At 64.4% G+C, this 56,593-nt stretch carries 59 protein-coding genes and 1 other RNA gene (2 of these 60 cut by a window edge); 29 read left to right on the forward strand and 31 right to left on the reverse strand.

Translation table 11 applies throughout. From position 1 onward, the window contains the following. Positions 1-65, forward strand: partial view of a cobalamin biosynthesis protein gene (locus tag CH275_RS14685; protein ID WP_094679049.1) — the final stretch only. 904 nt of this gene lie to the left of the window's left edge; only the last 65 of its 969 coding nucleotides appear in the window; its start codon lies beyond the left edge, outside the window; the stop codon is at positions 63-65. On the opposite strand, the gene CH275_RS14690 is transcribed toward CH275_RS14685, so the two are convergent. From CH275_RS14690 to CH275_RS14700, 3 genes are read right to left on the reverse strand one after another with little or no spacing between them, the layout of a single operon-like run. After that, entirely contained in the window at positions 6-944 is a 939-nt protein-coding gene (locus CH275_RS14690; RefSeq protein ID WP_094679050.1) for an SURF1 family cytochrome oxidase biogenesis protein, read from the reverse strand. The genes CH275_RS14685 and CH275_RS14690 overlap by 60 nt on opposite strands. Positions 945-962: 18 nt before the next feature. Continuing rightward, entirely contained in the window at positions 963-1,436 is a 474-nt protein-coding gene (locus tag CH275_RS14695; RefSeq protein ID WP_179276152.1) for a low molecular weight protein-tyrosine-phosphatase, read from the reverse strand. Next, positions 1,433-2,125: an HAD-IA family hydrolase gene (locus CH275_RS14700; protein WP_094679051.1), complete on the reverse strand. Its 693-nt coding sequence runs from the start codon at positions 2,123-2,125 to the stop codon at positions 1,433-1,435. The genes CH275_RS14695 and CH275_RS14700 overlap by 4 nt, the downstream gene beginning before the upstream one ends. 56 nt (positions 2,126-2,181) lie before the next feature. On the opposite strand from CH275_RS14700, the gene cobC reads away from it, so the two are divergent. The 4 genes from cobC (at position 2,182) to CH275_RS14720 (ending at position 6,333) form a co-directional block, all read left to right on the forward strand. Continuing rightward, positions 2,182-3,219, forward strand: coding sequence for an Rv2231c family pyridoxal phosphate-dependent protein CobC (gene cobC / locus CH275_RS14705; protein ID WP_094679052.1), 1,038 nt, complete (start codon positions 2,182-2,184; stop codon positions 3,217-3,219). 14 nt (positions 3,220-3,233) lie between these two features. Next, positions 3,234-4,355, forward strand: a complete 1,122-nt coding sequence (locus CH275_RS14710; protein ID WP_094679053.1) for a Nif3-like dinuclear metal center hexameric protein — start codon at positions 3,234-3,236, stop codon at positions 4,353-4,355. Positions 4,356-4,480: 125 nt separating this feature from the next. Then, positions 4,481-5,218: a zinc ribbon domain-containing protein gene (locus CH275_RS14715; protein ID WP_057476052.1), complete on the forward strand. Its 738-nt coding sequence runs from the start codon at positions 4,481-4,483 to the stop codon at positions 5,216-5,218. A gap of 5 nt (positions 5,219-5,223) precedes the next feature. Then, complete coding sequence (locus tag CH275_RS14720) at positions 5,224-6,333, forward strand: bifunctional RNase H/acid phosphatase (protein ID WP_094679054.1); 1,110 nt, start codon at positions 5,224-5,226, stop codon at positions 6,331-6,333. 165 nt (positions 6,334-6,498) lie between these two features. On the opposite strand, the gene CH275_RS30395 is transcribed toward CH275_RS14720, so the two are convergent. After that, positions 6,499-6,810, reverse strand: coding sequence for a DUF4839 domain-containing protein (locus tag CH275_RS30395; protein WP_143546782.1), 312 nt, complete (start codon positions 6,808-6,810; stop codon positions 6,499-6,501). A gap of 461 nt (positions 6,811-7,271) precedes the next feature. Here CH275_RS30395 and CH275_RS29490 point away from each other — a divergent pair, with 461 nt between their 5' ends. The 3 genes from CH275_RS29490 (at position 7,272) to CH275_RS14725 (ending at position 8,497) form a co-directional block, all read left to right on the forward strand. Further along, on the forward strand, positions 7,272-7,415 hold the full coding sequence (locus tag CH275_RS29490; RefSeq protein ID WP_179276139.1) for a hypothetical protein: 144 nt from the start codon (positions 7,272-7,274) through the stop codon (positions 7,413-7,415). A gap of 101 nt (positions 7,416-7,516) precedes the next feature. Then, positions 7,517-7,642, forward strand: a complete 126-nt coding sequence (locus CH275_RS30010) for a hypothetical protein (RefSeq protein ID WP_256991030.1) — start codon at positions 7,517-7,519, stop codon at positions 7,640-7,642. Between the two features lie 153 nt (positions 7,643-7,795). Continuing rightward, positions 7,796-8,497: a hypothetical protein gene (locus CH275_RS14725; protein ID WP_143546778.1), complete on the forward strand. Its 702-nt coding sequence runs from the start codon at positions 7,796-7,798 to the stop codon at positions 8,495-8,497. A 65-nt stretch (positions 8,498-8,562) separates the two neighbouring features. On the opposite strand, the gene CH275_RS14730 is transcribed toward CH275_RS14725, so the two are convergent. After that, on the reverse strand, positions 8,563-9,105 hold the full coding sequence (locus CH275_RS14730) for a hypothetical protein (RefSeq protein WP_094679056.1): 543 nt from the start codon (positions 9,103-9,105) through the stop codon (positions 8,563-8,565). A 48-nt stretch (positions 9,106-9,153) separates the two neighbouring features. Here CH275_RS14730 and CH275_RS14735 point away from each other — a divergent pair, with 48 nt between their 5' ends. Beyond that, complete coding sequence (locus CH275_RS14735; protein ID WP_094679057.1) at positions 9,154-9,360, forward strand: sigma-70 family RNA polymerase sigma factor; 207 nt, start codon at positions 9,154-9,156, stop codon at positions 9,358-9,360. A 78-nt stretch (positions 9,361-9,438) separates the two neighbouring features. Here CH275_RS14735 and CH275_RS14740 read toward each other — a convergent pair whose 3' ends face one another. Then, positions 9,439-9,864 (reverse strand): hypothetical protein, encoded by a 426-nt coding sequence (locus CH275_RS14740; protein ID WP_094679058.1) that lies wholly within the window; start codon positions 9,862-9,864, stop codon positions 9,439-9,441. 63 nt (positions 9,865-9,927) lie between these two features. On the opposite strand from CH275_RS14740, the gene CH275_RS14745 reads away from it, so the two are divergent. After that, complete coding sequence (locus tag CH275_RS14745; protein WP_094679059.1) at positions 9,928-10,623, forward strand: hypothetical protein; 696 nt, start codon at positions 9,928-9,930, stop codon at positions 10,621-10,623. Between the two features lie 131 nt (positions 10,624-10,754). Here the strand turns inward: CH275_RS14745 and CH275_RS14750 are convergent, their stop codons facing one another. After that, entirely contained in the window at positions 10,755-11,405 is a 651-nt protein-coding gene (locus tag CH275_RS14750) for a TetR/AcrR family transcriptional regulator (RefSeq protein WP_094679060.1), read from the reverse strand. A gap of 106 nt (positions 11,406-11,511) precedes the next feature. On the opposite strand from CH275_RS14750, the gene CH275_RS14755 reads away from it, so the two are divergent. The 3 genes from CH275_RS14755 to CH275_RS14765 all read left to right on the forward strand — a co-directional run bounded on the left by CH275_RS14755 (position 11,512) and on the right by CH275_RS14765 (position 13,119). After that, positions 11,512-12,024 (forward strand): SRPBCC family protein, encoded by a 513-nt coding sequence (locus tag CH275_RS14755; protein WP_094679286.1) that lies wholly within the window; start codon positions 11,512-11,514, stop codon positions 12,022-12,024. A 125-nt stretch (positions 12,025-12,149) separates the two neighbouring features. Further along, positions 12,150-12,515: a MarR family transcriptional regulator gene (locus CH275_RS14760; protein ID WP_094679061.1), complete on the forward strand. Its 366-nt coding sequence runs from the start codon at positions 12,150-12,152 to the stop codon at positions 12,513-12,515. Positions 12,516-12,591: 76 nt separating this feature from the next. After that, positions 12,592-13,119, forward strand: a complete 528-nt coding sequence (locus CH275_RS14765) for a DinB family protein (protein ID WP_094679062.1) — start codon at positions 12,592-12,594, stop codon at positions 13,117-13,119. A 468-nt stretch (positions 13,120-13,587) separates the two neighbouring features. On the opposite strand, the gene CH275_RS14770 is transcribed toward CH275_RS14765, so the two are convergent. The 3 genes from CH275_RS14770 to CH275_RS14780 all read right to left on the reverse strand — a co-directional run bounded on the left by CH275_RS14770 (position 13,588) and on the right by CH275_RS14780 (position 16,271). Next, positions 13,588-14,082, reverse strand: coding sequence for a DinB family protein (locus CH275_RS14770; RefSeq protein WP_256991031.1), 495 nt, complete (start codon positions 14,080-14,082; stop codon positions 13,588-13,590). Between the two features lie 417 nt (positions 14,083-14,499). After that, on the reverse strand, positions 14,500-15,750 hold the full coding sequence (locus CH275_RS14775; RefSeq protein ID WP_094679064.1) for an SLC13 family permease: 1,251 nt from the start codon (positions 15,748-15,750) through the stop codon (positions 14,500-14,502). Next, positions 15,747-16,271, reverse strand: coding sequence for a DUF1697 domain-containing protein (locus CH275_RS14780; RefSeq protein WP_094679065.1), 525 nt, complete (start codon positions 16,269-16,271; stop codon positions 15,747-15,749). The genes CH275_RS14775 and CH275_RS14780 overlap by 4 nt, the downstream gene beginning before the upstream one ends. Before the next feature lie 71 nt (positions 16,272-16,342). On the opposite strand from CH275_RS14780, the gene CH275_RS14785 reads away from it, so the two are divergent. The 5 genes from CH275_RS14785 (at position 16,343) to CH275_RS14805 (ending at position 20,461) form a co-directional block, all read left to right on the forward strand. Next, on the forward strand, positions 16,343-16,921 hold the full coding sequence (locus tag CH275_RS14785; protein ID WP_256991032.1) for a TetR/AcrR family transcriptional regulator: 579 nt from the start codon (positions 16,343-16,345) through the stop codon (positions 16,919-16,921). Then, positions 16,918-18,327, forward strand: a complete 1,410-nt coding sequence (locus CH275_RS14790; RefSeq protein ID WP_094679067.1) for an MFS transporter — start codon at positions 16,918-16,920, stop codon at positions 18,325-18,327. Before CH275_RS14785 ends, CH275_RS14790 begins: the two co-directional genes overlap by 4 nt. A gap of 16 nt (positions 18,328-18,343) precedes the next feature. Further along, an RNA gene (gene rnpB / locus CH275_RS14795) (RNase P RNA component class A) lies at positions 18,344-18,785 on the forward strand. Between the two features lie 60 nt (positions 18,786-18,845). After that, positions 18,846-19,028, forward strand: coding sequence for a hypothetical protein (locus CH275_RS14800; protein ID WP_045194843.1), 183 nt, complete (start codon positions 18,846-18,848; stop codon positions 19,026-19,028). A 2-nt stretch (positions 19,029-19,030) separates the two neighbouring features. Further along, on the forward strand, positions 19,031-20,461 hold the full coding sequence (locus tag CH275_RS14805) for an RNB domain-containing ribonuclease (protein WP_094679068.1): 1,431 nt from the start codon (positions 19,031-19,033) through the stop codon (positions 20,459-20,461). Here the strand turns inward: CH275_RS14805 and pip are convergent. From pip to CH275_RS14825, 4 genes are all read right to left on the reverse strand, one after another. Continuing rightward, positions 20,451-21,407, reverse strand: coding sequence for a prolyl aminopeptidase (gene pip / locus CH275_RS14810; protein WP_094679069.1), 957 nt, complete (start codon positions 21,405-21,407; stop codon positions 20,451-20,453). The genes CH275_RS14805 and pip overlap by 11 nt on opposite strands. A gap of 1 nt (position 21,408) precedes the next feature. Then, positions 21,409-21,858 carry a hypothetical protein gene (locus tag CH275_RS14815; protein WP_094679070.1) on the reverse strand — a complete coding sequence of 150 codons (450 nt, stop codon included), beginning with the start codon at positions 21,856-21,858 and terminating at the stop codon, positions 21,409-21,411. A 41-nt stretch (positions 21,859-21,899) separates the two neighbouring features. Next, positions 21,900-22,751, reverse strand: a complete 852-nt coding sequence (gene panB / locus CH275_RS14820; protein ID WP_094679071.1) for a 3-methyl-2-oxobutanoate hydroxymethyltransferase — start codon at positions 22,749-22,751, stop codon at positions 21,900-21,902. Positions 22,752-22,869: 118 nt separating this feature from the next. Then, complete coding sequence (locus tag CH275_RS14825; protein ID WP_218828790.1) at positions 22,870-24,609, reverse strand: NAD+ synthase; 1,740 nt, start codon at positions 24,607-24,609, stop codon at positions 22,870-22,872. Between the two features lie 75 nt (positions 24,610-24,684). Here CH275_RS14825 and CH275_RS14830 point away from each other — a divergent pair, with 75 nt between their 5' ends. From CH275_RS14830 to CH275_RS14840, 3 genes are all read left to right on the forward strand, one after another. Then, positions 24,685-26,253: an alpha/beta hydrolase gene (locus CH275_RS14830; protein WP_094679072.1), complete on the forward strand. Its 1,569-nt coding sequence runs from the start codon at positions 24,685-24,687 to the stop codon at positions 26,251-26,253. 102 nt (positions 26,254-26,355) lie between these two features. Continuing rightward, positions 26,356-27,696 carry a type I glutamate--ammonia ligase gene (gene glnA / locus CH275_RS14835; protein ID WP_094679073.1) on the forward strand — a complete coding sequence of 447 codons (1,341 nt, stop codon included), beginning with the start codon at positions 26,356-26,358 and terminating at the stop codon, positions 27,694-27,696. A gap of 128 nt (positions 27,697-27,824) precedes the next feature. Next, positions 27,825-30,872 carry a bifunctional [glutamine synthetase] adenylyltransferase/[glutamine synthetase]-adenylyl-L-tyrosine phosphorylase gene (locus CH275_RS14840; RefSeq protein WP_094679074.1) on the forward strand — a complete coding sequence of 1,016 codons (3,048 nt, stop codon included), beginning with the start codon at positions 27,825-27,827 and terminating at the stop codon, positions 30,870-30,872. 12 nt (positions 30,873-30,884) lie between these two features. On the opposite strand, the gene CH275_RS14845 is transcribed toward CH275_RS14840, so the two are convergent. The 6 genes from CH275_RS14845 to glnA (CH275_RS14870) all read right to left on the reverse strand — a co-directional run bounded on the left by CH275_RS14845 (position 30,885) and on the right by glnA (CH275_RS14870) (position 37,160). Next, the gene (locus CH275_RS14845) at positions 30,885-31,868 is read right to left on the reverse strand and encodes a glycine betaine ABC transporter substrate-binding protein (protein WP_094679075.1); all 984 of its coding nucleotides are present in this window, start codon (positions 31,866-31,868) and stop codon (positions 30,885-30,887) included. A gap of 35 nt (positions 31,869-31,903) precedes the next feature. After that, on the reverse strand, positions 31,904-32,887 hold the full coding sequence (locus CH275_RS14850; protein ID WP_094679076.1) for a glycine betaine ABC transporter substrate-binding protein: 984 nt from the start codon (positions 32,885-32,887) through the stop codon (positions 31,904-31,906). Next, on the reverse strand, positions 32,887-33,642 hold the full coding sequence (locus CH275_RS14855; RefSeq protein ID WP_094679288.1) for an ABC transporter permease: 756 nt from the start codon (positions 33,640-33,642) through the stop codon (positions 32,887-32,889). The genes CH275_RS14850 and CH275_RS14855 overlap by 1 nt, the downstream gene beginning before the upstream one ends. A gap of 50 nt (positions 33,643-33,692) precedes the next feature. Further along, positions 33,693-34,892 (reverse strand): ABC transporter ATP-binding protein, encoded by a 1,200-nt coding sequence (locus CH275_RS14860; protein WP_094679077.1) that lies wholly within the window; start codon positions 34,890-34,892, stop codon positions 33,693-33,695. Next, positions 34,885-35,535: an ABC transporter permease gene (locus CH275_RS14865; RefSeq protein ID WP_094679078.1), complete on the reverse strand. Its 651-nt coding sequence runs from the start codon at positions 35,533-35,535 to the stop codon at positions 34,885-34,887. The genes CH275_RS14860 and CH275_RS14865 overlap by 8 nt, the downstream gene beginning before the upstream one ends. 188 nt (positions 35,536-35,723) lie before the next feature. Then, complete coding sequence (glnA, locus tag CH275_RS14870) at positions 35,724-37,160, reverse strand: type I glutamate--ammonia ligase (RefSeq protein ID WP_032368128.1); 1,437 nt, start codon at positions 37,158-37,160, stop codon at positions 35,724-35,726. Between the two features lie 167 nt (positions 37,161-37,327). Here glnA (CH275_RS14870) and CH275_RS14875 point away from each other — a divergent pair, with 167 nt between their 5' ends. Next, positions 37,328-37,792 carry an RDD family protein gene (locus CH275_RS14875; protein ID WP_094679079.1) on the forward strand — a complete coding sequence of 155 codons (465 nt, stop codon included), beginning with the start codon at positions 37,328-37,330 and terminating at the stop codon, positions 37,790-37,792. A 38-nt stretch (positions 37,793-37,830) separates the two neighbouring features. On the opposite strand, the gene CH275_RS14880 is transcribed toward CH275_RS14875, so the two are convergent. From CH275_RS14880 to sucB, 5 genes are all read right to left on the reverse strand, one after another. Then, positions 37,831-38,586 carry a DUF4191 domain-containing protein gene (locus CH275_RS14880; protein ID WP_094679080.1) on the reverse strand — a complete coding sequence of 252 codons (756 nt, stop codon included), beginning with the start codon at positions 38,584-38,586 and terminating at the stop codon, positions 37,831-37,833. 61 nt (positions 38,587-38,647) lie between these two features. Further along, positions 38,648-39,661 carry a lipoyl synthase gene (gene lipA, locus CH275_RS14885; RefSeq protein ID WP_179276153.1) on the reverse strand — a complete coding sequence of 338 codons (1,014 nt, stop codon included), beginning with the start codon at positions 39,659-39,661 and terminating at the stop codon, positions 38,648-38,650. A 10-nt stretch (positions 39,662-39,671) separates the two neighbouring features. Then, positions 39,672-40,451, reverse strand: a complete 780-nt coding sequence (gene lipB, locus CH275_RS14890) for a lipoyl(octanoyl) transferase LipB (protein WP_094679082.1) — start codon at positions 40,449-40,451, stop codon at positions 39,672-39,674. Between the two features lie 21 nt (positions 40,452-40,472). Next, the gene (locus CH275_RS14895; protein ID WP_094679083.1) at positions 40,473-41,363 is read right to left on the reverse strand and encodes a TIGR01777 family oxidoreductase; all 891 of its coding nucleotides are present in this window, start codon (positions 41,361-41,363) and stop codon (positions 40,473-40,475) included. 149 nt (positions 41,364-41,512) lie between these two features. Beyond that, entirely contained in the window at positions 41,513-43,288 is a 1,776-nt protein-coding gene (gene sucB / locus CH275_RS14900) for a 2-oxoglutarate dehydrogenase, E2 component, dihydrolipoamide succinyltransferase (protein ID WP_094679084.1), read from the reverse strand. 379 nt (positions 43,289-43,667) lie between these two features. Here sucB and CH275_RS14905 point away from each other — a divergent pair, with 379 nt between their 5' ends. Then, positions 43,668-44,009, forward strand: a complete 342-nt coding sequence (locus CH275_RS14905; protein WP_094679085.1) for an oxidoreductase — start codon at positions 43,668-43,670, stop codon at positions 44,007-44,009. Between the two features lie 43 nt (positions 44,010-44,052). On the opposite strand, the gene CH275_RS14910 is transcribed toward CH275_RS14905, so the two are convergent. After that, complete coding sequence (locus CH275_RS14910; protein ID WP_094679086.1) at positions 44,053-45,576, reverse strand: leucyl aminopeptidase; 1,524 nt, start codon at positions 45,574-45,576, stop codon at positions 44,053-44,055. Positions 45,577-45,705: 129 nt separating this feature from the next. Here CH275_RS14910 and gcvT point away from each other — a divergent pair, with 129 nt between their 5' ends. Together gcvT and CH275_RS14920 are read left to right on the forward strand one after the other, a co-directional pair. Continuing rightward, positions 45,706-46,806, forward strand: a complete 1,101-nt coding sequence (gene gcvT / locus CH275_RS14915) for a glycine cleavage system aminomethyltransferase GcvT (RefSeq protein ID WP_094679289.1) — start codon at positions 45,706-45,708, stop codon at positions 46,804-46,806. Between the two features lie 40 nt (positions 46,807-46,846). Next, positions 46,847-47,950: a branched-chain amino acid aminotransferase gene (locus CH275_RS14920; protein ID WP_094679087.1), complete on the forward strand. Its 1,104-nt coding sequence runs from the start codon at positions 46,847-46,849 to the stop codon at positions 47,948-47,950. Here CH275_RS14920 and CH275_RS14925 read toward each other — a convergent pair. Genes CH275_RS14925 through CH275_RS14940 form a run of 4 tightly spaced genes read right to left on the reverse strand, consistent with a single transcriptional unit; the run spans position 47,947 to position 51,060 of the window. After that, on the reverse strand, positions 47,947-48,708 hold the full coding sequence (locus CH275_RS14925; RefSeq protein WP_094679088.1) for an adenosylcobinamide-GDP ribazoletransferase: 762 nt from the start codon (positions 48,706-48,708) through the stop codon (positions 47,947-47,949). The two genes, CH275_RS14920 and CH275_RS14925, sit on opposite strands and share 4 nt — an antisense overlap. A gap of 2 nt (positions 48,709-48,710) precedes the next feature. After that, positions 48,711-49,820 (reverse strand): nicotinate-nucleotide--dimethylbenzimidazole phosphoribosyltransferase, encoded by a 1,110-nt coding sequence (gene cobT, locus CH275_RS14930; RefSeq protein WP_373453715.1) that lies wholly within the window; start codon positions 49,818-49,820, stop codon positions 48,711-48,713. Positions 49,821-49,825: 5 nt separating this feature from the next. Next, entirely contained in the window at positions 49,826-50,404 is a 579-nt protein-coding gene (cobU, locus tag CH275_RS14935) for a bifunctional adenosylcobinamide kinase/adenosylcobinamide-phosphate guanylyltransferase (protein ID WP_373453716.1), read from the reverse strand. Continuing rightward, positions 50,401-51,060, reverse strand: a complete 660-nt coding sequence (locus CH275_RS14940) for a DUF3043 domain-containing protein (protein WP_094679091.1) — start codon at positions 51,058-51,060, stop codon at positions 50,401-50,403. The genes cobU and CH275_RS14940 overlap by 4 nt, the downstream gene beginning before the upstream one ends. Before the next feature lie 100 nt (positions 51,061-51,160). Here CH275_RS14940 and CH275_RS14945 point away from each other — a divergent pair, with 100 nt between their 5' ends. The 3 genes from CH275_RS14945 (at position 51,161) to CH275_RS14955 (ending at position 53,744) form a co-directional block, all read left to right on the forward strand. Further along, complete coding sequence (locus CH275_RS14945; RefSeq protein ID WP_094679092.1) at positions 51,161-52,228, forward strand: glycerate kinase family protein; 1,068 nt, start codon at positions 51,161-51,163, stop codon at positions 52,226-52,228. Between the two features lie 72 nt (positions 52,229-52,300). Beyond that, positions 52,301-52,666, forward strand: coding sequence for a HesB/IscA family protein (locus CH275_RS14950; RefSeq protein ID WP_094679093.1), 366 nt, complete (start codon positions 52,301-52,303; stop codon positions 52,664-52,666). Positions 52,667-52,769: 103 nt separating this feature from the next. Then, entirely contained in the window at positions 52,770-53,744 is a 975-nt protein-coding gene (locus CH275_RS14955; protein WP_094679094.1) for a carbohydrate kinase family protein, read from the forward strand. A gap of 93 nt (positions 53,745-53,837) precedes the next feature. On the opposite strand, the gene asnB is transcribed toward CH275_RS14955, so the two are convergent. Continuing rightward, complete coding sequence (gene asnB / locus CH275_RS14960) at positions 53,838-55,766, reverse strand: asparagine synthase (glutamine-hydrolyzing) (RefSeq protein WP_094679095.1); 1,929 nt, start codon at positions 55,764-55,766, stop codon at positions 53,838-53,840. A 224-nt stretch (positions 55,767-55,990) separates the two neighbouring features. Between asnB and ctaC the strand changes: the two genes are divergently transcribed. Next, positions 55,991-56,593 carry the 5' portion of an aa3-type cytochrome oxidase subunit II gene (gene ctaC / locus CH275_RS14965; RefSeq protein WP_179276165.1) on the forward strand. It continues 477 nt past the right edge of the window, so only the first 603 of its 1,080 coding nucleotides appear in the window; it begins with the start codon at positions 55,991-55,993; its stop codon lies off the right edge, out of view.

Here is a 56,593-nt window from a genome sequence, read left to right on the forward strand (position 1 = left end):
TCGCGTCAGCGATTCTTGCCGTAGCGATCGGCCAGGCGAGGGTCCGACGGCACCGTCGGGCGTGACGCAGCCCGCGCTCTGGCCCGCTTCTCGCGTCGCGTGGGAAGAGTGAACTCCTCCTCTTCCTGCTCGGAACCGGGTTGGACGTTCGGGAGGGACTGATCGTCGGGCATCGGTTCCGGCTCGCCGGACATGGCGTCGGCGAGTTCGGTGCGAGATGCGCGTCGTTCCCTGATCTCGGCGCGAACGAAGTACGCCAGACCCAGCGGTGCCATGATCCCGAACGCCAGCCACTGCAGGCCGTAGGAGAGGTACGGCCCTGCATCGGTCTGGGGCAATTCGATCAGGCCCAGTCCGCCCGGCTGATCGTCGTCGAGCTGCAGGTACCCGTCGATCGCATCGACGCCGACCGCCGCGCCGATCTGTTCCGGGTTGATGTTGTAGACCTGCAGATGTCCGTCTTCCTCGATCGGCTCCCGTGAGGTGCCCTCGGCCTGGCGCACCCGTGCGTTGAGCGTGACCTGGCCGGTGGGTGCCGGCGCGAACTCGGGTGGTCTGGTGCCCTCCACAGGCAGTACGTACCCACGATTGACCAGCACGGTGGGCCCGTCGTCGATCACGAACGGGGTGATGACCTCGTACGCGGGCTGCTCACGGATGCTCCGCAGCCGCACCAGGGCCTCGGAATCGGCGAGATAGGACCCGGTGGCGATGACTCGTCGCCATTCGTCGTCGGCCGGAAAGCCATTGGCGGTGAGGATGTCCGAGATCGGCACCGGATCTGCGTCGACCGACCGGGTGATCAGGTCGTTGCGTGCAGAGGTCGACGTGTTCTTACCCAGCTGCCACGGAGCGAGCACGCTGAAGCACAGAAATGCGAAGGCCAGCGCGACGGCAGCCAGCACCAACCACTTCGGACGCAGCAAGAACCCTAACTTCTCCACCCCACCACGGTAGCCGGATCAGCCGGGAAGCCGGGACCGTGCCCAGTCCAACAGTCCGGGGACGGCACTTTCGATCTGCTCGCGCACCTCGGTGAACGCGGAATCGGACGAATAGTACGGATCGGCAACCGACGAATCGTCGGCATCGGGATCGAACGACCGCAATAGTGCTACCCGCTCGGCCGGCGCACCGAGCTGCAGCAGCGCCTTCGCATGACCGGAGTCGAGCGCGACGATCAGATCGGCCGCCAGGTGATCAGGTCCCACCTGCGCTGCCTCGTGCTCACCGTCGTAACCGTGGGCAACGAGCTCGGCGACGGTGCGGGGATCGGCACCGTCGCCCACATGCCAGCCGCCGGTTCCAGCACTCGACACCCGCACGGCATCGGCGAGACCGGCATCGCGCAGATGCGCCGCGAAGACCTTCTCGGCCATCGGCGATCGGCAGATGTTTCCGGTGCAGACGAACGTCACGTGCAGTGGCTCGCTCACTTCGCTGCCGCCGTGTTCTGTTCGAGCACCGCAGCCAACTCGTCCATGCTGGACGCCGTGAACGCGGCGTCGTCGCTCTCGCCGTCGATGCCGTACCCCCATTCGACGTAGACGGTCGGAATGCCGAATCGACCGGCACCGTGGACGTCATGATCTCGATCACCGATCATGATCACTCCTGCAGTGCCGCCGTCCGCGGATTCGACCGGCTCGATGCCGAGGTTGGTCAGCGAATGCGCGATGACATCGGACTTCGCCCGGCGGGTGCCGTCGTTGCTCGCACCTCCGATGAACTCGAAGTACCGAGACAGACCGAAGTGGTCGAGAATCCGAACGGCGAAGCGCTCCGACTTGGATGTCGCCACACCGAGGCGAATTCCGCGATCCTGCAATCGCGTCAACACCGACTCGATGCCGTCGAACGCGGTGTTCTCGGCCCAGCCCCGCTCGTCGTAGCGCTGGAAGTACGCCGCCAGTGCTCGCTGCGCTGCATCCTCGTCCAGGCCGAGCCCGCGCAACGTGTCGATCAGCGGTGGTCCGACGACCAGCGACAGCTGCTCTTCGGTCGGTTCCGGGGCATCCACCGAAGCCAGCGCATGGCGAAAGCCGGCATGAATTCCCGGTGCGGAATCGGTCAACGTCCCATCGAGATCGAACAGGACAACGGACGCGGGGGGAACGGCAGACATGATCGGAGCCTATCGGTGCGGATTGCTCGACGACGGCGGCGGCTACGCTCGTCGCGATGTCCGATACAACTGGCGAACCAAACGCGCTCCTTCGTCACCACGGAGACGTGGAGGTCGATTCCGGATTCGTCGACTTCGCCGTCAACGTACGGGGCGACGGTCCGCCGACATGGCTTCGCGATCGGCTGTCCGCAGCACTGAGTTCACTGGGCTCGTACCCGAACGCTGCGGCCGAGTACGCCGCACGCGAGCAGGTCGCCGCACACCACGGCCGCTCACCGAACGAAGTTCTGCTGCTCAGCGGTGGGGCAGAGGGTTTCTCGATGCTTCCGCGTTTGGAGCCACGCCTCGCGGCAACGATTCATCCGTCCTTCACCGAGCCCGATTGGGTGCTGGAGCAGGCGGGCATTCCGGTGAACCGAGTGCTCCTGCCGCCGCCCTTCGAACTCGATCCGACGCTCGTGCCCGATACCGCCGACATGGTGATCATCGGCAACCCGACCAACCCGACGTCGGTACTGCACCCATGCCAGACGGTCCTGAGCCTGCGTCGGCCCGGCCGCACTCTGGTGATCGACGAGGCCTTCGCCGACGCAGTGATCGGAGCGGGAGAGTCGGCCGCGTCGCAGAGCCTGGAGGACGTGCTGGTTCTGCGGAGCCTGACAAAGACATGGGCGTTGGCGGGGTTGCGGTGCGGATACGCGCTGGGGCACCCTGACGTTCTCGCGAGGATGCAGCACGGCCGCGCGCACTGGCCGCTGGGGAGTCTGCAGATCGAAGCGATCCGCGCCTGCACCGAACCGTTTGCCGTCGATCAAGCACGTGCCGAATCCGAGCGCATCGACCGCGAACGATCTGCGATGATCGGCCGACTGGATGCACTCGGTCTGGAGATATCCGGCTCGGCCCGGGCACCGTTTCTGCTGGTGCGCATCGAGGGTGCCGATCTGGTTCGAGAACGCCTGCGCACGATGGGTATTGCGGTCCGCCGCGGTGACACGTTCCCGGGGCTCGACCGTCACTACCTGCGCGTCGCGGTACGGGACTCGCAGCAGGTCGACATACTGGTTGACGCGTTGAAGACCGTTCTGTGAGGAGAGCAGCGAACATGGCAGTGACACTGGCCGATGTCATCGATGTACTCGACGACGCGTACCCACCACGCCTGGCCGAGAGCTGGGACTCGGTGGGCCTGGTGTGTGGAGATCCCAAAGCTGTTGTGCAGCAGGTTGTCTACACCGTCGACGTCACCGATGCAGTGGTCGACGACGCCATCGCCTGGGGTGCCGATCTGATCGTGGCCCACCACCCATTGCTGCTCAAAGGCGTCGACACCGTCGCGGCAGACACCGCGAAGGGCTCGGTGATCCACCGCCTGATCAAGGCCGACTGCGCACTGTTCACCGCCCACACCAATGCGGACTCCGCCGATCCCGGCGTCTCCGACGCACTCGCGTCCGCGCTCGGGGTGATCGACACCCGGCCACTCGACCCCATTCCTGCTCCCGCGCACGACAAGTGGGTGGTCTTCGTACCGACCTCCGACTCGGCCTCGGTACGACAGGCCCTGTTCGACGCCGGAGCCGGACAGATCGGCGACTACAGCGAAGCCAGTTGGCAGAGTGCGGGTCTCGGCCAATTCCGTCCAGGTCCGAACGCACATCCGACGCTCGGTGTTCTCGGCGAGGTGCACACCGAGGCGGAGGATCGCATCGAAGTTGTTGCCCCCAAAGGATCACGTGCTCAGGTACTTTCGGCGATGCGTCGGGCACACCCGTACGAGGAGCCCGCGTTCGATGTCTTCGAGTCCGCGGCCTTACCGTCGTGCACCGGCCTGGGGCGCATCGGGAAGCTGCCGAGTCCGATGACACTGGCCGAGTTCACCGACGTCGTCCGCGAGGCGTTACCTGCGACGACGTGGGGAGTACGCGCTGCAGGAAATCCCGAGGCCACGGTCTCGGTGGTTGCGATGTGTGGGGGAGCAGGCGATTCGTTCCTGTCTGCAGTCGCGCGAACCGACGCCGATGTGTACGTCACTTCGGATCTGCGGCACCACCCGGTCGACGAGCACTTGCGCGCAGGCGGCCCCGCGGTGATCGACACCGCGCACTGGGCCTCGGAGTTCCCGTGGTGCGAACAGGCACGCAGCATCGTCGACGCCGCGTTCGGTGACACGGACGGCTGGAGCAGCCGGGTCACCGACGTGCGCACCGACCCGTGGACCATCTGACCCGTGGCTGGGCAGGAGTGGAGCCTACAGAAACGACCTTGATGGCCTGTATCCGGCTATCTCGGTTTCGGGTAGCCGGTAGGGTGATCTCTTACCAACTTCCATAGTCGCAGGAGTCATCAAGCGTGAACGTCGATCCCAAAGTCCAGGCCTCGCTGCTCGAATTGGCCGGTGTGGATACCGAACTCTCGCAGATCGCCCACCGCCGCAAGAGCCTGCCCGAGCAGCAGGAGGTGGACAAGCTCGAGACCGAGCGCACCACCCGTAAGGACGCCGCGGTGACGGTGCAGATCTCGATGGACGACCTCGATCGGGACATCCGGAAACTCGAAGGCGAGGTCGACGCGGTTCGTCAACGCGAGGCTCGCGACAAGAAGATGCTCGAGAGCGGCACCATCGCGCCGAAGCAGATGACGGAGTTGCAGCACGAGCTCGGCAGCCTCGAGCGTCGCCAGGGCATCCTGGAGGAGGAACTGCTCGAGGTCATGGAGCAGCGTGAGGCCAGCGAACGTGACTACGAGCACGCCGGTGCGCAGCTCACCCAGATCGAGGACGAGCTCGTCGACGCCGGCCGCCGCCGCGACGACGCCGTCGCAGATCTCGATGTTGCCGAGAAGCGCAGCGCCGAGCGCCGCGAATCGTTGGTCTCGGGACTGCCCGCGGATCTGCTTGCGCTCTACGAGAAGCAGCGAGCCCTGACCGGTCGCGGTGCGGCGTTGCTGCAGGCTCGCCGTTGTGGGGCATGCCGAATCGAGCTCGACCGCAACGAGATCGCCAGCATTGCCAACAAGCCCGCGGACGCTCTGATTCGCTGCTCCGAGTGCAACGCAATCCTGGTGCGCACCAAGGAATCCGGAATTTGAGCCAGGTGTCGAGGGTCGTTGCCGAGGCCGACGGTGGATCGCGCGGAAACCCCGGGCCCGCTGGATACGGCGCAGTGGTGTTCAGCGCCGATCGCTCGCAGGTGCTCGCCGAGCGTCGGGCGTCGTTGGGAGTGGCGACCAACAACGTGGCCGAGTACAACGGCCTGATCGCTGCACTGACTGCGGCACGCGATATCGGGGCCCGTGAGGTTGCCGTGCGCATGGACTCGAAGCTCGTCGTCGAACAGATGTCCGGACGCTGGAAAGTGAAACACCCGGACATGATTCCGCTTCAGCGCAAAGCCGCCGAACTGGCTCGCGGCTTCGATTCCGTCACCTACGAGTGGATTCCGCGCGCCCAGAACTCGCACGCCGATGGGCTGGCCAACGAGGCGATGGACGCAGCGGCCGAGGGTGTGGACCTGTCGGAACGACCCGACGCCGAGCCGGTCGCGAAGAAGGCCGAGTCGCCCGGGTGGACCGGTGCGATGGGGGAGCCGACGCGCCTGCTGCTGTTGCGTCACGGGCAGACCCCCATGTCGGTCGACCGACGATACTCCGGCCGCGGCAATCCTGACTTGACGGAACTGGGACAACGCCAAGCAGATTCTGCCGCAACGGTTCTCGGTGCACGGACAGACATCGACGCCATCGTGGCCTCGCCGCTCGCGCGCGCCCAACAGACTGCTGCGGCGACCGCCGACCGCCTGGGACTGCCCGTCACCACCGTGGACGGACTCATCGAGACCGATTTCGGAGACTGGGAAGGGCTGACGTTCACCGAGGCCATGGAACGTCACCCCGAGGTCCATCGGGCATGGCGAGGCGATACCTCCGTCGCACCGCCGAACGGGGAGAGCTTCGACGCGGTGCGCGTACGCATCGAAGCGACCCGCGATCAGTTGCTCGCCGAGTACGCCGGGAAAACCCTATTGGTGGTGACCCACGTGACCCCGATCAAGATGCTGCTGCAACTTGCTCTCGACGTCGGACCGTCGCTGCTGTATCGACTGCACCTCGATCTGGCGTCACTGAGCATCGCGGAGTTCTACCCCGACGGTGGGGCATCGGTGCGATTGGTGAACGACACCTCGCACTTGGCTGGACTGGCCTGATCGCTCCGCTGGTATGCGGGACTCGGCTTCAACGACTACGTGGAGCTTGTGTAACTTCGGCCCGTTCCACTAGTGCGTCACGCGAAGGCACGCAATGTTCTACAGACGTGTGTTTGTTGCAGCGGCGATCTGCCACGGTGTCACAGTCCGAGACCTCGCGATTGACTATCGGACCTCAGTAGAGACGGGATCGAGTAGTAGAAGACAGGTCCTCACCTCGAATTCCTCCACGATCGCGGTGACTCGTAGAGAGTCGGGGACACTCAACGTGTCCGGGATGCCAGGGCCGGTGAGCCCTAGGTCAGACACGATATTTACGTCCCGAAACTGCAAATTCGGCCCACCGCCGTCACTTTCGTCGCAATCCCTGGCACCGATCAAAATGTCGTAGCGAGTTTCGTAATCTTCGTGGTTGTCTATCGCCGCAAAATGTGACCATCGAACTGGATGCTCTGGCCCGCGTACTGACCAGCGAATAGGCGACTAATTGGTCAGACGTGTCCGTAGCGCGGACGATCCGCGCGAGATCCACCGTGTACTGCACCGCCCCGAATGCCGCGGCGGCGATGGTGCCGATCGCATAATCAACTGCACAGTTTTACAACAATGCGCTCCAGCCGTTTCGTTTGGAAGCGCCAGACCGGTGAGACCTGTGTCACGTTAGGGGATGTGTGTCAGCTAGTCCCGACGCGGCCGTGACCAGCGAATACCAAGCATGTTGTTCGCAACATCTCGTGTTCTAGGGAGATGTCGGACACTAGGTGTAGTGTTTGATCTCGAAACGACGAAGGCCCCCGACTCGCGGGGGTAGGCCGAAGTCGGGGGTCCGTCTGAACGCATTGGGGAATGCAGTTTTGACGGTACACCTGATACGTCAGCCCCTCGCCCGAGGGGAGGCGTTGGCCGTTCCTGGATCGCTTCAGATATGGAGGGCTCTAATGAGCTCTCGTTCCACACGGGTTTCCCGTGGCACCAAGACCGTCCGTATGCCGGTTCGTATCAAGACCAGCAGCGGAACCAGGACTACGAGCGTCCCGGTGAAGGTCACCACGACGACCCGCACCACCACCTTCAAGCCGTAAGGCTGCGGGGTTAGGCCGGGAGGCTGTTTAGGCAGCCTCCCGGCTGGCCCCGAGGTATTGGTGATCTGACTCAGCGATTAGGCACGGTCAGGAGGTGAATCATGGCCAAAGGCAAATCCAGCAGCTCCAAGGGCAGTGCTCGCAGCGCTATAACGGGCAAATACGTCTCGCCGAAGTACGCTGCCTCGCATCCGAAGACGACGGTTGTCGAGTCTCGCAAGAAGTAACCCCGACTCGAAGCTTGGCCTCCGGGGTCTCGACAAGGTTCTTGAAGAACCAAGTCGAGGTCCCGGAGTTCCGCTCTAATTCGACGGAGATTCGCACGGCAGATTCGGACAGACTGAACTGCGGTGAGTCTCCATAAGCGAAGGTGGCCCTGAATGCTCGGAGACTTGGCAGCGTCCATACTCGGACCCATAGCCGACAAGGTACTTGGAAAGAGTCTTCGGGCATCACGAGTGTCGGTAGAGCTAATTGGCGATCCTCCCTACGGGCGACTCGCGAACTACTTCTTCCCCGGTGTGTCACACCCATCCGACCTTGAATACGGCCTGTACGCCAGCGGCCCACGCGACGCCTATGGAATCCCCTACCGCCGCTGGGTTAATGCCAACGGCGGCGTACCACTCCACATGACAGCTTTTCAGCTCGTAATCCAATGCGTCGGAGACCACAACGTCATGCTTGTCGGTGGCCACGCGATTACGACGGTCCTGGGTGACTTGCGCGGTGTAGCGGTTGTCCACCCATCGGGAGGGCCGATCGATTCGGATCGGCTTGAGATCAACCTCGAAGACGGGGAACTACTATGTTTCCCCTATAGGGCTCCCTTCGAGCCGTCAGAGCCGATTCCACTCCAATACCAGATCGAACCGTCGCGCTCGCAGTCGTTCGACGTGTACGCCAGCGTCGGTTCGCAAGCATTGTCATGGTATCTCGAACTCGATTTTCTAGTCGATGGCAAACGGATTACAAAGACCGTGACGCAGAGCAAAGAAGCGCCTTTCGTCACTGTTCCCTTCGGCCACCCGGGGATAGAGGCGGAGTTCCACCAAACTGAAACCGGTTGGGAGCGAATCTAGGCTCGCTCTCACAAGCTCGGTACCAATTTGTTCACTGACAACCGTTGTGCACCGAACGCCACGAATTAGGCCCACAGCAGCACTAGCCCCTTTTTGATATACGCATTCTTCGCCTCGGTCAGCGACTCGACTAGAACGTTTAGCTGCAGTTCCCAGTCGGCAGTCGCCGTCTGGGCACTGGCGGGTTTGGAAAGATCACGCATCCACTCGTCCATTTTCTGCGCGTACGCGAAGATCGCTTCTCGGAGTGCAGCAGCAGATGGATCCAGTTCTGCGGGTCCGGTCAATCTCGGCGCTGCCGTTCTTGTGAAGTACACGCGCCAGGACTCGAGGTACTTAGCGTGCGAGGCCGCGATTGAGTTGTGTTGTCCCACTATGTCGTCCCACAGTTGGCGCATATCGTCGTGAACTTCGTTGGCCGCGTTCAGGAAATTGACATGCGCGTCGAACTGTCGATCCGCTATGTACTGCGCTCGATCCTTAACCCGTTGAGCTTCCGCATCCGTGTTCGTCTGGTTGTTGGCGAACAAGGTCACGCCACCGCCTACGGCTGCACCAATGAGCCCGCTGAGTGCACCGATCAATCCGATAGCGACTTCCAATTCCATTGGTCTACTAGACCATGCTCCAAGGCAAAACCGGCTCTGCTCGCCAGCGTGTACGTCCATCGTGTGAACATCGGGCAGGACAAGCCCGTCCAGCAGCTCGCAGACGAGCTGGGAAAGTCGCTGACGACCGTGAAGGGTCATTTGTGGCAGGCGCGTAAGCGCGGCCTACTCACCGGGTCCAGCGGACGCAAAGGCGGTCAGCTGACGCCCGAGGCGACGACGATCCTCGAACGAATCGTTCCCGCCGAGGGCTGACGCGGTCGGGTATGCCGTCTTCTGTACAAGTCGGTCTGACCTCGTGGCAGGGGATCTAGTACATCCCGGAATCGCCCTTTAGCTGAAAATGCTAGAAGCAAGTACCAACAGTTGGGCCAACACTACGAGGGCAGCCAAGACCACCGCAGCTCGCGTTAGGAGCTGGTTCGCCCTTTCAGCGGAGACCAACTCGGCATTGAGGACCGTGTCGTGTTTGAGTATGAAATCGACAACGTCGTCCGCGTTGCGAAGTTCGGCTTCTTCGACCTCGACTGTGGGTTCGGACCAATAGCTCCGCTGCCAAAATTGCGGCTTCCGAGGTCGCGTAAGGCGGTCAACTTCAGCCTGGATCACCAAAGCCAGCCTCTCTTTCTCCGGGCTAGTCGGCATGTCTTTGTGTATCTCGACCATCGTCTTGAGCGTTTCGTGTGGCTTCGAGCGATTGGTGTAGAGCACCACCAGTGCCCCGATTACTGCGGCCAGAACGTAGCCCCACGGATTCATAACGCAGATTGTTTCAGACGCGCCGATGTCGCGCGTGGTGCCGCGCGAGACTAGATTGCTGCAGTGAGCATTGAGCTGTGGGCAGCCGTCATGGTCGGGGCGAACTTGTCACAGGAACCGTCGATCGTTCCGGTTCCTACCGTCGTGGTCGAGCCGCAGGTGACGATCCCACCTGACCTACTTGAGCGGCTGACGCCGACGGTGGAGAGCGGAATTTTGGACATAACTCAACCCACCGCAACACTCGTCACGGGCTTCTTCGCCGTGGTCGGCGCGCTAATTGCGTTTCTGGGCGTTTTCTACGCCCAGTATCGAATCGGCGAAAATTTGAAGACGCAACTTGGAGCGGAAAATCGAAAAAACCGTCGAGCTGAAACTCTCGAATTGCTGGGAGAAGCACTGGCCGCTCTAGAGGAGGGACATCTTCTGCAGAAGAACGCCCCACCCTTCACGATCACAAAACTCACCCGCGAAGCTCAACCCCCGGACACGATGGCCGTCAATGCCGCACGACGCGAGGTCATCCTGGCGCAGTTGCAGCTCCTCGGCCTCGACAAATCGAAGGCCGCGTTCGAGAAGGCACACAACGCGCTGAAGACTGCTTCGTCCTCGGACGAGTCGAACAGCGCGGTCGCCGACGCGAAAGCTGACGCAGTCAAGGCATTCAAGGCCGACATCGAGGCCCTTGGCGGTAATGGAACTAGTACGACACCGGCTCGAAACGCGAGGTTTTGCCGGAAGAGTCCAACTGAACAGTGACTCCCGCCAACCCTTCTGAAGTCATCGCCCGGAACGCATCCAGCCATTTGGATGCTGGACCGCGTGGGATCGCCTGCTGGGTGAGAGTCTCAAGATCCCCAAGATTCAAACTCACGTTCGGGTCTTTCGCGTCATCCTCGAACGTCCACGTCAGCTCGACACCCATCGTCCGTAGCCAGATTTTCCGCTGCTCCGTGGTCTGACGCTTCCACCACTGGGTCGAAGGAGTCGAGGATGGTGGCGGCAACGGCGTCGGGGTCGGGCAGGCCGTCGGGGTCGACCAGCCATTGGACGATGAGACCGCTGAGCAAGGCGTAGCAAAAGGTGCCCGCCTGATCTGCGATCTCGGCGTCTGCGGTCGGGTCGATCCCGAGGAGCTGCCGTGCCAGCGCCCTGCGAGCTCCGATGATGGCCGCGCGCAGCTTGCGCTGAGTTTCTGGATCGTCATCGGCGCGGGCGATCAGCTCGAAGGATGCGGCGAGAAGTCCTCGATAGCCGGCAAACGACTCGACAGCGCGAGCCCAGCTGTGCGCGATCCGTGCCCGCATCGGATGACGAGGGACGTCTTGCAACAGTGCGTCCAACTGAGCGGACCACTCCTCCAGGCCGTCGAGCAAGGCGGAGACGAGTAGCACGTCCGTGGTGCCGAAGTGGTACCCGATGGCCGAGGTGCTGACGCCGGCAGCCGCCGCGACGTCCCGTGCCCGGGTTCTCGCATATCCCTTCTGGTTCAGGCACGTTCGTGCCCCGCGCAGCAGGGCCTCTCGGTTGTCGGTGCGCACGTGCAGGTACCTCCTCCAAGTTGATACGTATGTGTCGTACACTTGTGCAACACGGGTGTTCGGATCGATCCTGAACTCTACGACACCACAACGATTGGAGAAGCTCGTGTCCCGACGTCGCAAGATCATTTCGATCGCATTGGTCGTGCCGGTTGGCCTCATAGTGGGGCTAGCCGTGGTCGGCTCGCTGCGGGACACCCACGTCGTCACAGTGACCAGGTCCACCACCGCTGACCGCGATGTCATCTGGGAGCTGTGGGCCGACGTCGAGCACCGGCCCGAGTGGGACAAGGGGCTGGAGTACATCGAGCTCGACGGCCCATTCGAGGCCGGCGCCACCGGCACCGTCAAGGTCGAAGGGCAGGATCCGATCGAGTACAAGGTGATCGAGGTGGCTCCGAAGGAACGGTATACCGATCGCTTCGAGAGCCTGCCCGGCACCCATACCGACTGGCAGCACACCATCGAAACGAACGAGCACGGTGGATACGACGTCACCTGGCGTCTCGAGACGCGGGGGCCGCTGTCATTGATCTCGCTTCCCGTCCTCAAGAGCATCTTCGGCAAGGAGATTCCGGCCGCCGTTGATGAGTTCGTCACCCTCGCCGAAGCGCGCTGACCAGGCCCCTGCGGCCTGGAGTATTCGGGGGACATCGATGTGCCTGACGCGACCTTCGATTGCCCCAACCTGACCAAATTCGCGCGGCTCGACGAGCTCGGCCTCGAAGTCACCCGGTAGACCCGATGGGCAAACTGTTCATCGGAATGCTCGGGGTCATAGCCGAATTCGAGTCCGACCTCATGCGAGGTCCAGATCCCCGAGAGGCACTTGCCGCAAACACGCTGCTCACGGCGGCGGAGATCGACGAAATCGGCACCGTGTTGAAGAAACTCGATGCCCGCGTCTGCTGGGCGGAGCCCGCCCTGTATGAACTCGCCAAACAACCAGGAATGACCGCTGCACAGCTCGCCGAAGAGCTGCCGATCGACAAGGACGCGCTCAAGCGCCGTATCCGAACGCTCAAAGAACACGGCATCACTCGCTGCCTGCCTTCGGGCTATCAGCTTTCCCCTCGCCGCCACCGACGCGCCTTCACCCGCACAGCGTGAACGGGTATCGGCCTGAGATAGCCTCCTTCGAAATCGGCTCGTCCTTATCGGATGATGAATCTACGCTGCTGCAATTGTGACCGTAGCTACGACTCGACTGGACCTTCTGCGCTGGCAGTTCGATCTGACCTGGGCGCTCTTCGAGCTACATCTAGAGGAACTGACGTCCGAGATGCTTCGGTGGGAGCCAGCACGAGTGTGCTGGAACGTACGAATAGATGAAGACCGACAGTGGACTGCGGACTGGGACGAGGCGGAGCTCGACCCGATCCCGGTGCCGACGATTGGGTGGCTCACATGGCACATCGGCTGGTGGTGGTCGGTGGCCTTGGACCACGCTCAAGATAAAAGGCTGCGTGAACGAGTTGAGATCGTGTGGCCTGGTGACCTCGACGGAGTTCTGGCATGGCTGCGCGATCTCCGGCTCGACTGGCTCGAAATTTTGACCAGCTACGCTGACGGCGACCTGGATGCCCCGTCGTCTTACCCGTGGGGCGAAGGCTCGGAGAACACCGTTGCTCACACCGTGGCGTGGTTGAACGCGGAGCTGATGAAAAACGCAGCCGAGATCGGCCAACTCAGACTGCAGTGTTCGGCTTCCTGAGACGCTTGTTCGAACAGGTAGGCGTGCTCGCGTAGCGCTTCAGTCACCATTTCCGAGGTCACGTGTTCCCCGAGATGGCTACACCCTTCGATGCTCTACGTGCTTGGATATCGAACGCGCCGCGCGACAATGGCGTTGTCCCAAAACAAGTCACACTCCAGCAACAGTGTGAGACAGGCGAGAGATCCGAAGGACTCGCCATGGACATCACAGTCGATCGCACTCCCTTCGCCTGGGCCGGATCGGGACAGGCGATCGGCTTGCAGCGGTGTCTTTCTCGATCCCCCCCGGCAACAACAATCGCCACCTCGACCTCTTATGACGGTCGTTCGATCTGTGAATCGCCCCCGCCTGTGGGTTTCAAAAGCCGATTGCACAGGGACTGGGCGGCTACCCACGCGGATGGCTTGGTCGCCTTGACATTTCGGCCCATACGCATGAATGCATGGTGCTTGGGTCGGTGCGGTGTCAGGACCGCATGGTCTCGACCGTACCGGCGGCATCTATCTGCTCACGGAGGATGTCACCGTGACCTGCGTGCCTGGCGAACTCCTGAATCATCATCAGCAGTGTCCATCGCATGCTGATGGTTCCTTCGATGGGCAGATCGATGGTGTCGTCGAGATCGAAGCGGGAGGCGATGTCGCGCGATCGTGTGCTGGCTCGCTCGAACTCATCGATGACGTCGGCCAAGGTCTCGTGATCGTCGACGGAAAAGGTTCCTGCATCGCGTCGTGCATAGCCGTCGCAATCGGATTCGTCGAGGTCGGCCCAATGCCTTTGGAACCAAATGCGTTCTGCCGCAGCAGCGTGCTTGATAAGTGAGATAGGTGTCGTGAGGGATGGGACCAAACGCCTGCGGGCTTCGGATTCGCCTAGGCCGCGGGCCGTGTCGATCAGGGCTCGTCGGTTGCGGTCCAGCATGGCGTCGATGATCTGTCGATCATCTCCAGCGGTAATCATGTCGTCGTACATCGTCGTCCGTTCTTGCCGGCAGATAGGGAACTCATGCGATTGCGGCTTATGTTCTTCGGGTAAGGCATTGGGTTCGAGGAAGCCGTGTCCTCACGGTTTGCGTCCGCACGATGAGGGCTGGCAACGCAATGTGGTTGGCCGCAGTGGACGCTTCCAGCTAACGATGCCGGGCGAGTGTCGAACACCGCGCTGAGGCGTCGGCGGACTCGTGAATTTCAACGCGTTCGGCAACGTATTTCCCGGCCCTGCGCTCAGCGGCAACCTCACGACGGTGACCACCCCGGCGTAGTGGCACCGACCTCACTACCGGGAAGGAACCGCCCCCTGATTCTCGCTCGAGTATCGGTCACCATGATCATCGGCGACTCCGGCAAAGACATCGGAGCCCGTACTGGTTTCTCAGGGCTAGATCTGCAGCGCCAGCCACAGGCCCGCCACGGCCCCGACGATGGTCAGCGGCGTCGTGATGACGCCGAGAATGGTGAACGTCTTCAGATTGGCCGGCTCGTCGTTTGCCGACGCGACGCGTCGCCACAGCATGATTGCCAGCGACCCGACATAGGTGAGGTTGGGGCCGAGATTCACCCCGATCACCATGGCCAACAACAGCGCCGGGGGAGCGTCGGCCCCGAACGCGGCCAGCAGCAGCAGGGTCGCGGGCAGGTTGTTGACGATGTTCGACGCCACCGCCGCGATGGCGGCCGCGGCGAGCAGTGACACGAAGGTGGTGTCGGACGGCAGGATCCGCGCCAACCAGTCGCCGATCGGTCCCGTCGTCACACCGAGGACGACGATGCCGAGCAGAAAGACGAAGCCACAGAACGGCAGATCGGCGCCGCGTAGAACGGCGCGAGGCGTGGTGTGACGTCCTCGAAGTGCCGGGATCGCCAGCGCAATCGACCCCACGGCGGCCACCCAAAACGGTTCGATGTCGAAGAGCCCCGCCACCGCGAAGCCGACGAGTGTCGCACCGAGGATGAGCAGCGTGCTGCGAGGTGCGGGTACGTCGTCGGTGCTCTGCTCAGTGGGACTGCTCGGTGGGGTCGCGGGACCGGTCAGATCCTTGCGGAAGAAGATCAGGAACACCGCCAGTTCGATAGCGACCGCGAAGATCCACGGCAGTGCCATCAGGGCCGTGAAGTGCAGGAAGGTCAGACCCGTTGCGGCGAAGGCCAGCAGGTTGGTCAGATTGGACACCGGCAGCAGAGTCGACGCCGAATTGGACAGGTGTGCAGTGGCGTAACTGTGTGGACGCGGCGACATTCCCAGGATGCGCGCCGCGCCGATGATGGCCGGTGTCAGCAGCACCACGGTGGCGTCGAGGCTGAGGACTGCCGTGGTCGATGCAGCTGCTGCGAACACCAGAGTGAGCAGTCTGCGTGGGCTGCCCTTCGCGCCTCGTCGTAGCTTCGCGGCGATCCAGGTGAACACACCGAGGGCATCCGAGAGATGCGCCAGGATCAGGATGAACGCCAGGAACACGACGGTGGGAGCGAGCTCGAGTACCTGCTCGCGTGCGGCGTCGAGGCTGACGAGACCGACGAGCAGAACGACCGCGGCAGCCGGTAGCGCAGCGACGATCTCGGGCAGACCGCGGGGTCGGACGATCGCAAAAACGAGTACAGCAGCGACCAATGCCGCGGCAAGAACGGTCACGCGAGAATCTTCACGAGCGTGCGCACGTTTCGCGTGGTGGTCGTGGCCTTGTACTTGGCTTTCGCCGTGGCTTTCCCGAACGTGCTGTCGGTGGTGCTGCCCTTGCGCACCTCCCAGTAGAGCACGCTGTTCCCCTCGGCGATCCTTTCGAGCTCGGGGTCGAGTTCGTCTGCAAGAGCGGACAATTCGGTCAAATGGCTATCATCGTTACCGAACACCACATAAGGATGCCAGCCTTCTCGTTCGGCGTCGAACGGGTAGGACTCCACCACAGCTCGAAGTGTCGGCACGTTCAGCACCACAACCCAGGCCTGGTAGCCGAACGCCTGGGCGAGCGTGCTCTCCGCCTGTGCCTTGACGGCGTCGACGGTCAGCGAAGAGCCCAGCAGGACATTGCCGGTCGCCAGTGCGGTGCGGACATCGGTGAAGCCGGCCGATGTCAGGGCCTCACGGAGATCGGCCATCTTGATGTTGATGCCACCGACGTTGATGCCGCGCAGCAACACGACCCACTCACTCATGGGAGGAACTGTAGTGAAGTGCTCGACAACCGCCCTTGAGTAAGTAGTTAGTAACCAGTAACTTGATGGTCATGGCGCAGCGAGAACGGATGACCGGACCCGACCGTCGCGAGCAGATTCTGCGGATCGCAGCGGACGAATTCGCCACGGCCGGACTCCACGGCGGTTCGACCGAGGCAATTGCCCGCACAGCCGGGATCACCCAGGCCTACATCTTTCGGATATTCGGAACCAAGAAGGCACTGTTCTCCGAACTGGTCGTCGCGTCCTTCGATCGGTTGGCGGACGGAATGCGTGAAGCTGCGGGAACGGACACCGGGCAACAGGCGTTGGCGTCGATGGGGGAGCGGTACTACGCCATGCTCGATGATCGAACCTCACTGTTGCTGCAACTACAGGGGATCGCAGCATGTGGCGATCCCGAGGTCCGGGACGCGGTGCGGGCAGGCTTCGGCCGGATGTGGAACACAGTCGCGGAGGTCACCGGGCTCGACGCCGTGACCGTCAAGGCGTTTCTCGCGTTCGGCATGCTGCTCAACAGTGGCGCGGCCCTGCAGATCCACGACGTCGACGCGCCGTGGGCCAACGGAGTGGGCACTCGCATCCAGGCCGGATTGTTCGACCACATCACGAGCGATACGAACCGATGACCGCCGCCGAGTGCCGCGACTCGCGACTGCTTGTGCCTGCGCTGGTGTTCGTCGGAGTGGTCGTGGCCGCCGTCGGCAGCCTCGGTGCTCCGTTGATCACCAGCGTTGCAACCACATTCGGCGTCTCGCTGTCGAGTGCGCAGTGGACGCTCACGGTGGCGCTGTTGACCGGTGCCGTGACGACGCCTGTTCTCGGCCGCCTGGGATCCGGTCCGCACCGACGAGCGGCCGTTCTGGGAACACTCGGCGTCGTCTCGGTCGGTGGAATTCTGACCGCACTGCCACTGTCCTTCTCCTGGTTACTCCTCGGCCGAGCGGCCCAGGGAGTGGGCCTGGCACTGACCTCGATGCTGATGGGTGTTGCGCGAGATCATTTGCCCGACAAGCGCTCCGGATCGACCATTGCGTTGTTGTCGGTCGCATCGACTGCGGGTGTCGGTGTGGGCTACCCGTTGTCCGGGCTTCTGACCGACCACGGTGGGATTCGCACCGCATACGGCTTCGGTGCTGCACTGACGGTGATGGCTCTGGCTGTTGCTGTGAAGGTGATTCCACCCTCGCCACAGAAGCGTTCGACTCGAATCGACGTTCCCGGTGCACTGCTGCTCGCGCTCGCCCTCTCCCTTGTGCTGATTCTCGTCAGTGAGACTGCGCTGTGGACGAGCCACCCATGGGCGGTGGGGACACTGGCCGCAATCGCGATCGTCAGTGCGGGCATGTGGGTCCGCGTCGAACTCAGGAGCTCGGCACCGCTCGTCGATCTCCGGTTGCTCCGCCATCGGGCCGTGGTCGGTGCGAACGGTGCGATGTTCCTGGGCGGCATCGGCATGTATCTCCTGCTCACCATCGTGACGCGATACGCGCAGACGCCTTCCGGTGCCGGATACGGATTCGGGCTCGACGTCTTCACAGCAGGACTCATATTGATTCCGTTCTCCGTGTCCGGGTTTCTCGCGGGCAAGCTGGTGCCCCGTGCACTACGTCGGGTGGGGTCCGCCCACGCTCTGACGTTCAGCGCACTCGTCGTTCTGGGAGCTCTCGCCCTGTTCGCCGGAACCCGCACCAGCGTCCTGGAACTCTGTGCGGCGATGGCTGTTCTGGGTTTCGGCGTCGGGAGTTTCTCGGCTGCGCTGCCTGCCGTCGTTCTGTCGGTCGTCCCTCCCGAGGAGACGTCGAGTGCCATGAGCATCAACCAGGTGGTGCGCAGTGTCGGGTTCGCGTTCGGTAGCGCGCTCGGTGGTCTCGTCCTGGCCGCTGGAACGAGCGCCGGCACGACCCTTCCAACCGAAGGGTCGTACAGCGATGCAGCCTGGTTCGGCGCGGCCGTCACCGCCGCCGCGGTCGTCACGAGTGCGACCGTTCTTCGTGGTCGGGCAGGCACCGGGCCCCTCGAGCGGGCCGAGTAGAGTACGCAACTGCGAACGAGTTGGCCGGACGGCTGCGGCTCGGAGGACGGGCGAACGAGTGTCGCCGCGCTTCGAGCCGAGGAAAGTCCGGACTCCACAGAGCAGGGCGGTTGTTAACGGCAACCCGAGGTGACTCGCGGGACAGTGCCACAGAAAACAGACCGCCTGCGGATCGGTTCTTCGGAACCGAACTGCAGGTCAGGGTGAAACGGTGCGGTAAGAGCGCACCAGCATCCCAGGTGACTGGGATGGCTAGGTAAACCCCGCCCGGAGCAAGGTCGAAGGCTGCATCGCGCAAGGGGTGCAGCTGCGCAGGTGCTCGAGGGCTGCTCGCCCGAGCCTGCGGGTGGACTGCTCGAGGTACCCGGCAACGGTGTGCCCAGATGGATGGTCGTCGACGTCGAACCTGCGAAAGCAGGAACGGCAGACAGGATCCGGCTTACAGGCCGACTCGTTCGCATTCACTATTTCTCCCGCAGTTCTCCTGCGGCGTCGCTCCATGGGGCACACTGGAAGTCATGACCGACGACGACACCTCCTGGTACTACGACATCAGCACCAAGCAGGTCGTACAGGGCAAGCAGACCAACGCCCTCGACCGCATGGGCCCGTATCCGGACAAGGCCACCGCGGAGCAGGCGCTGAAGATTGCCGCGGCGCGCAACAAGGCCGCAGATTCCGACGACGACTGGAACAACTGACGGTGCTGCTCACCCGGCTGAGGGCCCCGGGCTTCGACTTCGAGACCATCAGATCCGAGTTCGCACTGACCGAGGCGTTCGATGCCGCCGTTATGCGCGAGGCGATCGAAGCCCGAGACCTGCACGCCGACAGCAGAATCGACCGCACCGACATCCCGTTCGTCACCATCGACCCACCCGGCTCGAAGGACCTCGACCAAGCCGTCCACATCGAGAAGACGTCGAACGGCTTGGTGGTGCACTACGCGATCGCCGACGTGGGCGCACTGGTGACGCCCGGTGGAGCGCTCGACACCGAAACCCGTCGGCGCGGCCAGACGTTCTACCTCCCAGACGGATCCGTGCCGTTGCACCCACGCGAATTGTCGGAAGGCTCGGGCAGCCTGTTGGAGGGGCAGACTCGCTGCGCCGCGCTCTGGACCATCGAACTCGACGATGTCGGCGAGGCGGCAGCCTGGACGGTCACCCGCGCGCTCGTTCGATCGACCGCCCGCCTCGACTACGCGTCAGTGCAGGCCGACGTGGATGCGGGGACGCCGCATCCGTCCATCGCAGCGCTGGCCGAGTTCGGGGCGCAGCGCGCGGCCGCCGCCAGACGGCGCGGCGCCGTCGACATCACCCTGCCCGAGCAGGAAGTGGTGCCCGACGGGCAGGGCTGGCGTATCGTCCTGCAACCACGCACCGCTGTGGACGGGTGGAACGCCGAGGTATCGCTGTTGACGGGAATGTGCGCCGCCAGAATCATGCTCGACGCCGGTATCGGCATCGTGCGCACCCTGCCGCCTGCCTCGTCCGAATCCGTGGACACGCTGAAGAAGACAGCACAGGCACTCGGAATCGAGTGGCCCGCAGGAGCATCTGCCGGTTCTGTGCTGGCCGGCCTGCCCACCGACGACCCGTCGACTCTCGCGATGATGACCCAGGCGACCGGGTTGCTGCGCGGGGCGGACTACCTCGCGTTCGACCACTCGACGAACCCCGCCGACAGTGACGCGTCGGTCGAGCATTCGGGAATCGGTGCGCCGTACGCCCACGTGACGGCACCTCTGCGACGACTGTCCGATCGCTTCGCCACTGAGGTGTGCCTGGCGGTCGTGGCCGGAGCACCGGTACCGGACTGGGCGGCGCAGGCGTTGCCGGAGTTGCCTGCCACCATGCGCGGATCGGATTCGGCGGCGTCGAAAGTGGACCGCGCCTGCATCGACCTCACCGAAGCGCAGGTACTGAAAGATCGAGTGGGCGAGCAGTTCTCAGCGGTCGTGCTGCGCGGTGCCGAGGGAAAGCGGGATGCCGAGGTGTTGGTGGCAGACCCGATCGTTCTCGGAAAGTGCGACGGGGAACCGCCCGCGGGGGAGTCGGTGACGGTCCGGTTGACCCGGGCCGACACCGACTCGCGCGCAGTCCGATTCGACTACCCGGCCGTCACGGCCTGAAACGATCGGTCGCCTCGACGAGGTGATGCACGATCCCGGGCTCGGCGGCCGAGTGTCCAGCATCGTCGACGATCACCAGATCGGCACCGGGCCAGGCCTTGTGGAGCGCCCAGGCGCTCGTTGCCGGGCACACGACGTCGTAACGGCCCTGCACGATCACACCCGGAATGCCGTCGAGCAGAGGGGCGTCGCGTAGCAGTTGATTCTCTTCGAGAAAGCAGTTGTTGCGAAAGTAGTGGTTTTCGATACCGGCGAAAGCAAGGGCAAATCGCGGATCCGAGTTGTCCTGCACTGCATCCGGTTTCGGCAGCAGGTAACTCGTTGCCGCCTCCCACGTCGACCACGCCACCGCTGCTCGCGTCGCGGCCTCGTGATCCTCGGACGTCAATTGCCGGTGATACGCCTCGACGAGATTGCCGTCGCGCTCGCTCGTAGGAATGGGGGCGAGGAACTGCTCCCACAGATCGGGGAAGATGTTGCCTGCACCGCCGCCGTAGTACCAGTCGATCTCCGACGGCCGTACGAGAAAGATCCCTCGGAGGATCAGTCCGCGCACGCGAACGCGGTGCGACTGGGCGTACGCCAGTGAGAGCGTCGAGCCCCACGAACCGCCGAACACCAACCACGTGTCGATACCCAGATGCTCCCGGAGCTTCTCCATGTCCGAGATCAACCGATCGGTGGTGTTGACCGACAGATCGGCACCGTCGGCGATGTGCGGGGTCGACTGCCCGCAGCCCCGCTGATCGAACAACACGATTCGGTATGCCTGCGGATCGAAGTACCGCCGCTGCAACGGATTGGTGGCACCGCCGGGACCGCCGTGCACGAACACCACCGGCGCACCGTCGGGATTACCGGAGACTTCCCAGTAGATCTGTTGGCCGTCGCCCACGTCGAGGTGGCCGGTCTCGACGGGTTCGATCTCGGGGTAGAGGGTCCGCATCCTAGAAGCCCACCAGACCGGACGCGAGGTCTGGAATGTCGAGCGAGCGAATGGCCTCGTCCCGTACGTCCGAGCACGTCTCGGTTGTGATCTCGTCGACGATCGCTCGGTTCTGCACGACCTGCAGGTTGATGACGCCACTCTGTGCCGCCCAGGTCTGCACCAGAATGTTCAGCCCGCCGCGGCCGAGCGTAGGACCCTGAACGCGCCAATTGGACAGCTGCGCTTCCAGATCGGTGCACAACTGCTGCTTCTGGGCATCGGTGATCACCGCCTCCGCGGGAGTCGTGGTGAGCGTAGTGGTCGGTGCGACCGTCGTCGTCGTGGACGACGAACCGGTGTTGGTGGTATCGGTGCTGCACGCCCCCAGCACGGCGAGAAGCGCAGCCGCGCTTGCTACTGCGACTGCGCTTCTTCCTACGATGGACGTCGTACCCCGTCTGATTGTCATGGCCCGAGTGTGCCACCCGAACCTGGACGAGGCGAGGACGGTCAGTAGCTGTGTTCGGGTCCGGGAAAGACTCCCGATCGCACCTCGGACAGGTATGTGGTTGCCGCGGTACGCAGGGAATCGCCGACGTCGGCGAACTTCTTCACGAACTTCGCGGTCTTGCCGTTGGTGTAGCCGGCCATGTCCTGCCACACCAGAACCTGGGCGTCGCATTCGTTGCCCGCACCGATGCCCACCGTCGGAATCGTCAGCTTGCGAGTGACCTGGCCGGCGATGTCGGCGGGAACCATCTCCATGACGACGGCGAACGCGCCCGCCTCCTGGACTGCGATGGCGTCGGCGACGAGCTGCTCGGACGCGTCGCCGCGGCCCTGCACCCGGAAGCCGCCGAGGGTGTTGACACTCTGCGGGGTGAAGCCCACGTGGGCCATCACCGGAATGCCCGCAGCGGTGATGGCAGCGATCTGGCCGGCGACGCGCTCGCCGCCTTCGAGCTTGACCGCGCCTGCGAGACCTTCCTTCATGAACCGGACGGCGGTTTCGAGGGCCTGCTGAGGCGAGGCCTCGTAGGTGCCGAAGGGCAGATCTGCGACGACGAGGGCGCGCGGTGCGCCGCGGACCACGCCACGGACGAGCGGAAGCAACTCGTCGACGGTGATCGGCACGGTGGTGTCGTAGCCGTAGACGACGTTTGCCGCGGAGTCACCGACGAGCAGGACGGGAACGCCGGCCTCTTCGAAGATGCGCGCGCTGGAGTAGTCGTACGCGGTGAGCATTCCCCAGCGTTCACCCTCTGCCTTCATCTGCAGCAGGTGGTGGGTGCGGGTCTTGCGGGTCAGCGCGGTGGAAGGTGCTTCCTGTGCGGATCCGCCGTACACAGCAGTTTCGGACATCTTTGTCCCTTTCTGGTCCTCGAGGCCCGCTCGGCGGGTCCCCGGGATGGGGTGTGATGACGAGCTCGAGTCTGCCACTGCGCACGACCTGCCGGAGCGCTACCGGCAGTGCAATTCGTCACACCTCGTCGAGCGTCGCGTAGTCCCGCCAGCCGTTGGTGATCGGCATGCGGCGATCGCGCCCGAACGCGCGCGAGGTGACCTTGGTGCCGATCGGATACTGGCGACGCTTGTATTCCGACGCGTCGACCTTGCGCAGGATGTCCGCGACCACCGCGGCGTCGAATCCGGCCGCCACGATGTCGTCGAAGCCCTGGTCGTGGTCGACGTACCTGAACAGAATGGCGTCGAGCTCGTCGTAGTCGGGCAACGAGTCGGTGTCGAGTTGCCCCGGGCGAAGCTCGGCGGACGGCGGCTTGTCGATGCTCGACTCGGGGATCGGAGGAATGTCCCCACGGTCGGCAGCGGACTTGTTCCGCCACCGCGCCAGCTCCCACACGAGCGATTTCGGTACGTCCTTGATCGGCGCGAAGCCGCCGACCGCATCACCGTAGATGGTCGAATAGCCAACGGCCAGTTCGGATTTGTTGCCGGTGGCCAGAACCAGATGGCCGAAGCTGTTCGACAGCGCCATCAACACCATGCCCCGGCACCGGGCCTGGATGTTCTCCTCGGCCAAGCCGGTCAGGTGCAGTTGGTCGACGTAACACGCCACCATGTTCGCAATCGGCTCCACCCGGAAATGGATACCGGTGCGCGATGCGAAATCCTCTGCGTCGGTGCGGGAATGACTCGAGGAGTACGGCGACGGCATCGACACCGCGTGCACGCCGTCGCTACCGAGGGCGTCGACGGCGATGGCGGCCACCACCGCCGAATCGATACCACCGGACAGTCCGAGGGCCACCGACCGAAAGCCGTTCTTGTGCACGTAGTCCCGCAATCCGGTCACCAGTGCTCCCCATACCTGTTCCTCGGTGCTCGCGACCTCGGTGAGGAACGGCTCGGCTCGCTGCCAGCCGGTGACCGCCACGTCGGGTAGAGACAGCCGATCGATGGTCCAGCCGGGTACCTCGGCGGCGTCGGGATGCGGATCCGCAGGTACATCGACGTCGACGATCAGCAGATGTTCGACGAACTGCGGGGAGCGGCCCCACATCGAACCGTCGGCACCGACGACGAAGCTCGCCCCGTCGAACACCAGCTCGTCCTGGCCGCCGACCACGTTGACGTAGGCGATCGGAGCGCCGATCTCGGTGGCTCGGTGCCGGGCGATGGATCGCCGGACCTCGTCCTTGCCCTGCTCGAAAGGACTGGCGTTGAGGCAGAGCAACATGTCGACACCCGCTACCCCGTAGGCCGCCACCGACCCGCCTGACTGCCAGATATCCTCGCAGACAACAACTCCGAGCCTGAGCTCGTTCACCTCGACGATGCTCAGGCGCGATCCGGGAGCGAAATAGCGGGCCTCGTCGAACACCCGGTAGGTGGGAAGGGAGTGCTTGTCGTACCGAGTTCCGACCTGACCGTCGACGATCACCGCGGCGCTGTTGCGCGAGCCCTCGGCATCGCGATCGAGGTAGCCCACCACCACGATGCGGTCGCCGCAGCCGGCGGCATCGAGCGCGGAGGCCAACTCGGTGAGGGCGCGAGCCGATGCGGCAGCGAAGGACGGCCGCAGAGCCAGGTCCTCCACGGGATACCCCGTCAGGGCCATCTCCGGAAACACCACCACGTTGGCACCGTCGTGGGCGGCGCGGACCGTCCACTCGACGATCGCTGCGGAGTTGCCTGCGAGATCACCGACGACGGAATTGATCTGGGCGAGGGCGAGTCGAAGGGCCTGCACTGCGACCACGCTAGTGCTCCCGCGCCGTTCCCGCCGGGCAGCGAGAAGAGGGCGCGCTCGGAACGACCTGGCACGATCGTGCCCATGAGAACGCGCACCAGGAACACGGCCGTGGCCCTGTTCGCAGTCGCCGTGGTGCTCGCGGGCTGCTCCGGCCCCGAGCCCACTGCCACACCGGAGAACACCGCGGCACCCGAGGCCTCGGCTCGGGCATCGGTCGCCGGTCCGATTCCGGCGGGGCTCGAGTCGTTCTACACGCAGACGCTGCAATGGGAGTCGTGCGACCGGTACGACACCGACGGTAGTGAACTGGGCGACTCGGTCGAGTGTGCGATGGTCACCGTGCCACTCGACTACGCCGATCCGACCGGCACGACCATTGAGGTCGCCATCTCCCGGACGCGGGCAGCGGGAGACAAGATCGGCTCGATCCTGATGAACCCCGGCGGTCCCGGCTCCTCGGGGCTGTACCTGGCCACCCAAGCCGATGGCACTGCTACTGCCGACCGCTTCGATCGCATCGGATTCGACCCGCGTGGGATCGGCGCATCCGAACCGGAGGTGCGGTGCCTGACGCCCGAGGAGGTCGACGAGGAACGTCGCGAACCGGACGTCGATGTCAGCCCCGAGGGCATCGCGGCCACCGAGGCCGAACATCGGGACTATGCCTCCCAGTGCGTCGAACGCACCGGCGCAGACGTGCTAGAGCACGTCGGCACCCGGGAAGTGGTTCGGGACATGGACGTCATTCGGGCGGTTCTGGGTGACGAGAAGCTGACCTACATCGGATATTCCTACGGCACCCGCATCGGCACTGCATATGCAGAGGAGTTCCCGTCGAACGTTCGGGCGATGGTGCTCGACGGTGCGCTCGATCCCGATCAGTCACCCGTCGACGAGGCCGTCGCCCAGGGTGCCGCATTCCAGAACGCATTCGATCAGTTCGCCGCCGACTGCGCCCAGACCGAGACCTGTCCGCTCGGAACCGACCCGTCGCAGGCCGTCGCGCAGTTCCGGTCCTTGGTCGACCCGTTGATAGACCGGCCCGCCGAGACGACCGACCCACGCGGTCTCAGCTACGACGACGCGATCACCGGAGCACAGCAGGCGCTGTACTCACAGCAGCTGTGGCGTCTGCTCCGGGCCGGGTTGAACGAATTGCGCGACGGTCGGGGCGACACGCTGCTCCGGCTCGCCGACACCTACTCCGGCCGGCTCGAGGACGGTAGCTACACCAACATCGACGACGCATTCAATGCGGTGCGTTGCGTCGACGGCCCGCCGACCACCGACCGAGCGGCCGCCGACGAGGCCGACGCCAGGTTCCGCGCGGCCGCGCCGTATCTGGACGACGGACGGGCCACCGGCAGTGCGCCGCTGGACCTGTGTGCCTTCTGGCCGGTGCCCAACACGAGCGACCCGCACATCGTCGACGTCGAGGGGCTGCCGACGCTCGTGGTGGTCTCGACGACCGACGATCCGGCCACGCCCTACCAAGCGGGCGTGGAGTTGGCTGCCCAGCTGCGCGGCGATCTGGTGACCTACGAGGGCACCCAGCACACAGTGGCGTTCTCGGGCGTCGAGTGCATCGACGATCCGCTGGTGAACTATCTCGTCGATCTGGTGTCGCCGGGCAGCGAATTGCGCTGCTGACCTGGTACCTCACCGGTCGAGAAGTGGACAGAGAGTTTCACGAAGTGAGACCGAATTCACGATGTAACACAGATTTAACTCCGTTTGCTTACTCTCGCGTTCATGGATCGTCAAAAGGAATTCGTGCTCCGGACTCTCGAGGAGCGCGACATTCGTTTCGTCCGCCTCTGGTTCACCGACGTCCTCGGGTATCTCAAGTCGGTGGCCATCGCGCCTGCCGAGCTCGAAGGGGCCTTCGACGAGGGAATCGGTTTCGACGGTAGCGCCATCGAAGGGTTCGCCCGCGTCTCCGAGGCGGATACCGTCGCCAAGCCGGACCCCTCGACGTTCCAGATCCTGCCGTGGTCCACCAGCAAGGGTCACCAGCATTCGGCACGGATGTTCTGCGACATCGCCATGCCCGACGGCTCGCCGTCCTGGGCCGACTCCCGCCACGTGCTGCGGCGCCAGCTGAGCAAGGCCGCAGACCTCGGATTCAGCTGCTACGTACACCCGGAGATCGAGTTCTTCCTGCTCAAGGACGCCCCGCAGGACGGCTCACCGCCCACCCCTGCCGACAACGGCGGCTACTTCGACCAGGCCGTGCACGACTCGGCCCCGAACTTCCGCAGGCACGCCATCGACGCACTCGAATCGATGGGCATCTCGGTCGAGTTCAGCCACCACGAGGCTGCACCCGGCCAGCAGGAGATCGACCTGCGGTACGCCGACGCGCTGTCGATGGCCGACAACATCATGACCTTCCGCTACGTGGTCAAGGAAGTCGCCATCGAGGAGGGTGTGCGCGCGACGTTCATGCCCAAGCCGTTCAGCGATCAGGCCGGCTCGGCGATGCACACGCACATGAGTCTGTTCGAGGGCGACACCAATGCCTTCCACAACCCGGACGACCCGATGCAGCTGTCGGAAACCGGCAAGTCCTTCATCGCCGGCATTCTCGAGCACGCCAACGAGATCAGTGCCGTGACCAACCAGTGGGTCAACTCCTACAAGCGGCTGGTGCGCGGCGGAGAGGCACCGACAGCGGCATCCTGGGGACCGGCCAACCGGTCGGCCTTGATCCGCGTACCGATGTACACCCCGAACAAGGCGTCCTCGCGGCGCGTCGAGATCCGCAGCCCCGATTCGGCCTGCAACCCGTACCTGGCGTTCGCGGTGCTGCTCGCGGCCGGTCTTCGCGGAATCGAGAAGGGATACACCCTGCCGCCCGAGGCCGAGGAAGACGTGTGGGCGTTGACATCAGCGGAGCGTCGCGCCATGGGATACAAGGAACTGCCGGGCAACCTCGATCAGGCACTGAACGCGATGGAAGGCTCCGAACTGGTCGCCGAAGCACTGGGCGAGCACGTCTTCGACTTCTTCCTCCGCAACAAGCGTCGCGAGTGGGAGGAATACCGCAGCCACGTCACGCCGTACGAGCTGAAGGCCTACCTGGGTCTTTAACAGCACGGCGTCGTCATGGGCTACGTTCTACTTCGATCGTGAATGGTAGTTCCGATGCCGGCGCGGGCACCCTCGCGTCGCATTACTGACGACGGGGTAAAACTGTGGCACGCCGAGGTGGACTGTAGATGGTGCGTCCTCCGACTTCCAGATCCGTCGTTCCCGGACCGGGCCGACTCGGCTTGGTCGAAGAAAGCGCGCCGTCCGATCTGCGCACTCTCGGTTGGACCGATGAGGACAGCCTGGAGCTGCTCTGGTCGCTGTCCCGAGCGCCCAATGCCGACCTTGCGCTCCGCACCCTGGTGCGCTTGTACGAGCTGCTCGGTGCCGGGTGGTCCGAGTTCGACAGGGCGCTGCGCACGGACAAGGGATTCCGGGGGCGCATCCTCGGGCTCGTCGGCGCATCGAGTGCGCTCGCCGATCACCTCGTGGCCGACGACAGCACCTGGCGTCTGCTGCTGACCAAGGAAGGTCAGGGCACTGGGGTCTCGGCGAAGATCGAACTCCCCAGCAAGGCGACACTGGTCGCGGAGCTTCTCGAGGTGGTCGGGGCGGAGCCCGAGACCGGACCTCATGCCGCCCCCGATCTGTACCGGGCGTCGATCACCGGACCGCCCGCCGTGATCGCTCTGCGCAAGAAGTATCGCGACCAGATCATGGTGTTGGCCGCGTACGACCTCGCCGCGACCGTCGAGAACGAGCCCGTCCTGCCGTACACGGTGGTCGGATCGCAACTCTCCGACATGGCCGACGCGGCGCTCACTGCGGCACTCGCCGTCGCCGTCGCCACCGTGTGCCCCGATGCGCCGTGCCCGACGCGCCTGGCCGTGGTCGCAATGGGCAAATGTGGTGCGCGCGAACTCAATTACGTCTCCGACGTCGATGTGGTGTTCGTCGCCGAGCCGGCAGACTCGCAGGCGAGCCGCATCGCCGGTGAGATGATGCGCATCGGATCCTCGGCCTTCTTCGAGGTGGATGCCGCCCTGCGCCCCGAGGGCAAGCGCGGCGAGCTGGTCCGCACCTTGGATTCGCATGTGGCGTACTACAAGCGGTGGGCCAAGACCTGGGAGTTCCAGGCGCTGCTCAAAGCGCGACCGATGACCGGTGACATCGCACTCGGCAACGACTACGTCGATGCGGTCAACCCGATGGTGTGGCTGGCCAGCCAGCGCGAGGACTTCGTGCCCGAAGTGCGCGCGATGCGCCGTCGAGTCGAAGAGATGGTGCCGCCGGACCTGCGCGAGCGTGAGATCAAGCTCGGACGCGGCAGTCTGCGCGACGTCGAATTCGCCGTCCAGCTCCTGCAACTGGTGCACGGTCGAACCGACGAGTCGCTGCGCGTACTCGGCACGACCGACGCGTTGACCGCACTCACCGAGGGCGGCTACGTCGGTCGCGACGACGCTGCGAATCTGACGGCATCCTACGAATTCCTGCGGCTGATCGAGCACCGCCTGCAGATGCAGAGGATGCGACGCACGCACACCCTGCCTCCGCAGGACGACGAGGAAGCTCTGCGGTGGCTGGCGCGCTCCGCGCACATGCGACCGGACGGCAATCGCGACGCGCTCGGTGTACTCAACGCCGAGATCAAACGCAACGCGCAGCGCATCAGGCGATTGCACGCCAAGCTCTTCTACCGACCCCTGCTGGACTCGGTGGTCAAGTTCGACTCGGAGACAGTGCGATTGACTCCGGATGCCGCGACGCGTCAGCTCGCCGCGCTCGGATACCAGACCCCGCAGAACGCCTTGGGCCACCTCCGCGCACTCGTCGGCTCGGGCACTCGACGCGGCCAGATTCAGGCCGTACTACTACCGACCCTGCTCGAGTGGCTCGCCGATACCCCCGACCCCGATGCAGGACTGCTCAATTACCGACGACTCTCGGAGTCGGCGGGGGAGCAGACCTGGTTCCTACGGGTGCTGCGCGACGAGGGCGCGGTGGCGCAGCGGCTGATGATCGTGCTCGGCTCCTCGGCGTACGTGCCGGACCTGCTGATCAAAGCTCCCGAGGTCATCCGGCTGTTCGCCGACGGACCTACCGGTCCTCGCCTGCTCGATGTCGAGCCGGAGGAGACGTACCGCGCCATCCTGTCGTCCTCGGCTCGGTACGAGGATCCGGTGCGGGCGATCAACGCGGCTCGGGCGCTCCGGCGTCACGAACTGGCCCGCGTGGCCTCGGCGGACATCCTCGGCATGCTGGATGTGCCTCAGGTGTGCCGGGCGCTGTCCTCGGTCTGGGCCGCCGTCATCAATGCCGCTCTGGCCGCTGCCATCAGAGCCAGCGAGATCGAGCGCGGTGAACCGGCACCGGCCACCCTGGCCGTCATCGGCATGGGGCGCCTCGGCGGCGGCGAACTCGGCTACGGCAGCGACGCCGACGTACTGTTCGTCTGCGAACCCGTAGAGGGTATCGACGAGACCGTTGCGGTCAAGTGGGCCAACACCATTGCCGACCGCATCCGCAAGCTGCTCGGCGCGCCCAGCACCGACCCACCCCTCGAGGTCGACACCGGCCTGCGGCCGGAAGGCCGCAACGGCCCGGTGGTGCGCACCCTCGCGTCGTACGCCGCGTACTACTCGCAGTGGGCGCAGGCCTGGGAAGTCCAGGCTCTGCTGCGGGCGCACCAGGTGGCCGGCGACCAGGATCTCGGCATCCGCTTCCTGCTGATGGCCGACAAGGTGCGTTACCCCGAAGGTGGGGTGTCCGCCGACGCCGTCCGCGAGATCAGACGCATCAAGGCGCGTATCGACTCCGAGCGTCTACCCAAGGGAGCCGACCCCGCCACGCACACCAAGCTCGGGCGCGGGGGGCTGGCCGACATCGAGTGGACCGTCCAGCTCATTCAGCTCCGATACGCGCACAAGGTTCTCTCGCTGCACAACACCTCGACCCTGCAGTCGCTCGACGCGATCGGCGCGGCCGAGCTCATGAGCGAGACCGACGTCGAACTGCTGCGTGAGGCGTGGATCCTGGCGACCAAGGCCCGCAATGCGCTGGTCCTGGTGCGCGGCAAACCGACCGATCAGCTACCGGCACCGGGGGCCGTGCTGTCGGCCGTCGCGCAGGTCGCGGGCTGGGAGAACGGCGACGCCGGGGCGTTCCTCGACAACTACCTGCGCGTCACGCGTCGGGCAAAGGCAGTGGTGGAGAGGACCTTCGGCGGGAGCTAGTCCCGTCTCCCTCTAATCACCGTCGACGGTGACGAATCCCTGCTTCACCATCCAGTCGCGCGCGACATCCGCGGGCTCGCGTCCGTCGATGTCCACCTGCCGGTTGAGCTCGGTGATCTCATCGTTGGTCAACGCCGCGGAGATCGGAGCGGTGACCTCGGCGATCTCCGGGTATTGCTCGGCAATGGGCGTGCGAATCACGACCGTGGCGTTGTAGCGGGGAAAGAAGCTCTTGTCATCTTGAATCACGACCAGGTTCAGACCTTTGATACGGCCGTCGGTGGTGAACACCTCACCGAATGTGCACTGCGAACCGTCGGCCGTTGCTTGGTAGATGATGCCGCCCTGCAATACCTGCCGCGGAACCACGTTGGGGTCGAAGCCGTAGGCAGCGGCCATACCCGGGAACCCGTCCTGTCGTGAATTGAATTCGGTCTCCACGCAGGTCTGTGCTGCGGCCGGATCGGTCTGGGCGAGCGCGGCGTAGTCCGAGAGCGTCTCGATGCCGGTCGCGTCTGCCGTCGCCCGATTCATCGCGAGTGCGTACGTGTTGTCCATCGGTGCAGGGTTGACCCAGGTGAGACCGTTGGCCGCGTCCTGGTCGCGCAAGGCTTCGAACTGCCCGGTGGCGTCCGGGATGGCGGTTTCGTTTCCCAGGAAGTTGATCCACGCCGTACCCGTGTATTCGTAGGTGACGTCCACCTGGCCGGAGACCATGGCTTGGCGGGTGCTGTTGGACCCCGAAATGTTGGTGAGGTCTCGGACGTCCGCTCCGGCCGCCACCAGCCCGAATTCGAGTATGTAACCCAGGATCACCTGCTCGGTGAATTCCTTCGAGCCGACGATCAATTTCGCGCCCTCGAGACCCGGTACAGGTTGGATACTGCCGGGTTCCACGGACAGCGGCACTGCACTGCCCGACTGCAGACCGCAACTCGCCACAGCCGTCGTCATGACAGCGCACAGGGCAATCAACCCTCGTGTCGTGTGCCGCATCAGCTTCAGTCCTCACGGTCCGATGGAAGAAACGGCTAATCCGCGCCTGCGGTGACGAAACCTTCCTTGACCATCCAGTCGCGCGCGACGTCAGCCGGTTCGCGTCCGTCGACGTCGACCTGTTTGTTCAATTCGGTGATCTCGTCGTTGGTCAGCTTTGCCGAAATCGGTGCCGTCACCTCGGCAATTTCTGGATACTGCTCGGCGATCGACGAGCGGATCACGACGGTGGCGTTGTACCGGGGAAAGAAGCTCTTGTCGTCCTCGACAACGACGAGATTCAGACCCTTGATTCGGCCGTCGGTGGTGAACACCTCACCGAACTTGCACTGCGAACCCTCGGCCGTCGCCTGATAGATGATTCCGGTCTGCAGAATCTGACGGGGAACGGCATTGGGGTCGAAACCGTACGCTGCCGCCAGGCCGGGAAATCCGTCCTGGCGTGAATTGAACTCGGTCTCCACGCACAACGCAGACGCGGCCGGATCGCGCGCCACGAGAGCTGCGTAGTCCGACAGAGTCTTCACTCCGGTCTGGTCGGCAGTTGCCTGGTTCATCGCCAGGGCATACGTGTTGTCCATCGGCGCGGGATTGACCCACGTCAGTCCATTGGCGACATCGGCATCGCGGATCGCATCGAACTGCTCGGTGGCGTCCGTGATGGGACTTTCGTTGCCGAGGTAGTTGATCCAGCCGGTCCCGGTGTACTCGTAGGTGAGATCGACCTGCCCGGAGACCATGGCTTGGCGAGTACTGTTCGATCCCGAAATGTTCGTCAGGTCGCGAACATCGGCACCTGCAGCCGACAACGCGAATTCGAGGATGTAGCCCAACACGATCTGTTCGGTGAAGTCCTTGGAGCCGACGGTCAATTCCGCGCCCTCGAGACCCGGCATCACTTCGATGCTGCCGGGCTCGACCGACAGCGGCACGGCGCTGCCCGATTGCAAACCGCAACCTGCCAGTGCGATCGTGCTGATCGCACACAGAGCGAGGAATTGTTGTCTCGAGCGCCGCATCAGCGGAGTCCTTTCGGTCCGAGATAGGCCTCGGCGAGTGCCCCGAGCCAGTCCACGAACAACGCGAGGGCTACGGCGAGAACGCCTCCGACGACGAGGATCAGTGGCTGGTAGAGCTTGTACCCGGTATCGATCAGAACTCCGAGACCGCCCGCTCCCACGAGGAAGCTCAATGTGGCCGTACCGACCGCGAGCACCAGCGACGTGCGTAGACCGGCCAACATGTACGGCACTGCGAGTGGAAACTCGATACGCCAGAGGATGCCGCTACTCGACATGCCCTGTCCGCGTGCCGCATCGATGTAGCTCGGATCGACCTGCTGGAAGCCGAGCATCGTGTTTCGGAGAACGGGAAGCAGCGAGTAGAAAGCGATGGGCAGTACGCCGATCCAGAAACCGGTCTTGCCGGTCGCGAGGAACAGCAACACCAACAGGCCGACCGCCGGAGCGGCCTGACCGATGTTGGCGATACCGATGAAGATCGGTGCCAATCTTCGGTAGCCGTTGCGGGTCAACAGGATTCCCAGTGGAACGGCGATGGCCAGCACGAGCGCCGTGACGACGATCGTGATCAAGACGTGCTCTTTCAACGCCTGGAACAGCGTGGCAGCGTTCAACGTCTCCGCTTGTGTAGCAGTCAGATCGCGGGTGAACGTATAGCCGAGAAGCGCGACAACCACTATCGCGATGAGGGCCGGTTGCACCAGTAGCCGAACACGTTCCGCTCGCTTTGCGGCCTGCTTCGCCGCCTGCACGCCGCTGTCGTCCCCGGCTGCATCGACGACCGAGGAATCCGCAGCGGTCGTCACGACGGACTCCCTGCAGTCACGTCTTCCGCTGAGGTGTCCTCGTCGTGGTCGTGGGCATGCTGCGAACGGATGGTCTTGATGGTGTCGATCAGTTGCTCGATGGTGATCGTGCCGGCGTATTCGCCGCGCTGACCGGTGACTGTGGCGGTCGCGTTGCCCTCGGCGAGAAGTGCTTCGAGTGCGTCCTGCAGCGTCGACTGCGTCGAGACCATTTCGCCCATCGGAACACCGACGTCGCGCAGGCTGCCGACTCCGGCGAGATGACGGCGATCGGTCCAACGAATGGGCCGTTTACGCGCATCGAGAATGATTCCCCATGCCTCCGGGTCGTTTCCGAGAGCCGCGTTCATCGACTCGACCGGCTGGTCTTCGCCCATGACCGGAACATCGGACAACTCGATATCGCGCACTCTCATCAGTGTCAGTTGCTTGAGAGCTGCACCGGCACCCACGAATCCGGCGACCGTCTCGTCGGCTGGGTTGGCCAGCACCGCTTCGGGGGTATCGAACTGCAGGATACGGGACTGATTGCCCAGCACGGCGATTCGATCACCGAGCTTGACGGCTTCGTCGAAATCGTGCGTGACGAACACGATTGTCTTACCCAGTTCGGCCTGCAGACGCATCAATTCGTCCTGAAGCAAACCGCGAGTGATGGGGTCGACGGCACCGAAAGGCTCGTCCATCAACAGAACCGGCGGATCGGCGGCCAGGGCACGCGCGACACCGACACGTTGCTGCTGACCTCCGGACAGCTGGCGTGGGTAGCGTTCGCGGTACAACGCTGGATCGAGACCGACGAGATCGAGCATTTCGTCCGTGCGATCCGAGATCCTCTTCTTCTTCCAGCCGATCAGCCCTGGAACCATGCCGACGTTCTCGGCAATGGTCATGTGCGGGAACAGCCCTGCTTGCTGGATGGAGTATCCGATGGTGCGGCGGAGCTCGTTCGGGTTGATCGACAATGCGTCCTTGCCGCCGATGGTGATTCGGCCCGACGTCGGTTCGATCAATCGGTTGATCATTCGCATGGTCGTCGTCTTGCCGCAGCCCGACGGTCCGACCAGAACGACCACTTCGCCGGCCGGTATCGTCATCGACACGTTGTCGACGGCGGCGTCCTTCTGGCCCGAGTAACTCTTGGTCACGTTCTCCAGCACGATTTCTGCACCGGATACGGTCGTTTTCTCACTCACGGATACCCCTCGAGGTGGTCAGTTTGCCGATCACGACGTAGATCCCATCGAGGATCAACGCCAGCAGGACGATGAGGATGGTGCCGGTCAGTGCCTGTGGAACGGCGGTGGGGCTGCCGACCCGTGCGAGCCCGGAGAACAGAAGATTGCCCAGGCCAGGGCCTTTGGCGTACGCAGCGATGGCCAGGATGCCCATGGCCAGCTGTGTACTGACTCGCATCCCGGTCAGAATCGAGGGCCACGCAAGTGGAATTTCGATGCGCCGCAACACAAGGATGCGGCTCATTCCGATTCCGCGGGCGGCATCGGTTACCGCCGGATTGACCGCATCCAGGCCGACCACCGTGTTTCGGATGATCGGGAGCAGTGAGTACAGGACCAGAGCGGTCACTGTCGGTCGAACACCCAGCCCCAATATGGGAATCAGCAGACCCAACAGAGCAAACGACGGAATCGTCAGGACGGTGCTCGCCAGGGCCGTCGCGATAGCGGAGCCGGCCGGACTGCGATAGACGAGCACGCCGATGGTGACGCCGATGACGGTAGCGATGATCACGCATTGGATGACGGCCGACACGTGCAGGTAGGAGTCGATTGCCAACTGCCTTCGCCGTCCGACGATAAAATCCCACAGTGCATCCATGCAGTTGTCGTCCTCTGTTCGCCGGTAGCGGATAGATATCTTTACCCCGCGTACCACTTATCAAACGCCGACCGGTCCGAACTCTTTGCGGATTGCCGCAAAGAGTTGCTGATCGGAAACAATCGAGAACGCAAAAACGCCCGGCCGAAAAGATTCGGCCGGGCGTTTTCGGACTGGAATTTATCGACTCACACGTCGTAGTACAGCGAGAACTCGTACGGGTGCGGACGCAGGTTCACCGGAGCGATTTCCTGCTCACGCTTGAGCGAGATCCAGGTCTCGATCAGGTCGGTCGTGAACACGCCACCCTCGGTGAGGTAGTCGTGGTCGGCCTCGAGACGGTCGATGACCGCGTTCAGCGAGGTCGGTGCCTGAGGAATGTTCTTGGCCTCCTCGGGCGGCAACTCGTAGAGATCCTTGTCGACCGGAGCCATCGGCTCGATCTTGTTCTTGATTCCGTCCAGGCCCGCCATCATCTGAGCAGCGAAGTTCAGGTACGGGTTACCCGAGGAGTCCGGCGCGCGGAACTCGAGGCGCTTGGCCTTCGGGTTGTTGCCGGTGATCGGGATACGAACCGCAGCGGAGCGGTTGCGCTGGCTGTAGACCAAGTTGATGGGGGCTTCGTAGCCCGGCACCAGACGGTGGTACGAGTTGATCGTCGGGTTGGTGAACGCCAACAGCGACGGTGCGTGATGCAGGATGCCGCCGATGTAGTGGCGGGCGAGATCCGACAGTCCGGCGTATCCGGCCTCGTCGTGGAAGAGGGGCTTTCCGTCCTTCCACAGCGACTGGTGCACGTGCATGCCCGAGCCGTTGTCGCCGAAGAGCGGCTTCGGCATGAAGGTTGCCGACTTGCCGTTCTGCCATGCGGTGTTCTTGACGATGTACTTGAACAGCTGCAGATCATCGGCCGCGCGGAGCAGCGTGTTGAACTTGTAGTTGATCTCCTGCTGACCGCCGGTGCCGACCTCGTGGTGGGCGCGCTCGAGCTCGAAGCCCGCGTTCTGCAGGTTGGTGGAGATCTGGTCGCGCAGGTCCACGTAGTGGTCGTACGGAGCGACGGGGAAGTAGCCACCCTTGAAGCGAACCTTGTAGCCGAGGTTCGGGCTGCCGTCGGCCTCGGTCTCGGCTCCGGTGTTCCACCAACCCGAGGACGAATCGACCTCGTAGAACGCGCCGTTGGCCTGCGAGTCGAAGCGGACGGAATCGAAGATGTAGAACTCGGCCTCGGCACCGAAGTACGCGGTGTCGGCGATGCCGGTGCTGGCCAAGTACTCCTCGGCCTTGCGAGCGACGTTGCGCGGATCGCGGCTGTACGCCTCACGCGTGAACGGATCGTGGACGAAGAAGTCGATGTTCAGCGTCTTGGCGTTGCGGAACGGATCGACCTGAGCGGTGGCGTAGTCCGGAAGCAAGATCATGTCGGACTCGTGGATGGACTGGAAGCCGCGGACGGACGAGCCGTCGAACGCGAGACCGTCTTCCAGGGTATCCGCCGTGAACGCCTTGGCGGCGATCGAGAAGTGCTGCTGCGCACCCGGCAGATCCGTGAATCGGATGTCGACGTATTCGATTCCTTCATCTGCGATGAACTTGATGACCTCTTGGGCCGTGGAAAACGCCACGCTTTTGCTCCTTTGTTGAGTCCGTCGAACTGACGGTATGGACTTGGTGTTGCCCGCCCGTCAAGCTCGTGTTTCGCCCGTGTTACGCGTCCTGGTTCACGAGTGGCACGAGCAACAGTACGTCCGCGTGTTCTTTCGTGTGCCCAGCCGCGCCTATCCTGGAAATCATGGCACGGATGACAGGGTCCTGGTTGTCGGGACCGGCAGCGGCGAACCCACGACAACCACAGAACTTTCGCGGGGAAGAGCTGGGGCTACCCCAGCAGGGCGTCGGAGCACTGGCAGGCACCGGACGCCGAGTCATGGCGCTGCTACTGGATTGGACGATGGCCACCGGGGTGGCGTCGCTGATTCTCGGCGGCTACACCACGAGTGGGCTGATCTCGACGATCGTGCTTGCGGTGTGGTTCGTCGTCGGACTGGCGACGGTCTCGTTGTTCTCGTTCACTCCGGGGCAGTTCATCGCAGGCATCCAGGTGGGTCGCATCGACGCGCACGCGCGGGTCGGTTTCGTCCGCGCGTTGGTGCGGCAGTTGATTCTGTTGTTCGTCGTCCCCGCTGTCGTCACCGACATGGACGGCCGCGGAATGCACGACCGCGCAACAGGAACAGCCCTGCTGCGGACCCGCTGACGGGTCGCACACCAGGGCTGTTCGCCGAGTGAAGAGGGCTAGCGGCGCTTCATGGTCCGCTGAACGCCCTTCATCTTGGCACCGCCGGGAATGGGACCCTTCGGCATCGCCGGGCCGCCCTTCGTGCCCAGAGCCGACAGCCGGGACTCGATGGTGTCCATGCGCTTGCCGTCGATGTTCTTGGGCAACTTCGACAGATATTTCTGCAGACCCGAGAGCGGAATCTGGTTTTCTTCGTTGCCGACGATGATGTCGTAGATCGGGGTGTCGCCCACCAGGCGGGCGGTCTTCTTCTTCTCCTGCGCCAACAGTGTCTTCACGCGCTGCGGCGCGCCCTCGGCAACGAGGATCACGCCGGGCTTACCGATCACTCGATGCACCGCGTCGAGGTGAGTTGTACCGGCGATCGCGTTGGTCACGCGCCACGAACCCTGCAGGTTGTCCAGAGCCCAGGCCGCTGCGCCGGCTTGGCCGTCGGCCTTCTTGTACACCGACTTCTGTACCCGACGACCGAAGATGATGAAGGCGACGAGAACGCCGAGCAGCAAGCCGATGGGCAGCAGGAACCACTGGAAACCGAAGGCGAGTCCGATCAGGAAGCCGACGAGCCCGAGCCCGACCACCGCCCCGATCATCAGCGGAAGGAGCGCCTTGTCGTCCTTGCGCTGCATCTGGAACGCCTGCCACAGCTGACTGCGCCGTTCCTTCGATGCCTTCTTACGGGCCGCCTTCGCGGCCGCTTTTGCTTCCTTGCTGGGCTTTGCTGCTTTGCCAGCCTTACTGCCGTTCGCCATAACTCACAGGATACGTCCTGTGCCGACGCTCACGTGCACCGCTCCGGCTCGAGAACGAGTATCAGCGAGCGGCCAGACGGGCCATCAACGAACTGGCCTCCTGAGAGGCTTCGCCGCCATCGGTCAGGTGGCTCATGCTCTCCGGCAGTTCACGGCCGTGGTGCGCCATTGCCTGCGCGTAGAGGCGCCCAGCGCGGTACGACGAGCGGACCAACGGCCCCGCCAGGACGCCGGCGAAGCCGACCTCGGTGGCGTAATCGGAGTGATCGACGAACTCCTCCGGCTTGACCCACCGCTCGACCGGGTGGTGGCGAGGCGACGGGCGCAGATACTGGGTGATGGTCAGGATGTCGCAACCGGCCTCGTGCAGGTCGCGGATGGCTTCCTGCACCTCTTCGGGAGTCTCACCCATGCCGAGGATCAGATTGGACTTGGTGACCAGTCCGTCGTCGCGGGCGGCGGTGATGACGTCCATCGACCGCTGGTAGCGGAAGGCAGGACGGATCCGCTTGAAGATGCGCGGCACCGTCTCGACGTTGTGGGCAAGTACCTCAGGACGCGAGGAGAAGACCTCCGCCAGCTGATCCGGCTTGGCATTGAAGTCGGGGATCAGCAGCTCGACGCCGGTGTTCGGGTTCAGCTTCTTGATGTACCGAACCGTCTCGGCGTAGAGCCACGCACCGCCGTCCTCGAGATCGTCACGGGCAACGCCGGTGATCGTGGAGTAGCGCAGACCCATGGCCTGCACGGACTCCGCCACACGGCGCGGCTCGTCTCGGTCGAGATCGTCCGGCTTGCCGGTGTCGATCTGACAGAAATCGCACCGGCGGGTGCATTGCTCACCGCCGATGAGGAAGGTCGCTTCGCGATCTTCCCAGCATTCGTAGATATTGGGGCAGCCGGCTTCCTCGCACACCGTATGCAGACCCTCACGCTTCACAAGACCCTTGAGCTCGGTGTATTCCGGGCCCATCTTGGCTTTGGTCTTGATCCAGTTCGGTTTGCGTTCGATGGGGGTCTCCGCATTTCGGATCTCGAGGCGGAGCAGCTTGCGTCCTTCTGGGGCCACAGTCACAGAGACGATGCTACGCGCCGAACCGAACCGTGGTGAACTGCGGGTTGATCGATGCACCGGTCATCACGGGATGCGCGATCTCATGCTCCTGGACCGGCATCTCCCCGTCCAGTGCTGCCAGCACCGCGGCGGTGACCGCAGCGGTGACGTCGCCGATCGTGACGTCTCGCCCCAGCTCGAGGGACAGTGATGTCACCCCGGCGTCGGCGATACCGCACGGGACGATCGCGTCGAAGCCGGTCATGGCGGCATTGCAGTTCAGCGAGAAACCGTGCAGCGTGACCCCACGTTGCACACGAACTCCGATGGCGGCGATCTTGCGTTCGGGAAGCCACGTACCGTCGCGCATCTCGGCTGCCAACCACACTCCGGATCGACCGTCGACACGTCCGCACACGATGCCGTAGTCGGACACGACGGAGATCAGCGCTTCCTCGATACGGCGCACGTACTTCACGACGTCGATGGGCTGCGCCAGCTTCACGATGGGATACCCGACCAATTGGCCCGGACCGTGCCAGGTGATCTTGCCGCCGCGGTCCACCTCGACGACGGGAGTGCCGTCCCGCGGCATGTCCTCCTCGGCAGTGCGTCGCCCCGCCGTGTAGACGGACGGATGTTCGAGCAGCAGCAGTGTGTCGGAGCCGACGCCGTCGGCCCGGGCACCCGCAAGGTCGCGCTGCAGAGCCCACGCTTCGGTGTACTCGACGGTGCCCAACTCGCGCACCTCGACAGGGTCGCTGCTCGCGCGTGCCGACACTCGGACCGACGGAGAGTTCGCGTCACTCATGATTGGGAACGGTACGCCGCGTCAGCTGCCCACAGCTACTCGCAGTGCCTCTCCCACGGTGTTGTGCTCGAACGTGTAACCCGCGTCCTCCAGCGCCTTGGGAATGGCACGCGGACCGGTGAGAATGGCTTCCTCGGCGAACTCGCCGATCACTGCCTTGAGGGCGAAGCCGGGGACAACCCACGGCGCTGGGCGGTGCACCGCGCGCGACATTGCGCTGTTGAACTGCGCGTTGGTCACCGGTGTCGGGCCGACCATGTTGACCGGTCCACTGAGGGAGTCGTTCTCGATGCCGTGCACGATGGCACCGATCTCGTCCTCCAGGGAGATCCAGGGGAAGTACTGGCGTCCACTGCCGAGCCGCCCGCCGAGGGCGAACAGGTACAGCGGGCGAAGCTTGCCCAACATTCCGCCGCGCTGTGACAACACGACGCCACTGCGCAGCATGATCGTGCGGACACCCGCTTCGGACGCCGCAGACGTGGCGTTCTCCCAATCGCGACAGACTTCGGCCAGAAAGCCCTCGCCGACGGGGGCAGTCTCGTCGACCACCCGATCACCGGTGTCACCGTAGAAGTTGACGCCGCTCGCGTTGATCAGAGTGGGCACACCGGCGTCGGCGGCAGCCCCGGCGAGCACCTCGGTAGGAGCGATGCGACTGTCCCGGACCAGCTGTTTGTAGGCCCCGGACCATCTCTTGTCACCGATACCGACGCCGCAGAGGTTGACGATCGCGTCGGCTCCGTCGAGCGCGGAAGCGTCGATGCTTCCGCGCGACGGATCCCACTGTGACTCGTCCGGTCCCGCAGGCGATCTCCGGACGAGCCGGGTGACGTCGTGGCTACGACCGCGCAGTGCTGCGACCAGAGCTGTGCCGATCAATCCCGATGAACCTGCAATGACTACGCGCATGTGAACGAAAGCCTCCTTGACGCAAACGGGGCATCATTCGCGAACGAATGATGCCCCGGATGCACGGTTCGTGCCCCTCTTGTCGAGACTCCGATGCGAATGTTTCGCGCTCTCACGAGAATACGTGAGAGGCGCGATTCGCCGGTTGCCTACAGGCCGAGATCGGCCTCGAACGACGCCACTTCGAGACGCTGCTTGATCGTCGTGAGGAAGCGTCCCGCGTCGGCTCCGTCCACCAACCGGTGGTCGTAGGTGAGCGGCAGGTAGCACATCGAGCGGACACCGATGGATTCGTTGCCCGAGTCGTCCTTGACGACGACCGGACGCTTGACGATCGCACCCGTGCCCAGCATTGCCGCCTGCGGCGGAACCAGGATCGGGGTGTCGAACAGCGCGCCCTGGCTGCCGATGTTGGTGATGGTGAACGTGCCACCGGACAGCTCGTCCGGCTTCAGCCCACCCGAGCGTGCGCGGGTCGCGATGTCGTTGATCGCCCGAGCCAGCCCGGCCAGCGACAGGTCACCGGCATTGTGGATGACGGGGGAGAGCAGACCCTGCTCGGTGTCCACGGCAATGCCGAGGTGGACATCGGCGTGGTAGGTGATCTCCTTGGCATCCTCGTTGATGCTCGCGTTGACGTTGGGGTGCGCCTTGAGAGCCTCCACGACCGCCTTCGCGAAGAACGGCAGGTACGTCAGATTGACGCCCTCGTTCTCGGCGAACTTCGCCTTGGCCTTCGTCCGCAGTCCGGCGATCTTGGTGACGTCCACCTCGAAGGTCTGCGTCAGCTGCGCGGAGGTCTGCAGCGACTCACGCGTCTTCTTCGCGGTGATCTGACGGATGCGGTTGATCTTCTGCGTGGTGCCACGCAGATGCGCGAGCTCGGGGCGAACACCGGCGGTTGCCGGCGCAGCAGGCTTCGATGCGGCGGCAGGCGCAGCGGCAGCAGCCGGAGCGGCCGGAGCCTTCTTTGCCTCGGCTGCGGCGAGCACATCCTGCTTGCGGATGCGTCCACCGACACCGGTGCCCTTGACGGTCGACAGGTCGACGTCGTTGTCCGACGCCAGCTTGCGCACCAGGGGAGTGACGTACGGGCTGGAATCACCCGACGGTGCCGACTCCTTGGCGGGAGCGGCCTTGGGAGCCTCCTGCTTGGGCTCGGGCTTCGGCTCGGCCTTCGGAGCCTCCTGCTTGGGCTCTTCCTTCTTCGGCTCTTCCCTCTTCGGCTCCTCGGCCTTGGGGGCCTCGGGCTCCGGGGTGGCCTCGGGCTCGGGGGCCTTCTCGGCCGGCGATCCGGATCCGATGACGGCGAGCTGGCCACCGACGGCGACCGTGTCGTCTTCCTCGGCGGAGATCTCGAGCAGAGTACCGGCGACCGGAGAAGGAATCTCGGTGTCGACCTTGTCGGTGGAGACCTCGAGCAGCGGCTCGTCGACTGCAACCTCGTCGCCGACTGCCTTGAGCCAGCGGGTCACGGTGCCCTCGGTGACGGACTCTCCCAACTCGGGCATCGTCACCGGCGTACCGGATCCGGACGAGTCGGACGATGCACTCGCTGCGGGTGCTTCCTCCTCGGCCTGCGGCTCGGGCTCGGCTGCGGGAGTGGGCTCCTCGGCAGCTTCCTCGGGTGCCGACTCCTCGGCGGGAGCGGCATCCTCGGCCGGTGCGTCGGACGAGGGGGCCTCGCCTGCGTCACCGATCTGAGCGAGCTCACCACCGATTTCGACGGTGTCGTCTTCCTGAGCGACGATCTTGGTGAGAACACCGGCAGCAGGCGACGGGATCTCGGTATCGACCTTGTCCGTGGAGACTTCGAGCAATGGCTCGTCGACCTCGACGGTGTCGCCTTCTTGTTTGAGCCACCTCGTGACAGTTCCCTCGGTGACACTCTCACCGAGAGCTGGCATCTGGACGGAGAAGGCCATGTCTGTTGACTCCTCGACAGTTGTATGCGGGTGATGTAGTTCTTACGACTTGTGGTCGCAGACCATTGTGCTGGCGGAACAGGGTTCATGGACGAGAGTTGCGTGATTCGATTCGACGGAGGCACCGGTGCGATCGACACTCACCGAGCATGTTCGGCTCGATCCAGCGCCCACGTCGACACTCCCTCTCGGCAACTCACTTACTCACTTCACGAGCCTCGGTTCACTATCAAGAGAGCTGAACCCTCTAGTGTCATCCTTCCATTGTTGTCGCCCCGCCGTTCCCCTAGGGCGCACAACACGCCTGGCAAACTGGCGGGTAACAACATTTCCGGCTTCCGTGCCGGCGATCCGTAGGCCGTACGAAAAGGATGTTCTCGTGGGATTGTTCGATCGACTCAAACGAAGCGGCGGGGCCGCGAAACGTGGCCCCGAAGGGTCGGTCGCCCAGTACCTGGCCGATTGGACCGCCGCGCGAATCGGTGTGGAGGCCTACGTCGAGCCGAAGACGACAGTGACACCGCTGACCGTCGTACTGGTCGCGAACGACGGCGAATGGACCCGGCGGCCGCTGGATGAAAAATATGCACGAAAGATCGGACCCGACCTGAAGATCCCGGTGTACGACGTGCGCAAGACCGGCTACCCCCAGCGTATGCGCGATCACGACGCCCGACAGAAGGTCATCAAGAAGCGCGAACAGCAGCAGCGCGATCTGTGAGCGAAGTCCGTGCGCGCCGACCCGCGCGCACGGACTTCCGCGATCAGCCGTTCTCCACGATGTCTTCGAGAACCGCGAACATCGTCCGCACGGGAACTCCCGTACCGCCCTTGCCGGTGTACCCGAACGGGCCGCCGGTGTTGTAAGCCGGGCCCGCGACATCGATGTGGGCCCATTCGACGCCGTCGGCGACGAACTCCTTCAGGAACAGAGCTGCTGCCAGCATTCCGCCCGCCCGGCCGTTGGTGACGTTCGCCAGATCGGCCACCTTGGAGTCGAGTTCACGCCGAATTTCCTTCGGCAGGGGCATGGCCCATCCGTTCTCGCCGATCGCCTGGGAGATCTCGGCAACCCGGTCGCGGAAGCTGTCGGTACCCATCACGCCCGGCGTTCTGTTGCCGAGCGCTACGACCTGAGCTCCGGTGAGCGTTGCGGTGTCGATGAGGTAGTCCGGATCGTCCTCGCAGGCACGCACGATCGCGTCGGCGAGCACCAGGCGTCCTTCGGCGTCGGTGTTGATGACCTCGACGGTGATGCCGCCGTACTGGGTCAGCACATCGCCCGGACGCTGGGCGGTGCCCGACGGCATGTTCTCCGCCATCGGCACCGTCGCGATGACATCGAGTGGCAGACCGACCTTGGCGGCCAGGATCACCGTGGCGATGACAGCGGCCGCACCGCCCATGTCCGAGGTCATGTTCTCCATTCCCGCAGCGGGTTTGATGGAGATGCCGCCGGTGTCGAACGTGATTCCCTTACCCACCAGTGCGACCTTCTTCGCGCCCCGCTTGCCGCCCGAGTGTGTCAGGCGAACCAGCCGCGGCAACCGCGAAGAACCCTTGCCGACGCCGTGAATGCCGCCGTAGCCATCCTTCTCCAGGGCCTTGTCGTCGAGGATCTCGACCTTCAAGCCGGCCGCGGTACCCAGGGTCTTGGCCCGCGCGGCGAACTCCTCCGGGTAGAGGTGGCTCGGTGGAGTGTTGACGAAATCACGGGCGACAGCGACGGATTCGGCAATGGCGACCGATCGAGCCAGCTCGCTCTTGGCCTCCTTGGACCGAGTGTCGGGTACGAGCAACTCGACGCGGGCGAGGGGAAGACCGTCGGCCTTCGGTGCCGACAGCGCGGACTTGAATTCGGTGAACTGATACGCGCCGAGGAAGAACCCCTCCGCGGCCGCGCCGAGATCGAGTGCCGACAACGTCGTCGCCGCCGTATCCACGCCCTTCAGTGCGCGAGCCGCAGTTCCGGCCGACTGGCGGATGCGCTCGCTGTCGATGTCGGCTGCACTGCCGAGGCCGACGGCCAACACGCTGTCCACGGACAGGCCGGACGGTGCCGGAATGCGTACCAACTCGTCGGCCTTGCCGGTGGCTCCGACGGCTTCGAGGGCGTCGAGTAGCGCTGCGGCGATGGCGTCGTCGGAAATGTCGTCGGTGATGGCGAGTTCGAGGCCGTCGTCACTCGTACTCAGCGCGACGACGAGAACGTCGACTTTCTTACCGAGCTTGCCCGCGAGGACCAGGTCGGGTCCGAGAGTGCGGGATAGCGTCGAAGGGGAAGGCACGTGGCTGCTCCTGTAGGGGTTGACGTGTAGGTAACTCGATCCTAATGACGACCGAGCGCACCGACGATCCAGGGACGCAGTCGGTCCGACGGGCCCGAACGAGCCCGGATGTGAGCTAGCGTGACCGCCATGACCGACACCGACCTGATCGAAGGACCGCTGCACGCCGTACACACCGAATTGGGTGCGACATTCGCACCTTTCGGCGGTTGGACCATGCCGGTGTCGTACGCCGGTGTGGTCGTCGAGCACACGGCGGTGCGGGAAACCGTCGGCCTGTTCGACGTCGGCCACCTGGGCAAAGCGTCGGTGACCGGACCCGGAGCAGCCGCGTTCGTGAACTCGGTGTTGACCAACGACCTGGGGCGGATCGAACCGGGCAAGGCGCAATACACCCTGTGCTGCACCGACTCCGGTGGTGTGGTGGACGACCTGATCGCGTACTACGTATCCGACGACGACGTGTTCCTCGTGCCGAACGCAGCCAACACGGCCGCCGTCGTGGCAGCGATGGCAGCGCAGGCACCCGACGGTGTCTCGGTGGTGAACCAGCATCGCGAGTTCGGAGTGCTGGCCGTGCAGGGGCCGAAAGCGGCGGAGGTGCTGCAGGAACTGGGTCTGCCGACCGACATGGACTACATGGCGTTCGAGGACGCGACCTGGAATTCGGTGGCAGTGCGGGTGTGCCGAACCGGTTACACCGGCGAGCACGGATACGAACTGGTTCCCCCGGCAGGCGAGGTGGAACCGCTCTTTCGCGCGCTGCTGACAGCGGTGCGGTCTCGTGGGGGACAGGTGTGCGGGCTCGGAGCACGCGACACTCTGCGCACCGAGATGGGATACCCGCTGCACGGACACGAACTGTCACTGGACATTTCGCCCCTGCAAGCTCGGTGCGGTTGGGCGATCGGCTGGAAGAAGGATGCGTTCTGGGGCAAGGACGCCTTGACGGCGGAGAAGGCCGATGGGCCTGCGCGAACACTGCGCGGGCTCAAGGCTCTCGACCGCGGCGTACTCCGCCCCGGTCTCACCGTGCGGGTGGCGGGTCAGGACATCGGGACGACGACGTCCGGAACTTTCTCGCCGTCGCTCAAGGTGGGTATCGCCCTGGCCCTGCTCGACGCCGAGGCAGCTCCGGCCGTCGGCACTGAGGTCGAGGTCGACGTTCGTGGTCGAGCGTTGCGCTGCGAAGTGGTCGCGCCGCCGTTCGTCGCCGCGAAGACCAGGTGACCGCGAGAGCGAGCGTGACCTCCACGATAGGATCTCGAGCATGACAGGTGTTTCCGAATTCACGTACGTGCAGCATCCCTCGCCCGCCACAATCGCGGAGCGCGACGCGGTGCTTGCCGCACCCGGATTCGGAAAGCACTTCACCGACCACATGGTGTACATCGATTACACCCGAGACCGTGGCTGGCACGACGCGACAATTGCTCCGTACGGCCCGATCGAGCTCGACCCGGCGGCGATGGTGCTGCATTACGGCCAGGCCATCTTCGAGGGCCTCAAGATCTACCGTCAGCCCAATGGTGACCTCTCGACGTTCCGGGTGCAGTCCAACGCCGAGCGGTTCCGGTCCTCGGCTCGCAGACTGGCCATGCCGGAACTGTCGGACGAGCTGTTCATCGGATCGATCGAGAAGCTGCTCGAATTCGACCACGAGTGGGTTCCCGCCGCAGGCGGCGAAGACGCGCTGTACATCCGGCCCTACATGTTCTCCACCGAGGCCGGGTTGGGTGTGCGCCCCGCCGACTCCTACCGCTACATGTTGATCGCCTCGCCCGCAGGTGCGTACTTCCCCAGGGGAGTCAAACCGGTGAGCGTCTGGCTGTCCACCGAGTACGTCCGCGCGGCACCGGGCGGAACCGGCGACGCCAAATTCGCCGGCAACTATGCCGCGTCACTCCTCGCGCAGGCGCAGGCCAGCGACGAAGGATGCGATCAGGTGGTGTGGCTCGACGCCATCGAGCGCCGCTACGTCGAGGAGATGGGCGGGATGAACCTGTTCTTCGTTTTCGGCTCGGGCTCGGATGCGCGACTGGTGACACCGTCGCTCTCCGGATCACTCCTTCCCGGCATCACCCGAGACTCCCTGCTGGCTCTGGCGACCGACGCGGGCATTCCGGTGGAGGAGCGCCGGATCTCCACCGAGGAATGGCGTAAGGGTGCCGACTCGGGTGAGATCACCGAGGTGTTCGCCTGTGGCACAGCCGCTGTCATCACTCCGGTGGGCAGCGTCAAGTCCACCGAGGGAACGTTCGACATCGCAGGCGGGGAGCCGGGCGAGATCACGCTCGCATTGCGCGACACTCTCACCGGCATTCAGCGCGGCACCTTCGCCGATACGCACGGCTGGATGACCAAGCTCCGCTAACTCGCTATCAGCAGGCCGATCGCGGCCAGCGCAGTGGTGGTCTCGATGCCGGCCCCGAGAACGTCGCCGGAGAGCCCGCCGAAGCGTCGGACACAGTGGCGGGTGACCACGGTCGTCAGTGCCAGGACGACGATGACGACGACCGGTCCCTGCCAGGGGCGATCGGCCCGTGCGAACACCGAGATCGCCACTGCTGCAACGACCCACAGAGTTGCAGTCACATTCGACTGGGTGCCGGCAACGAGCGCACCGAAGCCGGTGGGGGACGACGCGTCCGTTCCCCGGCGACAGGCGAGCACCACCGACACGCGGCCGATCACCGGCACGGCCACGATGGCCCACCACAGCCGCTGCTCGGCGAGCTGGCCCAGGGTCGCGGCCTGAATCGCAAGGACGAGCGCGATGGCCGCAACTCCGAACGGGCCTGCACTACCGGATTTCATGACTTCCCGAGCCCGCTCGGGCGGACCGTAGCAACCGAGCCCGTCGGCGGTGTCGGCCAAGCCGTCGAGATGCATACCCCGGGTCAGCAGCGCGGCGGCAGCGACTGCGAGCAGGCCGCCGAGCAGTGGCGACAGTCCCGCCGTGATCGACGCCCACAGGAGGGCAGCCCAGACTCCGCCGAGGACGAGACCGACGAGCGGAGCGAACGCCATGGCCCGGCCGGCGGAATGCCGATCCACATCGGTGGGACCGCGCACGGGAAGTACCGTCAGCCACGAGAACGCGAGCACCAGTGCTTCGGCTCGCCTGCTCACGGTCAGCGGTCTTCGGTGTTGCTGTGGGCTTCCGTGCCGCTACGAGTTTCGCTGTCGCCGGTGCTGACCCCTGAGTCGGCGAAGGTGGCCATGGAATTCAACGTGGCGACACCCGCACGAACCAGGGGTAGTGCCGCGAGCGCACCCGAGCCCTCGCCGAGCCGCATGTCCAGCTCCACCAGTGGCTCGAGACGTAAGTGCCGCAACGCATGTGAGTGAGAAGGTTCGGCCGAGCGGTGCCCGGCAACCCACCAGTCCCGTGCCCCGGCCGCGCCGTCCTCTGCCACGAGCGCGGCCGCGGTCACCACGAGTCCGTCGAGGATCACCGGGGTTCGCCGATGTGCGGCCTGCGCGAGAAATCCGGCCAGCGCCGCGATGTCGGCACCGCCCGCCACCCGCAGGAGATCGGTGGGGTTCTTTGCAACCGGTCGTGCTCGACGCATCGCGTCCCGGATTGCCGCGGTCTTCCTGATCCATCCGGCGTCGTCGATTCCGGTGCCGCGCCCGACGGCGGCAACCGGTTCGGTGTCGGTGAGCGTGGCGATCAATACCGTTGCAGGAGTGGTGTTTCCGATACCCATATCGCCCGCGATGAGAAGATCGGCACCGCCGTCGACTTCCTCGTCGGCAATGGCGGCCCCGGCAGCGACGGCGGCGCGAACCTCGTCCTCGCTCAACGCATCCTCGCGATCGATCGATCCGCTGGAGCGTCGAACCTTGAATGCGGACACCGAAGGATCGGTCTCGGCGTCGACGGCGATGTCGACCACGCGCACCGTCGCACCGGCGATGTCGGCGAGCACGTTGACCGCTGCACCGCCGGCGCGGATGTTCTCGACCATCTGCGCCGTCACCTCGGGCGGGTAGGCAGAGACTCCGTGCGCTGCGATGCCGTGGTCGCTGGCGAAGACGACGACACGGACTCGATCGAGAGATCGAGGCGGGCAGCTGTCCTGGCAGGACGCGATCCATTCCCCGAGAGTCTCGAGTCGGCCGAGACTGCCTGCGGGCTTGGTCAACTCACGTTGCCGGTCCTCGGCCGCCGCCCGCGCCGAGTCGGACGGAGCGGTCACCGGACGAAACGCCGACGACGCCGAGTCGTCCTCCGGAATAGTGCTCACACTGTGCCTTTCGCGGTGATGAAGCCAGCCGGTGGTTCCTTGAGGGCCAGGGGTAGCCCTGCGACGACGAGCAGAACCCTGTCACACACTGCTGCGAGCCGGGAATTGAGCAGCCCCAGCTCGTCGCGGAAGAGGCGTCCGGAACGGGTCTCCGGCACGACGGACAGGCCCACTTCGGGGCTGACCAGCACGAGGGTGGACGTACAGTCCGCAACCGCTCCGACGAGGTCGTCGACGGCCGGTGCGATGGTGCCGCGTGGACGCTCCCAGGCCTGAGCGTCGTCGAGCATTCCCGTCAGCCACGTTCCCAGATCGTCGACCACCGTGGTGCCGTTCCACGGCTGCGAGATCACCGAGGCCAACGACGTCACCGTTTCGACGGTGGTCCAGTGGGTCGGCCTCGACGCGCGATGCCCGTCGATGCGTCGCTGCCAGTCTGCGTCGTCGGCGTTGCGTCTGCCGGTGGCGAGATAGCGAACCGGTTCGACGAGAGCAAGCGACTCCGCGTGCCCGGACTTACCGGACCTCGCACCACCGAGCACGAGAGTTCGAGTGGGGTCGACCACCGACGTCAGACGGCCTCGCCGGCACTGACTCGGGGCTTCGGGGCGCGCATCTTGCGAATCTGAGACGCGCGGACGAAGGCGTACCACCCGATCTTGAAGCCGCCGTCGGTGGTCTCGGGGAATCGCACTCGAATCTTGTTGTTGATCATCTTGCCGAGATAGACGCCCTCGCCGACCATGAACAGCATCATCACGAACATGCCGAGGGTGACGTACTGCTGCACCGCGGGCTGTAGGAACAACGCGAAGATCAGGATCAGTGCGAGCGGCATGAACAGGCCGACGAGGTTCCGCCGGGCGTCGACGATGTCGCGAACGTAGGCGCGCACCGGACCCTTGTCCCGGGGGAGCAGGTATTTGTCATCGCCCGCGAGCATGCGCGCGCGGCGTTCGGCCGCCGCGGCGCGTCGCTCGTTGGAGGCTGCCTTACGGTCTTCCTTGCTGCCCTTGTTCGCCTTACGGCGCTCACGTGCCTCTTTGCTCGTCAGAGGTGCCGGAGCGACCGGCCCCCGCCGCCGAGCTTCGGCGTCACGGCGCTTGGGGGTCGGTCGGCCCTTGCCTAGGGACACCGAAGAGGTCGCGTCGCTCTCGGACGTCGTCGACTCGGATTCGTTCGAGTCGTTTCCGTCCGAATTGTCAGAGTTTCCACGGCGTAGCAGCTTCACGCATTCAGAGTATGGGATGGGCCGTCGGTATCGAACACCGGCCAGGTCAGCGCTGAAACAACGGATGCCCTTCCGGCGTCACAGCCCTAGACTTCGCACGATGCGCGTGATGATTGCCCCGGATTCGTTCGGAGACACCCTGACTGCCTCGGCTGCGGCCGACGCCATCGCCCGTGGTTGGGCCTCGGTTCGCGAGACCGACGAACTCGAACTCGCACCTCAATCCGACGGTGGCCCGGGGTTTGTCGACGTGCTCGCCTCCCGAATAGGCACCGTGCAGTTCGTCGACGTCGAGGGCCCGCTCGGCAGCCCGACACAAGCTGCATGGCTGCTCGACGGCACCGCGGCATACATCGAATCGGCCCAGGCGTGCGGATTGCATCTGCTCGACGGGCCGCCGACCCCACTGTCGGCGCTGAAAGCGTCCAGCTACGGCGTCGGCCAACTTCTCGACGCCGCACTCGGCAGCGGTGCCCGAACCATCTTCGTCGGACTCGGTGGGAGCAGTTGCACCGATGGTGGACGGGGGATGATTCGTGCGCTCGGTGGTCTCGGATCGGCCGCCGCGCGATTGTCGGACATCGACCTCGTCGCCGCGTCGGACGTGGAGAATCCGCTGCTGGGCGAGTGGGGGGCGGCTCGGGTGTTCGGCCCGCAGAAGGGGGCCGATGCCGACACGGTCGAACGACTGGAAGAGCTGAACACCGACTGGGCGGCAGTCCTGTCCGCCGCGGGGCACGATGTGGCGGAGCGGCCGGGTGCCGGGGCCGCAGGTGGTCTCGGTGCGGCGTTGTTCGCACTCGGGGGGAGGCAGCAGCCCGGGGCCGCCGTAGTGGCCGAGCGGACCGGGCAGCAGGAGTTGCTCGGCACCGTCGACCTGGTGCTGACCGGAGAGGGAAAGTTCGACTCTCAATCGCTGCGCGGCAAGCTGGTCACCAGAATCGCTGCCGCCGGTGGCGCGACCGGAATCGACACGATCGTGCTCGCAGGGCAGGTCACCCTGACCGAGGACGAGCTGGCCTCGGCGGGCATCTCGGCTGCGCACTCGGTCAGTGAGTTCGCGGGATCGGTGGAGCTGGCGATGTCCGATGCGGCGAACCAGCTCGAACAGCTGGCCGCGCGCGTCGCGGCCGACGTGGCCGATACCGCTGTGCGACCGGGGCGGTGAGGGTGAGGAATAGAGCCACCGGGAGTACGGTTGTGTAGTTCACGGGTTTTGTACGACTGATAGGGAGAGCCCATGACCGTTTCGAATGAGACCACAACGACCGAAACCACGGCGCACAAGGTCACCATGACCGAGACCGCATCGGCCAAGGCGAAGGCGTTGCTGGATCAAGAAGGCCGCGATGACCTCGCGCTGCGTATCGCGGTGCAGCCGGGTGGTTGCGCAGGACTGCGCTACCAGCTCTTCTTCGACGACCGAAGCCTCGACGGCGACCTCGCTGTCGACTTCAACGGCGTCACCCTCGCGGTGGATCGGATGAGCGCTCCCTACGTGGAGGGTGCATCCATCGACTTCGTGGACACGATCGAGAAGCAGGGCTTCACGATCGACAACCCGAACGCCACGGGATCGTGCGCGTGCGGCGACTCGTTCAACTGAGCTGACTCGTCCTCGACTGTGACCGATACACGCGTGCGTGTATCGGTCACAGTTGTGTCTGCCCATCAGCTCCCCAGCATTTACGACCGAAAGGCCTTCCTTCGTGACTCTCGCGGTATCCGGCTCGATAGCGACCGACCATCTGATGCGATTCTCCGGAAGGTTCGCCGAGCAGATCGTTGCCGACCAGCTCTCGAACATCTCGTTGAGCTTCCTGGTGGACGACCTGGTCATCCGTAAAGGAGGGGTCGGCGGCAACATCGCCTACGCGCTGGGAGTCCTCGGCGGATCGCCGCTTCTCGTGGGAGCTGTGGGACCGGACTTCGCCGACTACCGAACCTGGCTCGAAGAGCACGGAGTCGACTGCAGTGGTGTGAGTGTTTCCGCCACCGCGCACACCGCGCGTTTCGTCTGCACCACGGACGAGGACATGGCGCAGATCGCGTCGTTCTACCCTGGGGCGATGAGCGAGGCCCGCGACATCTCGATCGACGCCTTGTCGCAGCAACACGAGCTGGACCTGGTCCTGATCGGTGCCAACGACCCGGACGCGATGACCGCACATACGGCGCAGTGCCGCGCTGCAGGCGTCCCGTTCGCAGCCGACCCGTCACAGCAGCTCGCCCGGCTCGACGCCGCACAGGCGACCGACTTGATCGACGGTGCCGCGTACCTGTTCACCAACGAGTACGAATGGGCGCTGCTCAAGCAGAAGACCGGCATGTCCGACGCCGATATCGCCGACAAGGTGGAGCTGCGGGTCACCACCCTGGGCAAGCGTGGCGTCGACATCGTCACAAAAGGCGGTGAGCACACCCACATCGGTGTGGTGCCGGAAACGAGCAAGGTCGACCCGACCGGCGTGGGCGACGGCTTCCGGGCCGGGTTCCTGACCGCGCACCTGGCCGGCGCGAGCGTCGAACGTGCTGCGCAGCTCGGTTCGCTCGTCGCCGTTCTGGTTCTCGAAACCACCGGTACGCAGGAGTGGAGCCTGAACCGGGACGACGCGATCAAGCGTCTGAGTGCGGCGTACGGCACCGAGGCAGGCGAGGAGATCGGCGCACTGCTGCCGGCCTGAGCAATCGGCCTCCCTCAGCGGGATCAATGCGGCTTTGTTGCAATCTGAGCGACTGAAATCCACATTGATCCCGGCGGGAGACGGGTGTACCAGTCAGATGTTGACCGGGTATTCCGGTTCGGCGATCTGCGGCACGATGCGCTTCTCGACGAAGATCCCGTGCCACACCATGAAGATGATCAGGGTCCACAGGCGCCGGCTGTGATCGGACTTCCCGGCGCGATGGTCCTCGAGCATCGCGACGATCGCCGGCTTGTTCAGCAGGTGATCGGTCTGAGACTCCGCGATCTGCTGATGTGCCCAGTCGAAGAGTTCGGGGCCACGCAGCCAATGTCGGAGCGGCACAGGGAATCCCAGTTTGGCGCGGTGCAGCACGTGGCCCGGAACGATTCCTTCGAGCGCCTGGCGCAGAGCGTACTTGGTGGTGTCCTTGGTGATCTTCTGATCGAGCGGTAGCTTCTCGGCAACCCGGTGCACCTCCGAGTCCAGGAACGGAACTCGGAGCTCGAGCGAATTCGCCATGGTGATCTTGTCGGCCTTGACCAGAATGTCGCCGCGAAGCCAGGTGAACAGGTCCAGGTGCTGCATGCGGGCCACGGGATCCCACCCCTGCGACTGCGCGTAGATCGGTGCCGTGACGTCCTGATGGGTCCACTCGGATCGGAACTCGCGCAACACCGAGCGCAGCTGCGCGTCGTTGAAACTGCGCGCGTTGCCGTAGTAACGCTCTTCGAGAGTCATGGATCCACGGTTGAGCAGGCTCTTGCCGCGAGTGCCTTCGGGGATTCGCTCACTCAACGAGCCCGCCGCACGTCGAAGGAAAGCGGGAAGTGACTCGAACGGCTTCAACGACAGCGGCTCACGGTAGATGGTGTAACCGCCGAACAACTCGTCCGCACCCTCGCCGGAGAGCACGACCTTCACGTGCTTGCGCGCTTCCTTGGCGACGAAGTACAGCGGCACCAGGGCCGGATCGGCCACCGGATCGTCCAGATACCAGACGATCTCGGGGATGGACGCCGCGAACTCCTCCGGTCCGACGACTTTCACGATATGTCGGGCCCCGATGGCAGCCGCGGACTCCGCTGCCACGTCGACCTCCGAGTAGCCCTCCCGCTCGAATCCGGTGGTGAAGGTGATCAGATCGGGATTGTTCCGAATCGCCAGTGCCGCGATGGCAGTCGAATCGATGCCGCCGGACAGGAACGAGCCGACGCTTACATCGGCGCGCATGTGCTTGGCAACCGAGTCCTCCAGCGCTTCGGCGATCTCCTGGTAGCGAGCCTTCTCGCTGCCCGGTGCGAAGCGCTGCACGGGAAATTTCGGCGTGAAGTAGCGAGTGATCTTCGGCGGTGTACCGGGGGAGAGGGTCGCGTAGCAACCCGACTCGAGCCGTCGGACACCGGCGTGCAGGGTCTCGGGCTCGGGAACGTACTGGAGCACGGTGTAGTGCTCGATGGCGCGCTCATCGAGATCGTCGTCGACCCCGACCAGATCCATCAACTCGAGCACACTCTTCTTCTCGCTGCCGAACGCAGTACCGCCCGGGCCCGTGGCGTAGAACAGCGGCTTGATGCCGAACGGATCCCGTGCGATGAACATCTCGCGGGTCTCGGTGTCCCACACGGCGAAGGCGAACATGCCTCGCAGTCGCTGGACCGCGGCAGCACCCCAGTAGTGAAACGCCGCGACGATCGACTCGCTGTCACCCTCGGTGGCAAACTCTGCACCGTGGTCACGTGCCAGCTCGGCGCGCAGTTCCAGGTAGTTGTAGATCTCACCGTTGAAGACGAGGGCGTACCTGTTCGGCGACTCGGGCGGACCCCATCGCATCGGCTGGTGGGAATGCTCGATGTCGATGAAGGCCAACCTGTTGAACCCGTACACGACGTCGTCGTCGTGCCAGGTGCCACCGGGCTCGTCCGGGCCCCTGTGCCTCATGCAGTGGGTCGCCGATTTCACCAGTTCGACACCGGCGGCGGTCGTTCCGTGAGACGTCAGTACTCCGAGCAGTCCACACACAGCGTCTGCTACCTCTTCTCGCAGTTGGGGACAATGCAGGGATATCGGTCTCCGCGAGCGTCGTCAGCGGGACTGTCGATCAGGATCCGAGTATGCCGCAGACACGCTCTGTCGTAGGTAACGACCCAAGGGTGGTTCTCCGACTGCTTTGGTCTACGCTGCGTAGTACTCGGGCATCTCCATGTGGAAGCCCTTATTCTTCAGTGGTGGGCAATCAGGAAGGCGTGAACGTGGCGCAGAGTCGGATCCTTCGGCGAGCGGGGCTGACAGCATTTCTCGGTGTAGCCGCGTTGATGCTGTCGGGCTGTTCCATCAGCAGCGACAACGTACTCAATTTCGGTTTCGCCTCGGGCGTCACCCCGCAGGGGCGACGCATCGGCGACCTGTGGACGTGGTCGGTCATTGCTGCCCTGGTCATGGGCATCATCGTGTGGGTCTTGATCTTCTGGGTGGTGCTCTTCCACCGCAAGAAGAAGAGCTCCCCGGAGTTCCCCCGACAGACGGCGTACAACGTTCCTCTGGAGCTGTTCTACACCGCTGTTCCGTTCGTGATCATCGCCGTCCTGTTCTACTTCACCGTCGTGGTGCAGAACTACGTCGACGAGAAGCAGGCCGATCCCGACGTCCAGGTCGATGTCACGGCGTACCAGTGGAACTGGAAGTTCGGTTACCGCACCATCGACCTCAAGGACGGTGCCGCCAAGTACGAGGGCACCGACGAGGAAGAGCAGGCTGCTGCCGAGGCCGCCGCCACCCCGGGTGAGGGTGCGGAGGGTAGCGAGGACGGCGAGTTCGTTCCCGGAGCCATTCACGGAGCCACCCCGCAG

The organism is Rhodococcus sp. 06-235-1A (genome assembly GCF_002258785.1).
GTDB lineage: Bacteria > Actinomycetota > Actinomycetes > Mycobacteriales > Mycobacteriaceae > Rhodococcoides.

Coding starts and splice junctions, on each gene's coding strand:
- lipB (WP_094679082.1), bottom strand. CDS start 40,451: ATGAGTGACGCGAACTCTCCGTCGGTCCGAGTGTCGGCACGCGCGAGC.
- CH275_RS14815 (WP_094679070.1), bottom strand. CDS start 21,858: ATGACAATCAGACGGGGTACGACGTCCATCGTAGGAAGAAGCGCAGTC.
- pip (WP_094679069.1), bottom strand. CDS start 21,407: ATGCGGACCCTCTACCCCGAGATCGAACCCGTCGAGACCGGCCACCTC.
- CH275_RS14830 (WP_094679072.1), top strand. CDS start 24,685: ATGAGAACGCGCACCAGGAACACGGCCGTGGCCCTGTTCGCAGTCGCC.
- CH275_RS14945 (WP_094679092.1), top strand. CDS start 51,161: ATGCGCGTGATGATTGCCCCGGATTCGTTCGGAGACACCCTGACTGCC.
- CH275_RS14845 (WP_094679075.1), bottom strand. CDS start 31,868: ATGCGGCACACGACACGAGGGTTGATTGCCCTGTGCGCTGTCATGACG.
- CH275_RS14865 (WP_094679078.1), bottom strand. CDS start 35,535: ATGGATGCACTGTGGGATTTTATCGTCGGACGGCGAAGGCAGTTGGCA.
- CH275_RS14790 (WP_094679067.1), top strand. CDS start 16,918: ATGACCGCCGCCGAGTGCCGCGACTCGCGACTGCTTGTGCCTGCGCTG.
- CH275_RS14760 (WP_094679061.1), top strand. CDS start 12,150: ATGGGCAAACTGTTCATCGGAATGCTCGGGGTCATAGCCGAATTCGAG.
- CH275_RS14770 (WP_256991031.1), bottom strand. CDS start 14,082: ATGATTACCGCTGGAGATGATCGACAGATCATCGACGCCATGCTGGAC.
- CH275_RS14700 (WP_094679051.1), bottom strand. CDS start 2,125: ATGTCTGCCGTTCCCCCCGCGTCCGTTGTCCTGTTCGATCTCGATGGG.
- CH275_RS14880 (WP_094679080.1), bottom strand. CDS start 38,586: ATGGCGAACGGCAGTAAGGCTGGCAAAGCAGCAAAGCCCAGCAAGGAA.
- gcvT (WP_094679289.1), top strand. CDS start 45,706: ATGACCGACACCGACCTGATCGAAGGACCGCTGCACGCCGTACACACC.
- CH275_RS14895 (WP_094679083.1), bottom strand. CDS start 41,363: ATGCGCGTAGTCATTGCAGGTTCATCGGGATTGATCGGCACAGCTCTG.
- CH275_RS14740 (WP_094679058.1), bottom strand. CDS start 9,864: ATGAATCCGTGGGGCTACGTTCTGGCCGCAGTAATCGGGGCACTGGTG.
- CH275_RS30010 (WP_256991030.1), top strand. CDS start 7,517: ATGGCCAAAGGCAAATCCAGCAGCTCCAAGGGCAGTGCTCGCAGCGCT.
- CH275_RS14710 (WP_094679053.1), top strand. CDS start 3,234: ATGGCAGTGACACTGGCCGATGTCATCGATGTACTCGACGACGCGTAC.
- CH275_RS29490 (WP_179276139.1), top strand. CDS start 7,272: ATGAGCTCTCGTTCCACACGGGTTTCCCGTGGCACCAAGACCGTCCGT.
- CH275_RS14800 (WP_045194843.1), top strand. CDS start 18,846: ATGACCGACGACGACACCTCCTGGTACTACGACATCAGCACCAAGCAG.
- CH275_RS14785 (WP_256991032.1), top strand. CDS start 16,343: ATGGCGCAGCGAGAACGGATGACCGGACCCGACCGTCGCGAGCAGATT.
- panB (WP_094679071.1), bottom strand. CDS start 22,751: ATGTCCGAAACTGCTGTGTACGGCGGATCCGCACAGGAAGCACCTTCC.
- CH275_RS14840 (WP_094679074.1), top strand. CDS start 27,825: ATGGTGCGTCCTCCGACTTCCAGATCCGTCGTTCCCGGACCGGGCCGA.
- cobC (WP_094679052.1), top strand. CDS start 2,182: ATGTCCGATACAACTGGCGAACCAAACGCGCTCCTTCGTCACCACGGA.
- CH275_RS14730 (WP_094679056.1), bottom strand. CDS start 9,105: ATGGAATTGGAAGTCGCTATCGGATTGATCGGTGCACTCAGCGGGCTC.
- glnA (WP_094679073.1), top strand. CDS start 26,356: ATGGATCGTCAAAAGGAATTCGTGCTCCGGACTCTCGAGGAGCGCGAC.
- CH275_RS14875 (WP_094679079.1), top strand. CDS start 37,328: ATGGCACGGATGACAGGGTCCTGGTTGTCGGGACCGGCAGCGGCGAAC.
- sucB (WP_094679084.1), bottom strand. CDS start 43,288: ATGGCCTTCTCCGTCCAGATGCCAGCTCTCGGTGAGAGTGTCACCGAG.
- CH275_RS14950 (WP_094679093.1), top strand. CDS start 52,301: ATGACCGTTTCGAATGAGACCACAACGACCGAAACCACGGCGCACAAG.
- CH275_RS14850 (WP_094679076.1), bottom strand. CDS start 32,887: ATGCGGCGCTCGAGACAACAATTCCTCGCTCTGTGTGCGATCAGCACG.
- CH275_RS14725 (WP_143546778.1), top strand. CDS start 7,796: ATGCTCGGAGACTTGGCAGCGTCCATACTCGGACCCATAGCCGACAAG.
- CH275_RS14920 (WP_094679087.1), top strand. CDS start 46,847: ATGACAGGTGTTTCCGAATTCACGTACGTGCAGCATCCCTCGCCCGCC.
- CH275_RS14780 (WP_094679065.1), bottom strand. CDS start 16,271: ATGAGTGAGTGGGTCGTGTTGCTGCGCGGCATCAACGTCGGTGGCATC.